Below are 57,671 nucleotides of genomic sequence, written 5' to 3' on the forward strand. Positions count from 1 at the left end.
GGGCTCAACATTTTAACAGATCCAGTATGGTCAAAGAAAATAAAGCTTGTACCGAGGCTAACGAATCCTGGCCTTACATTACAGGAATTACCTAAGATTGATATTGTCCTCATTTCACACGGTCATTATGACCATTTGGACTTTTCCACACTTCGTCAATTGAATTCAGATGTTCTATACTTAGTACCTACTGGATTAAAAAAGTTATTTACAAGAAAAAAGTTTATGCGAGTAGAAGAATATAATTGGTGGGAATTCACAAAAATTAATGATGTAGCATTTCACTTCGTACCGGCGCAGCACTGGACAAGAAGATCATTGTTTGATATGAATACTTCCCACTGGGGTGGATGGGTTATCGATAATAGTACAACAGATGAAACAATTTATTTTTGTGGTGATAGTGGCTATTTCCGAGGATTTAAAGAAATTGGCAACCGATTTTCTATTGATATCGCCTTAATGCCTATTGGTGCATATGAACCAGAATGGTTTATGAAAATATCACATGTTTCCCCCGAGGAAGCAGTGCAAGCCTTTTTAGACGTAAAAGCAACGCATTTCATTCCAATGCATTACGGTACATTTGCACTTGCTGATGAGACACCTAGAGAAGCGATTACCCGACTTCGTAACAACTGGAATTTACGTATGTTATCTTGGGAACAACTTCACGTATTATTTCTTGGTCAAACGTATTTTCCAGAAAAAATGCCCTCTGAGGAAAAAGAATCTATAAAGGAACACGCAAAATTATAAATCCCTTTCCCCTTTTATGCATATTATAAACTAAGGCTTTAATGAACTACTGATTTTCTGTTCATATAAGAACCGATAAAAGGAGAAAGGAATATTATATGAGGGAGTATTTACAACGACGCTTTATGATTTCAATAAGCGCCATTATCACGATTATCATTGTCTATTACAATCAGTTATAACATCTCAGTTAATAGAACTTCTTCCTCACTCCTAAATAGTCTCATTCATTTAAAATGTTGCTGTAGATGAAAAGATAAAAAGAGCTACCCTCAAGTAGCTCTTTTTCTATTCAGCAAAATATGAAAATCCGATTGCCCCTACACCAGTGTGTGTGCTAATTATAGGCGTTGTGTAAAAAATGTCCGTTTGTGTAAATCCACTAATTTTTTCAACTGCTTCTTTCATTTTTTGCGCTAATGGTAATGCTTTCGCATGTGGTACAGCTACCGCCTTTACTGTTTTACCAGCTATATCTTCCTCAAATATTTTTATCAATGTTTTCACAATTTGACCTTGGCTGCGTACCTTCGCGACAGGATTATATACACCGTCATCAATACTTGCAATTGGCTTAATGTTTAATAAAGATCCGATCATAGCTGTTCCTTTTCCAATCCGACCGCCTTTTACAAGGTTTTCTAACGTATCAACAACTACAAATAGACGAGTATTTTTACGAACTTCTTCAACACGCTTTAAAATATCCTCTAAAGAACGTTCTTCCTTCGCCATTTTTGCTGCTTCAATTACTTGATATGATAAAGCATGCGTAATAAACAATGAGTCTACCACTGTAACTTTCGTATCTGTCATCGTTGCTGCAGTATTAGCTGTTGCAACTGACCCACTTAAACCATGCGTTAAGTGAATGGAAAGAACTTGGCTACCGTCCTCCCCTAAACGATCATACATTTCAACAAACGATCCGACTGCTGGCTGTGATGTTTTTGGTAATTCTTCTGATTTTTGCATTTCTTCAATAAATTCATCCGGCTGTAAATCTACACGATCTAAGTATGTTTTTCCATTTACAGAAATCGACAATGGAATAACATGAATATCATATTTTTGAATCACATCTTGTGATAAATCCACCGTTGAGTCTGTAACAATTTTAATTTTTTGCATATTTTACTTCTTCCCTTTCCAATACGCTCTCCTTGTTATTATACTAGTATTCACAATGCTTTCAACAGTTTGAAGTAATTTCTGACAAATTTCTTTGATTTTTATGTCTAAAAAGAAAATGACAGAGCTTATTTGCTCTGCCTCTATTTTAGACTATGCATTTTTTTCAAGCGAGTTTGTTTGATATACATTTGAATAATCATTCCACTTTAAGCAACTTTGTAAATATTCGCGAAAAGAGTATGAGAATCTCGGTTGTTTTTGTTTTTGAATTTTAGCAATAAATAGTTGAAGACGTGACTGAATTAGAAATGCTAATGGGTGTTGTGTCTGTAGGACAGGGATTTCAAATATTTTGATACAATTCCCTGTTGAATGAGTGAAATAAAAACTTTTCATAATCACGATATCAATCCTCTTTTTTATTGGATTTATAACTTCAGTATAAACTTACAATAGTGAAAAGTTTGTCTAAATTTCGGAGATTCTATAATTTTTTTCTTCTTTATATTGTATACAGTTATAAGTATAGTATAACAAATAAATAAAAAAAGTGCCTTTATAATGAGGCACTTTTTGATTCTGTATTCATTTCTCTTTTTATTTTCCTCTTATACACAAACTTTGATGCTGTAATACTTAATTCATAAATTACAAGAAGTGGTATCGCTACTGAAAAATCAGAAATAAAGTCTGGTGGTGTAATACAAACAGCAATTACAATTAAAATAAAATACGCATATCTTCTCACCTTTTGTAGTGCTATTGGATTAAGAACACCTATGCTAGTTAAAAACATCGTAACGACAGGAAGTTCAAATATCACAGCAAATGGTACTGTCATATTCATCACAAACGAAAAGTACTTATCCGTCGTAAACATTGTCTGAAACATATCATCACCAAGACTCATTAAAAATTGCAAAATAAATGGTAAAATCAGAAAATAGCCGAAGCAAAGCCCTCCAATAAATAATAGAAATAATGCCGGTATATACAGAATTGTCATTTTACGCTCATGTTCATGTAGGGCTGGTTTTACAAATAACCAAATTTGTAAAGCTGCAACTGGTATTGTACATACAATTGAAAAGACAGCTGCAATCACAAAATAAATCCATAAAATATCACTTGGACCTAAAACAGTTAATTTCATATTTAAATCTTTTACGATAAAATTATATATTTCTTTCGTAAACGAAAAGCCAATGACAATAAAAATCAGAAACGTCAGCGCTGTTATAATGAGTCGCTTTCTTAACTCTCCAAGATGCTCTATGACACTCATCTCTTGATTGTCCACTCTTATCACCACATTCCCCACTCGCTATATAGCATAGAAACAAAATAACCTAGTGAAATTTATTTCTTTTCTTCCGTATCATCATGCAAACCCTTTGCAGACTTTTTAAACTCTTTTAATGTTTCCCCAAAAGCTCGTCCAATTTCAGGTAACTTTTTTGGACCGAAAATAATTAAAGCGAGTACTAAAATTAATATTAAACCCGGAACCCCAATATTTGGCATATGACTTCCTCCTTAATCTCACTTAATTTTATTTTGTCAAAAAAGTTTGTAAACGTCAATGCATCCATTAGCTTTTGTCAAAAAAATTTGAAAATATAATCACTTAAACAATTTTCATTTTCTATTTCTTATGTATATGATATGGTAAAGGAAATTACACCTTACTTCATCAAACATGAAAGGAATCAAATTATGACTCAAAAAATAACACGAATGACGCAATTCGTAAAAGAGGAAATTGCCAATGCGATTACCCATGGCATCGGTGCCATTTTAAGCATTCCTGCATTAATAATACTAATTATGCATGCATCAAAGCATGGTACTGTATCTGCTATTGTTGGATTTACAGTTTACGGCGTGAGCATGTTTCTACTATATTTGTTTTCTACGCTATTACATAGCATCCACCACCCGAAAGTAGAAAAATTATTTACGATTTTAGATCACTCGGCCATCTATCTCTTAATTGCCGGCACGTATACACCATTCTTACTAATTACTCTAAGAGGGCCACTCGGCTGGACATTACTTGCAATTATTTGGACGCTGGCCATCGGTGGAATTATTTTCAAAATTTTCTTTGTACGCCGTTTTATTAAAATGTCAACACTGTGCTATATCATTATGGGCTGGCTCATTATCGTCGCTATTAAACCACTTTATGAAAATTTAACCGGGCATGGATTTTCACTATTGTTAATCGGTGGGATTCTATATTCAGTAGGGGCTATATTTTTCCTTTGGGAAAAGCTGCCCTTCAACCATGCAATTTGGCACCTTTTTGTATTAGGTGGTAGTGCAATGATGTTCTTCTGCGTCTTGTTTTATGTATTGCCTGTTGCATAAAAAAAGTCTCAGCTTTTTCAAGCTGAGACTTTTTTATTACTTATGTAATTGAGCTGCAATAATATCGTTCGTATACTGTGTTAATTCTTTTATATCCATACTTGCATATTGCTCAGGTGTAATTGGTTTAGAAATGGTTACTGTTGCATGAGCAGGCTTCATGCGATTTCCATTCGCCTCAAACATCTTATATGTTCCGTCTACAGTTACTGGTAAAATAGCTACTCCGGCTTTTACAGCAAGATGAAAACTTCCTGCTTTAAACTCCCCCATTTCGCGGCCCTTACTGCGCGTTCCTTCTGGGAAAATTACGATAGAATGTCCATTCTTTAAAAGTTCAATTCCATCTTTAATAGCTTGGAGCGACTGCCGACGATTACTACGATCCATAAACACACAATTCATCAATTCCATCCAAGTTGGTACAATCGGAAATTTTTTAATTTCTGCTTTTGAAACAAATCCAATTGGTTTATTCAAGTACCCAAGTAAGACTGGAATATCCATATCACTTTGATGATTACTTACAACAAGGACCGGTTTATCTTTCGGCACATTTTCAATTCCATTTACTTGTACAGTCGACCCAGCTACACGAACCATTTTCTTACCAAACCAGTTTGTCGTTTTATACACGAGACGATCTTTTTCTTGTGGCGACATTGTCTGTGCTTTTCGTTTTATACGCCATAATCTCGGTGTAATACCAATTACAATTACAATTAAATAAAAGATTTTAAAAAACGTTTGAATCATATAGAACCCCCACTTATTCTCATTCCGTCCTTCATTATACTAGACAAACGAAGGAAAAAGAAGAAAAAATGTCCAAACGACAAGCGTTTGGACATTTTTGAGTTTTCTATATTAGAAACGTTTTGCTAATTCACGAGCATTTGCAATTGCCGCTTCTTTAATTTCTGGTGCTTTTTCAGGGTTTGCATTCATACCTTCAACCGCAAGGTAGTCTACATCAGATATACCCATAAATCCTAATACTGCATTTAAATGCTTGCGGCCAAAGTCCATTGCTGCGTATGGTCCTTCAGAGTAAACGCCACCTGTAGCTTGAATGTGAAGTACTTTTTTCCCTTCTAGTAAACCAACTGGTCCGTTTTCAGTATATTTAAAAGTTTTACCTGCGATAGATAAGTTATCTAAGTATGCTTTTACTACTGGTGGATAACTGAAGTTCCACATTGGCGTTACAAACACATAACGATCTGCATTCATAAATGTTTCTAAGTTTGTATTCATTGCTGCAATTTTTTGTTGTTGGCTCTCGCTTAACGTTTCAAAGCCTTCACCTGCTGCGAATTTACCCCAAGCTGCAAATACTTCTGCATCAATTGCTGGTACAGTTGTGTTAAATAGATCAATTGTTACCACTTCATCTTGTGGATGTTCATTTTTATATGCTTCGATGAATGATTCCCCTACTGCCATACCGAAAGATGCTTCCGCTGAATTTGGATTTGCTGTAATAAATAGTACTTTTGTCATTTTTATTCTCTCCCTTAATAATTATCTTTAATTTGAGATTTTTAATAAAAAGTAAATAACTTACCTTATGTAAGTATAATACAAAAACATTCTTTTTCTGTCAATAAAAAATAGCTACTTTTTTTTCGTAAGTAGATAATTCTCCTATCTCCATTTCATTGAATATTCACATTTTATTATTCAATCTTCACGAAAAAAGCTATCTCCTTTTTTAAGGAGATAGCTTTTTCTTAAGTATTACTTTTGAAAAACATGCTTCACTTTTTCACCAGGTACGTTACTTCCACCCCGGCCTTTTACATCTTCAATCATCATCGTAACAATCATATTCGGTGAATTTACATCAAAAGCAGCGAACCATCCAAGTTCTTTTCCCTCTGCTTCCTTCGACTCTTTTAACTCAGCTGTTCCCGTTTTTCCAGCGAGAGTCATACCGTCAACCTTAGCAATTTTCCCTGTACCATCTTCATCATTAATTACTTTTGTTAACGCATTTTTTAATATATCTTGGTTCCCTTTAGAAATTACATTTTCTTTCCAAGGTTTAACTTGTTTATCATCTTTAATAAGATGTGGAGACGGTATATTCCCTTCATTTACAATCGGTGCATACGTTAATGCCAAATGAAGAGGCGTCATTAATACTTGGCCTTGTCCATACCCTGTATCAGCCATTTGAATATCATTTTTAATACCATCTTTTGCAATTTTTGAAACCGGGAATGGATATTCGATTGGTAACTTTTCATCGAATCCAAATTTCTTTGCTTCACTCATAAATTTATCTTTCCCAATTTTTATTGCTTGTTGTGCAAAGTAAATGTTATCAGAAAACTTCATGGCTTTATCAAAATCAATTGGACTTGCATCTTTTACACGTGTTACATAATAATTCCCCCATGAAGAATCTTTTGTCCATTGTAATCCTTCAATTTTCAATTCCTCTTTTGGATCAATTGTTTTCGTTTCAAGACCAATTGCACCTGTAATTGCTTTAAATACAGAACCTGGTGCCGATGCTTGTGTAAAGCGATTTGTCATTGGCTTTTTCGGATCATTATTCCATGCTTCACGTTGTGCTTTTGATGCACCTCTTACTATTACATTCGGGTTGTACGCAGGGCTACTCACAAGTGCAATTGTTTCACCAGTCTGCGGATTTATCGCTGCACTTGAACCAGCTTCTCCCTTCATTTCGTTAAAGATTTTTTCCTGAACTGTACTATCAATTGTTAACGTAACATTTTCTCCATCTTTTGCTTCAATTTTAGCTAATTCTTTTTTCTCTTTTCCTTGTGCATCCTCCATGAAGACACGGCCACCTTTTTTACCACGTAGCTTCTCTTCAAATACTTGTTCCAAACCAGCTTTTCCAACTGGGTCATCTGCCTGATATCCTTTTTTCTGTAAATCCTTTAAATCTTCTGCATTCACTTTCCCCATATATCCTGTTAAATGAGCAGCAGCCTCTCCCAATGGATATGTACGAACATTAACTTGTCGAGTCGTTACACCGTCTAAAGAAATATAATCATTTTGCGTTGCACCTTCTTGTAAAATCCCAATTGGTACAAATGAATCCGGTTTAATCCATTTTGCCGCAAGCTTTTGATCTATCTCTTCTACAGACATATTCAGTAACTTTCCAATTGTTTCCTTTGTCTGTGGTGCAGCCTCTCCTAGTTTACCTGGAATGATGCCAATTTCATTTGCTCTTCCATTCGTTGCAAGTCCTTTTCCATTACGATCATATATCTCCCCACGCTTCGCTTGAAACGTTTGCATACGTACTTTACTGTCTTTTGTCATGCCTGGAAAAATAAAATCTGGAGTCCAGTCTATTTTCCAAGATTCTTTATCTCCATCTTTCTCTTTCACAAGCTTTGCTTCGTGCGAAAAGGAAATCTTCCCACCAACTGTATCCATACTCACATTAAAAGGAACTGGCCCTTTATCTTCTTTATCCTCTTTTACTTTTCCTGTTTCTATCTTTAGATTTTTAACTTCAATACCCGCATAAATCTTTTCGTACTTCTCTGTAAAATCTTTTTTTGAAATAGATTTTTTTGCATCTTCTGATAATTGATCATACATATCTGCAAATTTTTGCTTATTCCACGCTTTTGCATATGTATCAAATGCTTGTGCTGGCTTTTCTTCTTTACCACATCCTACTAGCATGAGTGTGAAGCAAAGAAAAAGCAATCCCCATAGTTTTTTCAACCGATTCTCCTCCTTTAGTTAAGCAAAGAAATAATAAATATAAATCTGTCTTTTATGGATTTTTCCTAAGCTACTAAAACTTACAACCTCTACCATTATATCATCAAAAAAGTTCATTCATAAAGTTTTATCTTATTATCTAAATAAAAAGATTGATGTGAACATACACATCAATCTTTTTATGATTATTTTTGTTTTTCATATATGTGATAATAATATGTGTACGGATTCTTTTCATCCGTAACACCTTTTTCCACAAAAACTTCTTTCCACTCTTTCATATTCATTTCTGGGAAGAATGTATCTCCTTCAAATGAATGGTGAATCTTTGTTATATAAAGCTTGTTCACATATGGTAAGAACAATTCGTAAATTTGCGCTCCACCAAAAATAAAAATTTCTTCTTCATTTTTACATAACTCAAATACTTCTTCTACTGACTGCGCAATTTCACAGCCTTCTACATGATAATTCATATTGCGCGTTACGATAATATTTCGTCTTCCTGGAAGTGGTCTTCCAATCGCTTCATAGTTTTTTCTCCCCATAATAAGTGGGTGACCCATTGTTGTCTTCTTAACATATTGCAATTCACTTGGTAAATGCCACGGTAATTTATTATCCTTACCGATGACTTTATTTTCATCCATTGCGACCATAAATGAAATAATCATATTTTCATCTCCTTTTGCGTTTACACTGCGACAGGCGCTTTAATTGTAGGATGTGGATCATAACCTTCTAATGTTAAATCATCCATTTCAAAATCAAAAACAGACTTTACATCTGGATTTAATTTTAGCGTTGGAAACGGGCGTGGTTCACGCGCTAACTGCTTTTCCACTTGTTCAAAATGATTTGTGTAAATATGTGCGTCTCCAATCGTATGAACGAACTCTCCTGCTTCTAAACCACATTCATGCGCAATTAAATGTGTTAACAATGAGTAGCTTGCAATATTAAATGGAATGCCAAGGAAAATATCACCGCTTCGTTGATATAACTGACACGAAAGCTTTCCGTCTGCTACGTAAAATTGAAATAGCGTATGACAAGGCGGAAGTGCCATACTTGGCACATCTTCAGGATTCCAAGCAGAAACAAGTAAGCGACGAGAATCTGGTGTTTTCTTAATCATTTCGATTACATCTTTTAACTGATCAATCGTCTCACCTGCTGTCGTTTTCCAAGCACGCCATTGTTTTCCATATACATCTCCTAAATAGCCATACTGATTTGCAAAATCATCATCTTCCAGTACATTCTTTTTAAACAAATCCATTTGCTCATCATATTGTTTCTTAAACTCTTCATCCTGCTGAGAGCGAAGTCCAAAGTCCGTCATATCTGGCCCTTCATACGCATCGCTTTCTACCCAGCTTTTAAACGCCCATTCATTCCAAATATTATTGTTATTTTGTAGTAAATAACGAATATTTGTATCGCCTTTCATGAACCAAAGAAGTTCACTAGCTACTAAGCGGAATGGCACACGCTTTGTCGTTAACAAAGGGAATCCCTTGCTAAGATCAAAACGCATTTGATATCCAAATACAGATACAGTCCCTGTTCCTGTACGATCTTCTTTTTTTGTACCATGCTCCATCACATGGCGACACAGATTTAAGTATTCATATTCAGCATGTTTCATATGTAAGAAAAACCCTCTTTCGCATCTATTTCCTATATGGAGTTTATCATACAAAAAACCTTGATGCATAACAAAATTAATAAAAGCTGTTATTAAAAAACATTTCTATATTATAAGTATTAACAGAAATCTAATACGGAGTATCAATTTTAATGAATCTTACAAAATTCTTAATTTTTCACCTTTTGAGAGGTATTTAACTTCTAATCAAAGAAAATATAGTGCGGAAGTATAAAATAATATTTGGAGGTTAGAAGCATGAGTAAAATCGAAATCCCTGTTGTTAGCACATTACAAACAACGATTGAGAAAATGATGAAAGATTTAAACGTGCCAGGGGCTGCTGTTGCAGTTATAAAAGATGGAGAAGTCATTGTTTCAGAAGGATTTGGCTATCGTGATTCAAAACAGAAAAAACCGGTTACGCCTCAAACACGCTTTGCAATTGGATCTGCGACCAAGGCATTTGGCACCCTATCTTTAAGCCTATTAGCACAACAAAAAAAGTTTGATTGGGATACTCCTGTTCAATCTTATATCCCTACCTTCGCTTTATCAGATATGCTTGCAAGCTCCCAAATTACAGCACGTGATTTAGCTTCCCACCGCTCTGGCGTTAGTCGTCATGATGCTCTTTGGTACAACTCTTCCTTAACTCGAAAAGACATCGTTGAAAAAATAAAGCATTTATCACTTGATGCACCATTTCGCACAGCTTTCTTATATAACAACTTAATGTATGCAACAATTAGCTATATTGTAGAAAACATTACAAATCAGACATGGGAGCAATACGCCAAAGAACATATTTTAGCACCACTTCAAATGGAGCAAACAAACTTCTCTGTCACAGACTCACAAAATACGAATGACTGCGCATTGCCTTACGTTGAGAAAGATGGAGAAATAAAAGAGATACCATTCCGTAATATTGATACAGTAGGAGCTGCTGGATGCATCAATTCAACAATTGCAGATATGGCAAATTGGGTGCTTTTCCATCTTAATCAAGGAAAAACAGGAGATCACGAATTACTATCTTCTGAATTATTACAACAAATGTATGCGCCGCACAATACAATTCCTGATCAGCCACTTTTATCGCCCCCTGAATCACCAGTAAATAGTTATGGTCTTGGTTGGTTTATTAGTTCTTACCGTGGCTATAAAGTAATTCATCATAGCGGAGGTATCGATGGATTTTCTGCACTTGTCTCATTTATTCCGAAAGAAAATATAGGCCTTGTCATATTAACGAACGCCGGAAGCACCTTACTTCCTAGTTATCTTGCAAATCAAATCTATGACGAACTCCTCGGATTGGAAACAATTGATTGGCATAAGCGTGCTATAGAAGACACCGCTCAATTGAAAGAAATGATGAAAGAAGTAAACCAATCACTTCCAGAACAAGTAAAAGAGACCGTACCTTCTCATGCATTAGAAGACTATATTGGAACATTCGAACACCCTGCTTACGGAACACTAGAAGTGTATAAACAAAATGAAGAGTTATATTTACAGTTCACAGAACTAAAAGTTCGGTTACATCACCATCATTATGATATGTTTTATGCAACATTAGACTTATTCCAAATAGAAATGAATGTGTTGCTTGCTTATGAGATGGATATAAAAGGGGAATTCCAAACAATCCAATTACATGTACCAGTTATGTTAAGTACACAGCCTCTTACTTTTACGAAGATTAAATAAAAATACAACAATCTAAACTTATAATAGAGGGAAGCTATACTTTCCTCTATTATTTATCCCAATAAGATCTCTCCTCACATTTCCACATTAGGCGTATAAGCCACTTCTACAACAAACCCATTCGGATCATAAAAATCCACAGTATAATATCCATCTGAGTAATGATTCATCTCAATCGGCCCACGAATAATCTCCACTTGTACATTTTGTAAGAAATTAGTGACCTCATCAACTACAGTTCTACTAACAGCCTGATAACAAATATGCCTCGGCCCTAACGTTCTTACAATCTTTTCATCTACTTCCTTGAAATATATTTCAATCTTCCCTGTACTAAATGCACTCTCATTCAACTGTTTCCAGCCAATGGTAGAGAACATATGGATTCCTCTAAATTTGCTACCCAAAATTCAATATGATGAATACCAGGTTCAAACTGCTGCATCCCCTTCTCTTCCTTTCTGTCATTTTAACAGTACTCCAACAGAAAAGGGTTAGAACAATTACTTGTGAGAACGACTGAAGACTGAAACTGTAGGGCAAGGTTGTGTCCAAACAGTATAAACGACGCCTGTGGAGAGTATGTAAGACTGCTTGAATTCTCAAGCAGCAACACTCTATGAAACAGGAAGCCCCTTCTTCAAACGACTCGTAAGAGTGTTAAGGAGGGGTCATTCACTGAACAGACTCAACTATATGTAAAATTTCATTTGGTGTATCTACCATATAATTTGGAGAATCTTCTTTGACCGTTTCCATCACATCATATCCCCATCCAACCCATATGACATTTACGCCAACTTTTTTACATGCAACAATATCTCGTTGCTCATCACCAACATACAACATATCAGCTTCTGTTAACTTTTTTTCTTTTAAAAATTTCTTGATAATTTTATCTTTCCCAAACAAATTTTTTGAACAAAAAACTTCTTGAATATTTTTTATTTGATTGTTATGTAGAAATGCTCTAATATGCTCTTCTGAATTAGAGGATATTACTGCTATTCCATAACCCTTTCTATGTAATTCATCTAGCACTTCCTTCATACCATTAAATAAGACTAGATCTTTAATAGCTGGCTGGTATAGTTTATAAAACTCTAGCGCTAATATAGGCAATTTATAAAGTGGTACATGCAGCTGTTTACACCTTTCAGGAATAGATAATTTTCTTAAAGGTTCAATTTCTTCTTCACTTACCGTTTTATACCCATGCTTCTCAGCAAGTTGATTATAAATAGGAACAAATATATCTTGTGAATCTACTAATGTACCGTCAAAATCAAATACAACATATTTCAACATAATGAATACTCCCTTAGCCTCTTTTTTGAACAAATCTAAACATATTCTATTCGCTGTTAAGATCCGTTTCACCTTTAATTTTCACATTTATAAAAAACAAAAAAGAACAAGGACATCTCCTCGTTCTTTTTATCACGACAGCCATTTCGGCGGCATATTCGTATTCCAATAAATATCTCCTAACTCATGATGCGCTGTATATCCATCATCAAAGCGATGGTAGTGGAAATTAAAATAATATCCATCTTGTGGCGGATGATCCCGCCTTACATGGAAACGTAGTAAATCATTTCCTGTTTTCGTGTCATATACATGAAAAATCTTTTCGTTATTGCCGCCTGCTGGTTTCTGTGAAATTGCTAATGATTGTAAAGACTCTTCCGGTACATCTGTTGTAAGCTCTGCAATTGCTTCTTCTATTTTAGGTAAAATAATATCTTTAAATTCATCTTCAATGACAGGTCCAATTTTAGAACCAAACTTTTGCATAGATTGTTTCTCAGCCTCTTGCATTGCATAGGTCACAAAGGTCTCTGCGGTTAACCTCTCTCGATTTTCTTCATATGTATAGGACGTCTGCTCCAAATTTTGTTGCCTTGTTGTAGGCTTGTCCGCTTTTGCATTATCAAGCAAAATAGAAGGAGGCGTCACTAAACCAAATGTAAATACAGTAATTAATGCGACTAACGTCTTTCTAAACCAATTTGGCATTTTTTATTCCCTCCCCTTTCACTACTTATATTTGTATAACGGTTGTTTCTTCCATTATACAAAATGATGCTAATTTTTGCACTTTACAAATTTATTAACTTTCATATTTTTTTCATTTGAATATGTAATAGTCAGATTTCATATAATATAAGTACAACAATAGTGAGGAGGATTTTTAATGACTCTAGATGTCATGTACTCCGTCGTGAGCATTTTTGTTCTCTTATATTTTATTTACCAGTCAATTACAGACTAAAAAAGAGCCATTTGGCTCTTTTTTCTATGGTATGAATACAATCCAGCCTATTAATATTAATAGTAGGATTCCTACGATAATAGCTGGTAATAAATAAAACTGGCCAAGTATAACTATGCCGTAAATCAAAACAGCCGGAACAAACAAGCACATTCCCGCTCTTCCTTTTAACAATAATAACTTCCCCTGATCACAATATAATTGGAGAAACATTTTTTTAACAAATTCATTCCATTGATCCCCTGAATAACGTGCAATTGCAACACAGGCAAATACAATAATAATAAGCGCAATCCACCATGGTGTTACTTTTATCGATGCTGCACTCATAAAGATAATTTTAATATAAAAACTTAAAGAAGCACCTGATCGAAAATACTCCTTAAAAAATGATTCAATAATACGCGAATCAGATTTTTTCCCTAGTATATGCTTCGAACGTGGAAACAACCATGGTCTCGAGTTATTACTTGGCTTCGTTATTTGACCACTAAAGTGCATGATTTCCCTTGTCCAGCGCATACCCTCTTCCTTTTCTTTTTCAACTTCCTTAAAAAAGAAACGTTGATAGTTCATTTTTTGTTTTATCAATATCAAACTAATTCCAATCAATACAATGATAAATAGCATTGCATATACTGGATGTTTAAAACCTAAAAACATACCACTTCCCAAACAAATAAAACTCATAAAAAATACGATAATCTTTACAATCCATAATACCCAGCGCTTCCCTCCACGCACATCTATATATCTTACCAATAGTGATAACATACACCGAAAAACGGTAAAGGACAGCCAAAATAATACGACTTGTAAAAGAGAAGCTCCCATACTCTTAACCAATATAGGTAACATAATGAGCGTTACAATGATATTTGTTATACTTATTCGAATACATGTGTATACCATGCCATATTTCATTAATTTTCTTATGTGAACTGGATGCTGAATTAAAAACAGGCTATCTGCTTGCTCAAAAAACGAACGCATTCCTCTTGAATATGTAACAAAGAAAAATACAAACAAGCTCAATAAAAAATAAGCCGGTTCTTCTGCAGATAATTCTCTTGTCCATAACGAACGATAATAAATCCCGCTAAATACAAGTACTGGAACGATAAAATATAATGCGACTGTCCAATCAGTTACAGACCGAATGGATTTCCATTTTCTTTTCAGTTCATGACGCAACCTTTTATAAAATTGTTGTTTCATCATGTTGTTCCCGCCTTACGATTGCATCAAAACAATCTAATAATGGACTCTCTGGCATTTCTGCTAGGGATTGAATTGTTTGTAGATTACCGTTTGCTAATAACGTTCCTTGTGAAATAAGTAAAAATCGTTCACAGATTCTTTCCGCTGTATCTAGCACATGAGTACACAGTAAAATCCCTACTCCCCGCTCTTTTTCTTTATATAAGAAATTTAAAAATTCTCGTGTTGCTACTGGATCTAATCCAATAAACGGTTCATCAATAATATAAAAGTCTGGTTCCGTTAAAAAAGCCAAAATCAACATTGATTTTTGTTTCATACCTTTTGAAAACTTTGATAAGTATTCATGCTTATGCTTTTCCATTCGAAATGTATGTAATAACTCCTGTGCACGTTCCTCCCAGCTCCCTATTTCACACCCACGTGCAGCCATTAACAATTCAATGTGCTCCCATAATGTTAAATAATCATAATACGTTGGGTGTTCTGGCACATATGCATACGGATTCTCTTTTTCACCAAACGAAATTTCACCCTCCATATTTGCAAGTAAGCCAAGCATTGATTTAATTGTCGTACTTTTCCCAGCTCCATTTGCACCAATAAGAGCAACTAGTTCACCTTTTTCAATTGAAAATGCTATATCATGGATTGTTTTTTCTCCTGCTTCATAACCCGCTGATCGAATATTGACCTGTAACAAATTACTTCCCCTCTTCCCACTTACAATAAACCCCAGGAAAATCATAACATATTTCTTCTTAAAATATCATTCTATATATCTAATATATTAAATATTCGTATTACTAGCAGGAAAAAACACTTTTTAACAGAATCTTTAACATTTGGAGTTATTAATTTATATTTACAGATGGAGTTGAGAGTATGAAATCTCACATTCGAAAAGCAACTGTGAACGATATAGAAGCACTTTGTTCACTAACAAAAGAATTAAAAGGTTCTGATATTTCTTATGTAGACATGCAAAACCGCTTACAATTTGTTGAAATGAGCCCATTTGACTCCTTATATGTTTACGAAGAAGATGATCATATATTTGGATTCCTTGGATTTCGTATACGTGAGAACTTAGAAGATGTGACACGATACGGGGAAATATCCATTATTAGTGTTGACTCCACAGCACGAAGAAAAGGAATTGGACAAATTTTAATGGAGTATGCTGAACAGTTAGCTAGAGAGCATAACTGTATTGGAACATGGCTTGTAAGTGGTACGCAAAGAAAAGATGCTCATCCATTCTATAAAAAATTAGGATACGAAATAAACGGATATCGATTTGTAAAATACTTTTAATTTACTAGTTGAAGGGAACTACTATTATGACAAACATTCAAGCAATATTTATCGATCGTGATGGAACCATCGGAGGAGATACTATCGTACATTATCCTGGTGAATTTACCTTATTTCCATTTACACAAGACGCCTTACGTGCATTAAAAGAACAAAATATAAAATTATTTTCCTTTACAAACCAGCCTGGCATTGCTGATGGAAAAGCAACCGTGAAAGATTTTACCCAAGAACTAGAAGCCTTTGGTTTTGATGACGTCTATCTTTGTCCTCACAGACATGGAGATGGATGCGAATGTCGAAAGCCAAGTACAGGTATGCTTCTACAAGCAGCAAAGAAACATGAACTGGATTTAACAAAATGTATCGTCATTGGTGATCGCTGGACTGATATCGTTGCAGGTGCAAATGTTCATGCAACAACGATATTAGTTCAAACGGGTGCCGGGCATGACGCATTACATACATATCGCGATAACTGGGCTCATATTGAACCGAGTTATATTGCAGAAAACTTTCAAGATGCTGTCATTTGGATTCTGAAACGAATTACAACACAAATTTAAGAAGCACCTTATTAAAAAACCCTAACATATTAATCAAAAGTAATATGTTAGGGTTCTTATTTTTCATATACAAATCTACAAGCAATCGCAAATAATATTGTACGTTGTATTCACAGGTACTGGCACAATAGTAATATACGTTGAATGATAGAGTTCGGTTTGTATTTTCGCCTGTATTAATATTGAATTTAGAAAGTTAATTCATAATGGAAATAACGATTATCTCTCAAATATCCATTCTCGGCATATAATCGCTGTGCTGATATGTTATCTATTTCTGTTTGCAATTTTAATCCTTTTGCACCGTTCTCTAGTGCGAAAATTCTAGCCGCTTCTAATAATTTTTTTCCAATACCTGCGCCGCGTTTACCTTCTTGTACAAATAGGTCATTTAAAATCCATAGTTCTTTCATCGAAACTGATGAAAAAGAAGGATATAATTGTGTGAATCCAAGGTACTCCCCATCTTCAACAGCTACAAAAATTACAGATTCTTTTCGCTCTATGCGATTACGCAAAAATACTCTTGCTTCTTCCACATTCGACTCTTGTTTATAAAAGGTACGATAATTATTAAATACTGATGCTACTCCATCTAAATCTTCAATTGTCGCTTCATATATTTTCACTTTACTTCGCTTCCTTTCCAATACTCCTTCATAAGGTCCGTTACCCATTCAGGTTGTAAAATATCTTCATTCGGTAAAAATTCTCTCATAACAGGCTTTATATCCAATATAGGTGTACCGTCAATTGCATCTAATCCTTCAACTACAATTGATTTTCCTTCTCGCCTTACAACTTTTGCAATTGTCGCCCCCAATCGATTTGGACGATTTTTTCCCCGCTGTGCAAAAATACCTATTTTCGGATATTCCTTATTATTTCGTGGATGTCTAGCCGAAGATTGAATCTGTTCATCTTTCACTTTATGAAAATAAAAGATTACTTCAATATGTGAAAAATCTTCAATTCCTTGTATACTCTCTTCTGCATATGAATCCGTTAATGTAATAAGAGATTGTACATCTCCCCATTCATCATCCATTATCATTTTTCTTTCATTATGTACAAAAGCAATTGGCCTAAGTGAAAGCATCCATACTCCCCCTTTTTTGTAACCACTTACATTATAAAGTATTTTCTGAATGTTTTCCATCTATAATACCGAATATTTGTTTACATAATAAAATTATAATCACCATTAATCTAAAGCTGTATTTACAGCTGCAACCGCATGTATGATAGCCGTATCGAATACTGGAACTTGAGAATCTTCTTGTTTTATTAATAGCCCTATTTCCGTACACCCTAATATAATTCCTTCTGCCCCATTTTGTACGAAACGATTTATTATTTCTTTATAGACATCTCTTGATGTTTGATTAACCTTTCCCAAACATAACTCGTTATATATGATTCTATTTACTATTTCCCTATCAGTTTCATTTGGAACAATTACTTTTATTCCATTCTCCTCTATACGTGATTTGTAAAAATCTTGTTCCATGGTATATGTTGTTCCAAGCAAACCAATTGTTTGAATCTCTTGTTTTTTTATTTCCATAGCTGTTGCATCCGCAATATGTAAAATAGGGATACTCACCTTATCTTGAATATTACTAATCACTTTATGCATTGTATTCGTACAAATAACAATGAAGTCTGCGCCAGCTTTCTCAAGAGAATATGCAGCTTCTCCTAATACGCTTCCCGCTTTTTCCCAATTACCTTCAGATTGGCATTGTTCAATCTCTTCAAAGTCAACACTATACAAAAGACATTTCGCTGAATGTAATCCTCCTAATCTCTTTTTTACTTCTTCATTAATAATGCGATAATATTCAGAAGAAGACTCCCAGCTCATTCCACCAATAAGACCAATCATTTTCATAATTTCCATCCTCCTTGTTTAGAATAACAGATTATCTTTCTGTTATTATTATACATTTTTCACATAATAAAACACGACTTTTACTTAAATGTTAAAGTCGTGTTTTACCAATTATCACAAATATATTATACAATTCCCGTTAAGCTATAAACACCAATCACCACAAAAACAGCCAATGTTTTAATAATCGTAAGTGCAAAAATATCGCGATATGATTGTTTATGCGTTAATCCAGTTACTGCCAATAATGTGATAACGGCACCATTATGTGGTAATGTGTCCATTCCTCCTGATGCCATTGAAATAACTCTATGCATAACCTCAAATGGGATATTATATTGCTCTGCTGCTGCAATATATTTCTCCGACATCGCACTTAAAGCAATACCCATGCCTCCTGATGCTGATCCAGTAATTCCCGCAAGGACGTTTGTAGTAACTGCACCATTAACAAGCGGATTGGTAAACGTTGTAGAAATGCTATCTCGAATGACACCAAAACCAGGCAATGCCGCTATAACCCCTCCAAAACCATATTCTGCTCCCGTATTCATAGCAGCAAGCAATGCACCACCAATACTTGCATTTAAGCCGGCTTGAAATCCTGTGACTAAGCGTTTCCAATTTAAAATTATCGTTGTAATAATTCCGATTAATAGTGCTAGTTCAACAGACCATACACCTAGCACACCGGAAAGTTCTACTTTACCAAACGCCTTTAATCCAATCGATGAAAAATCAAAACCCTTTGGATACCATGTTGGAATCAATACTGTAAACACTTTATTCATTACCCCTACTAAAATAAGTGGTACAAAAGCAAGTACTTGACGAAGCGGTGTAATTTCAGAAGCATGAATAGCTGGCTTTATATTTTGTTCTGTTTCTGTTGTTGCGGCCATTTCAGGATTTTCTTTTTCAAACCCATAATACCCTTCACCACTTTCTTCGGCTTTTTTTCGTCTTCTTTCTAAATACAACATACCAACAAGAAATACAAAGATTGCCCCAATAATTCCAAGAAATGGAGCTGCATAAATGTCTGTTTTAAAAAACGTGGTTGGAATAACATTTTGAATTTGCGGTGTCCCCGGAAGCGCATCCATTGTAAACGTAATCGCTCCAAGAGCAATTGTTCCTGGTATTAATCGTTTTGGAATATTAGCCTCTCGAAATAAATTAGCTGCAAATGGATATACCGCAAAAGCAACTACAAACAAACTAACGCCACTATAAGTTAATATAGCCCCCATTAGAACTATTGCTAGTATGGAACGTTTGACACCAACTAGCTGAATAATAGTTTTTGCAATAGACTCCGCAATCCCTGACATTTCTACTACCTTACCGAAAATTGCTCCGAGTAAGAATACTGGAAAATATAATTTAATAAACCCGACCATTTTTTCCATAAAAATATTAGAGAAAAAAGGTAATACGTGACTTGGTTCTGTTAATAAAACCGCAAATAGCGCGCAAATTGGGGCAAATAATATAACCGAAAAACCACGATAGGCAACAAACATCAGCATGCAAAGAGCCAATAAAATAATTACTAATTCCATCTCCTGCACCCCTTTTCATTTCCGCGGAAATATTTTAATAATATTCAGAATTCTATTGAGGTACTTATAGAATTTTCATATTGATAGTCAAAACATATACGATACAATTTTTTCACCTCATGATAAGAAGGGATGCGTGGGTTATTACTCGGACTCCCACTGGCCAATGCATCTTTCGCCATTTTTAAAAGAGCATTTTCAAATTCAACCTGATCAATTCCGTACTCCCTAAGATTAGGAATACGTAGATCCAAACAGAGTTTCTTTATTTCAAAAATAGCATGGTTAGCAAGCTCTTCATCAGATAATGAATGTAATTCCGGATTTATAATCCGCCCAACATCTGCAAGGCGTTTGACTGAGCAAATTTTTGTAAAATCTAAAACTGCTGGTAGTAACATCGCATTTGATATACCATGGGGTACATGAAATAGCGCTCCAATTGGACGTGACATTCCATGAACTAAAGTGACCGATGCATTTGAAAAAGCAATGCCAGCTTGTAAGGAAGCAATCATCATTGCTTCTCGTGCTTCTATATTTGTCCCATTTCCATAGGCAATCCGCAAGTGTTTCATAATCGCTCCAATTGCCGCAAGTGCTAGTACATCTGTAAGCGGTTGCGAAAATCTAGAAAGATATGCTTCAATTGCATGACATAGTGCGTCAATACCTGTTGCTGCAGTAATATTCGGTGGAACAGAACGTGTCAATAAGGGATCGATAATCGCGATTTGTGGCGTGAAATTTGGGTGCTTAATCATCATTTTGACATCTGTTTTTGTATTTGTAATAACAGCAACACTGGTCACTTCCGATCCAGTACCAGATGTTGTCGGAATTGCAATAAGTGGTAATGGTTGCTTTTCTATTTCCACATGATTTTGAGCATACTCTTCAATCTCTCCACCATTTGTAGAAAGCACTGCTACAGCTTTTGCCGCATCAATACAACTTCCTCCACCAAGCCCAATGATAAAATCACATTTCGACTCTGCACAAATCGTTAACGCTTCCAAAATATGAATGTTTGTTGGTTCCGCATTTACATTTTCATAAGTAATAACATCTATTTTTTTCGCTTTTAGTAGTTTCACGCACGCATCGATATAGCCAAGCTTTTTCATAATAGAATCACTGATAATAAAAGCTTTTTTTCCTAATTTAATTGCTTGTTCCCCTAATTTATCAAGTGAATTTCTCCCATACAAAACGTTCTTTGGCATACGAAATTCAGCGATTTCTTGCAAATACTCCACCCCTTCTTTCCCTACTAAATATTTTATAATGTGAAATTTCCATTGTATAAATTATCAAATGTAATATTCCACTTCGATTAATTATTTCCTTCCCCAGACTAATAAATTTATTAGTAGATTCCTGTAAATGTATAAAAGGCAATTACTAAAAATACAGCGACCGTTTTCAATATTGTCACAGCAAATATATCACGATACGATTGTTTATGCGTTAACCCTGTAACAGTAAGGATTGTAATAATTGCTCCGTTATGTGGCAGTGTATCCATTCCCCCCGATGCCATTGAGACAATACGGTGCATAACTTCAAGCGGAATATGATATTGTTCTGCCGCTGCAATAAATTTATCACCCATAGCGCTTAAAACAATTCCCATTCCACCTGAAGCCGAACCTGTAATACCAGCAAGAATATTCGTTGTCACAGCTCCATTTACGAGTGGATTGGTAAATGTTGCAGAAATGCTATCTCGCATAATCGCAAACCCTGGAAGTGCTGCAATTACGCCACCAAAACCGAATTCTGCTCCTGTATTCATTGTTGCAAGCAATGCTCCTCCAATACTTGTATTCAATCCTGCTTGAAATCCTGTTACAACACGCTTCCAATATAATAAAAGCGTTGTTATAATCCCAATGATGAGTGCTAATTCTACCGACCAAATACCAAGTACTGCGCTTAACTCTACCTTACCAAACGATTTCATTCCAATTGAGGAAAAATCAAAACCATTTGGATACCATTTTGGTATTGTTATTGTAAAAAACTTATTCATAACTCCTACTAAAATAAGTGGTACAAAAGCAACGACTTGCTGTACTCTTGAAATCTCAATACTTTGAAGAGAAGTATGATTCTTTTGCTCTAACTCCAGTGATGCTGCCATTTCAGAATTCCCATCTTCAAAACCAAAATATCCTTCTCCAGCTGCTTTCGCCTTCTTACGTCGACTCTCTAAATAGATCAATCCTAACGTTAAGACAAAAATAGCACCAATAATACCAAGTATAGGTGCTGCATAAATATCTGTTTTAAAAAATGTTGTCGGGATTACATTTTGAATTTGCGGTGATCCTGGGAGTGCATCCATCGTAAACGTGACAGCTCCAAGAACGATTGTTCCAGGTATTAAGCGCTTCGGAATATTCGCTTGACGAAACAACTTTGCAGCAAATGGATATACTGCAAACACAACAACATAAACACTGACACCGCTATAAGTTAAAACAGCACCCATTAAAACGATAGCCAAAATGGTCCGTTTTTCACCTACTATTTCAATAATTGTCTTAGCAATGGAATCTGCAATTCCAGACATTTCTACTACTTTACCGAAAATAGCACCTAGTAAGAAAACTGGAAAATACAACTTAATAAAGCCTACCATTTTCTCCATAAAAATATTCGAAAAGAAAGGCAGTACAAAACTAGGTTCTGTTAAAAATACTGCAAATAGAGCAAAAATCGGTGCAAATAAAATAACAGAAAATCCTCTATAGGCAACAAACATAAGTAAACTAAGTGCTAATAAAATAATAACTAGCTCCAATTCTCTCACCTCCATTTGATTGAAAATTCAATCTTTTTAATCCGGATTTTTTCTATGTATCCCTACAAAATATCGCTTTTATAACGATTCAAATACTGACATTCCTCCTCCTTTTCTAACAAAATTTTTATAATTAAAACAGCATATTTATTACTATTCTATTACATATGAAAAATCCCTTTAAACGAAAACATTTAACTATTACTCGTTATAAAGGGATTTGCTTTTTTGTTTTATATTTTAAAACTTCTGTCTTTTGCACAAAAGCTTCGCAACTCTTCGACATGTTTCACAATATGTGTCGCTCCTGCTTCTTTTAATTCTTCTTCACTCCCATATCCATACAATACACCGATAGAGTCAATCCCATTACAATTAGCTCCTATCATGTCATGCTTTCTATCCCCAATCATCACTACCTCTTCTCTTTGCAACTCTGGATTTGTATGCAAAATACATTCAATAATTTCATCTTTCTTTATTCGGGTTCCATCTAAATTACTACCAACAATTTCTTCAAAAAAATGAATCAAGTTAAAGTGTTCTAAAACTTGTTTTGCAAATACAGTGGGTTTTGAAGTTGCAACAAATAATCGTTTCTCTTCATCTTTTAACTCTTGTAAAATATAGGGAATCATCTCATATGCACTATTCTCAAGTAGGCCGCTTCGCTTTAGATATTCACGAAAATATGTAACAGCTTGCTCTACTTGTTTTTCGTCCATTCCGTATCTATCTACAAACGAATGCTGAATTGGTGGACCAATAAAAGAATCTAGCTCTTTCTGATTCGGTTCATCTATTCCCATTTTTCGCAATGCATATAAAACCGAATTTACAATTCCTTCTTTCGGATCTGTTAATGTTCCATCTAAATCAAATAAAAATGTTGTATACATCCATTCTCCCCCATTTACTTTACTGTGTATGTAATCCACCAAAAACATTCACCCATATGAACTTCTAAATCTATTGCAAAAAGTTCAAAGGTAGCTATCAGTTCTTCTTTCGTATAATAGTTCTTTATAATTTCATAATGTTCTCCACTAGCAAGTGAACGAACTTTATACGTATTTTCATCTCCATCTTTATATAAAAGCTGTCCACCAATTCCTTCATTATACATATTATCTGCGAAGCAAATCATTGCTCCTTTTTCTAACACTTTATGAAATTGTTCTAGAAAATTAGTGACTTCTTCTTTTGCAATGTGCGAGAACCAAAAGTTTGCATATGCTCCTTGAAATGTTTTCTGGAATCTTCCCAACTCAAATGCGTCTCCTTTATGAAAAGAAACTCTTTCTTTTGGAAGTTCCTTTGCTTTTTCTACATCTAGTACTTCTTCAGAGTAATCTATTGCTGTAATATACGCAGCGACTTCCACTACATATTGCGTCCAATATCCTGTACCACAAGCGACTTCTAGAATTTCCTTCTCACGAAATAACTCTTTCAGTTTTTGTTGTAATATGAATTGTTCCGCTTGTCTCACTGCATCGTCTCTATCATATACCGTTTCATACTCTTTGGCACGATTACTATAATATGTATACATAACACATCACCCCTAATTGACAAATCTCCACCCTTTCTATCATTATCAAAATATTCGTTCGCTTTGGAATTTTATCGTTTTTCTGCACACATCATTTGTTTCTCTTCAAATCGATCCAAAAATAGATATAATCCAATTGTATGATAAATATAATTTCATAGAAAAATGGTGATCAAAAATGACGATAACATTAATTTTCATAATGGCTTTTACAATTATCATCCATGCAGTCGAAACGAGTTCTTATAGTATTCGACTTGCAGGCGTTCGTTTAAAGAAAATTGCCGTTGCATTATCCGTTGTTGGGATGGTATTACTCATTTCGCGAACATCCAACTTACTACAAGCTTTTTTACTTGGTGGGATTATTGATCGGGCGAAGAGTGGTGCTTCTGTTAATTTAGAAAGTACGATGCGTCTTGTTTTATTATCCGCTTCTATCGGCACACTTCTCGCAATTATTTTATATCCGACTTTAACGAAGCTATTTGGATATGTCATTCAAAACTTTGAGATAGATGGTTCATTCATTCGAATGATGAAAACAAACAATGTGCAAAAATTGAAGTATACAAAAAAATATGTTCGTTTTCCAAAATTCGAAATGATCCACCGTATGCGAATTGGCGGTATTCCAAAACGAATTATGCTCATTAATATGTTTGCAACCGCAATTTATACCGCAGGGGTCCTTTCCGCCTTATATGCTTCTTATTTGAGCCCGAAATTTGCAACGAAAGCAATCACGGCTTCTGGCCTTATTAATGGATTTGCTACAATCTTATTGACTGTACTGTTAGATCCGCGTATTGCCCTTTTAACAGAGCGTGCGCTTCAATCAGAAAACGGCGCTGATACAATGGGGAAAATGTTCGGTTGGCTTATGATTTCAAGGTTTCTCGGTACATTATTAGCTCAGCTCATATTTGTACCTGGCGCATATTGGATTTTATGGATTATTAAACTCATGCATTAAATGACCACTACATCATCCTTGATGGTGGGGATCAGTGAATGATACTCATTATGACAGCTCGATTAACAGAAGCAATACTTGATGAAGAGAAAGATATACTATATTCAAAAATTCTTAAATTACTTAAATGAAAAGTTACATTTAATAAGGAGGGAAATGTATGTATATTAAAACAGAACAAGATATTATTAAACTCATACAAAACGATACTTGAATGATGGAAATATTACAGACAGCAAAATCCCTACAACTACCTGATTGGTGGATTTGTGCTGGATTTGTTCGTTCTAAGATTTGGGATGTTCTTCATGGATACGAAGTAAGAACTCTAACGCCAGATATAGATATCATCTATTTTGACCCATTACATATAAGTGTATCCACCGAAGAAAAATTAGAAAATAAGCTTAAAAGTATAGATTCTACTATTCCATGGTCAGTGAAAAATCAGGCTCGCATGCATGTAGTCAATAACATGCCACCTTATTCATCTTCAGTCGATGCAATTTCTAAATTCCCAGAAACAGCGACTGCTCTTGGAGTTACATTAGATAAACAAGATAATGTTGTATTAACCGCCCCTCACGGAATAGAAGATGTTCTCACGTTACAAGTGAAACCAACACCTCATTTCCTCGAAATGAAAGAGCGCACTAATATGTATAAAAAAAGATTACAAAAAAAGAACTGGCAAAGTAAATGGCCTAACATTACAATCTTCCATCCTGAAATTTAAACATGAAGAAAAAAGGCGCTTCTCATTTTTATGAAGCACCTTTTCTTAATTTACTTCAAAAAATCAATTACCGTTTCTGCAAATTGATTCGCTGCTTCATAATGCGGTGTATGACCACTCTCTTCAAAGACAATAATTTTACCATTTTGAACATCTCTTTTAAATGTTTCGATTTGTTTTTTACAGGTTACCACATCGTGTTTTCCCATAATGAGCAACATCGGATTCTCCACATCTTTTAATTTTGATAATAATGATTGATGAATTTTCCCTTCCTCTTTCAGTCTTGTAAAATGAATATCGGAACGATCATAAAACTTTCCCCATTCTTCCTCACTATACAAACTATAATCTGTTTCATCCTCAACGTTATTATAGATTTCTATTCTGTGTTCTTCTAATTCATCACTCAATCTTAAATATGCTTCTAGTAATTCCTCTGAACTAGCATTACTCTCTGAAATAGCTATACAATTTTTCCCCTGCTGTTCTTTTCCATACTTCTTTAACAGGGCTCCTGTCTTTTTTAATAAAGCTCTACTTGTTAAGGAAAAATCAAAAGTGGGTCCTTCAAAAATGATTTTTCGAATAGATTGTGGATACATTACTGCATATAACAATGCTAAAAATCCTCCAAAAGAATGCCCAATAACAGACCATTTCTCAGTGTTTAACATCTTCCTTAACTCTTCGCAGTCTTCAATAAGATCTCGTAGTCCAAACCGCTCTTGCTGTCCAATTTCCTCTGAACGCCCTACCCCGCGTTGATCCATGGCAATGAGACAAAAAAAATCTTGTAATCTATGTGCTTGATGATAGGAAAAATCAAAACACATCTCACCAGGACCTCCATGAAGATACAATACAGGATGATTCTCTAGTGATCCATGCATCTCCACATACAGCTTTTTCCCGCGCACTTCCACCATTTTACCTTGTAATGGTACTTCTTTTTCTTGTTTCATCTCTTTCTCCTCCTATTTTTATATTTCGACACCATATACAAATAGGAGGACCACGAATCCGTACATGTTATGTATCTGTAATACAACAATACATCTTTCTATCCTCCGTTTGAAAATACTACATTCAATTTTAATTTTACGTTTTTATAAAAAAGCTTCATCCAATGCTTTTTTTACAGCTTCTCCCCTTCCTGATACTTGAAGCTTCATATAAATAGAAGAAGCGTAATTTCTTACAGTTCCTTCCGATAAGAATAGCTTTGCTGCAATTTCTTTATAGCGAAGCCCTTCTTTGAGACAACCTAATACATCCATTTCACGGGGAGTCAATTCATAAGGAAGCTTTTTCGGTATTGGACTATATTCTTTAAATAAACGATTCGCTATGTCATGGGACAACATCGTCCCTCCTGAGTTCACTAACTGAATAGCAGCTACTAACTCTTTTGGTTGAACGGATTTAAGAACATACCCCTCAACTCCCGCTTCAATTGCTTCAGAGGCACTAGAAGTTTCTTCAAAAGTTGTCACCATGATTACTTTGGTACCTGGCCATCTATGTTTGATTTCCTTCGTTGTTGTAATCCCATTCATCTCAGGCATTTGTATATCCATAAGAACAACATGTGGTTGCTTTTCTTCACATTGTTTTAAAGCCTGTACTCCACTATTCGCAACAGATACGCGAAAACCGTATTCCCTCAATAAAAGCTCTAAGCTATCCGAAATGATAGGTTGATCATCTACTATTAATATGCGAATCTCATCTTGCACAAATGATTCCTCTTTATGTAAACCAGGAATGATACAGGTTATAATTGTTCCTGCATTCTTAGTAGAATCAATACTCAAGCTCCCTTGATATTCACTTAGCCGTTCTCTCATTCCCGATAGACCAAATCCCTCTTGTATGACTTCCATTCCGATACCATCGTCTTGTATTTGAAGCATTACATGATTTTTATGATATTGTAAAAGTACTTGTATCGTTTCTGCTCCCCCATGTCTTGTTGCGTTTGTCATTGCCTCTTGTAAACAACGACAGAAAATCCTCTTCAACTTTTTAGCAATTGGATAATATCCTCCAACTGTACGAAATACTACCTGAACATTTGTAGTACTTTTAAACTCTTCTATTAAGTTCAATAAAGACACATCTAGATTTGATTCTTCTTGAGGATCCATTTCATGAACCTGTCTTCGAATATTATCTAATGCAGATCGTGATATATCTAATATTTCTTGTAACTTTTCTTTTCCCTCTTGCGTTGTTAGATGTGGTCGTAATGTTTCCATACTCAATATAACCGAAGTAAATTTATAACCTATCGTGTCATGTAATTCTCTTGCCATCCTATCTCTTTCTTCAAGCAAAGTTATTCTTTCTACTTGGGACGAGTATTGTTCTAAAATCGCATTCTTATCTTTAATCAAATTCAATTTTTGCTTAATAGCATCCATAGAATAAACAGCTCTTTGTAGTAAATGCCCTACACCATATATAAAAAGAACATCAAATATACTTAGAAGCAGCTTATTGCGATTAAACCCAAAATTAAAGAAAACTCCCAATACATAGATAATTATCATTGCAGGTAATGCATAGAAGTTTACTTTTCCACGGCAAAAAAATGCAAGCGTTAAAATTGCAGGAGATAAAAATTGAGCCAAATGATACGTATATGCAAAATAAAGTGAAAGTCCCCCCACTAAAATAATTTCTGTTACTACATATAACTCACTTTGTAATTTATATAATATGACAGGTATGACATAAGACAAAAATGTACTTATAAAAACAATCTCAAGTGGAAAGTTTGGATTATCTTGATATGTCAAAGTAACAATTGCAACAATCCAAGTAATCCGAATGAGTATTATTCCCCATTCCTGCCAAAGTAACTTATTTTTTATGTCGTTCAACTTTCATATGCCCCCCTATCCAAATGAACATTATATATATATTCCCTGTTTTTCCTATATTTTCATTTTCATCATAGCAAGGTTATGACACTTTGTCACTGCCTTATATTACATTCTTTTTGCTATGTTAGTAGCCGAAAGGTATCACTAATATTAAGGGAGTGAACAAAATATGTGTATTTTAAAAGTACAGAACTTAACTAAGAAAATTGGAAAGTGCACACTTGTTAATCGAATATCATTTGATGCTCAAAAAGGAGAAATTCTTGGTCTTCTAGGCCCAAATGGCGCTGGAAAAACAACTACAATTAAAATGATTGTTGGCTTGATCTCTAAAACCAGTGGAACAGTCACAATTAACAAAAAAGACACAAGCAAAGACTTTAAAGAAGCTATGAAACATGTTGGAGTGATTGTTGAGAATCCTGATTTATACAACTTTTTATCTGGCTATGATAACCTCCTTCACTTCTCTAGAATGACACCGAATGTTCCTAAAGAACGTTTAGATGTAGTTATTTCTTTAGTTGGGTTAGAAAAAAGTATTCATAATAAAGTTTCCACTTTTTCTCTCGGGATGAAACAACGGCTTGCTCTTGCAATCGCTTTAGTTCACAAACCTTCCCTTCTCATTTTAGATGAACCTACTAATGGGCTGGACCCTCAAGGCATTCGTGATTTAAGACTTCATTTAAAGCAACTAGCCGCAGACGAAAATGTAGCAATTGTTGTTTCAAGCCATCTAATGGCCGAAATGGAAATGATGTGTGATCGCATCGCTATTTTAGACAAAGGAAATCTAATTGGTATACATGATATAAAGGATATTACAAAAGAACAGATACAATCTGTACAATTTGAAGTAGATCGGACAGACTTAGCAATCCCACTCTTACAAAAATTAGTAATAGGTGAAGAAATCATAACAAATCAAAATGTCATTACGATCAAAATAAGTAAAGAACATATACCTGCAATTTGCGATACATTAGCCAAAAATGGAGTGAATGTTTATGGTGTTCAAACCATTAAAACAACTTTAGAAGACAAATTTATTGAAATGACTGGAGATGGAGTGCACAATGATTAATCTAATAAAAAATGAAAATATGAAAATTTTCAAACGAAAAAGAACTTGGATTATGGTAGGTGTTATGGTTGTATTTATTTTCATTCAATTCCTAAACGTAAAGCTTTCCAGCCAAGTTAATTATGGGGATGACTGGAAGATATCTCTTATTGAAGAAAATGCATTACTTCAAGTTGAAAAAGAATCTCTAAAATTACCTATTGAAAAAATAGAAAATGAAAAAAAACTTTTACTAAATAATTATTACATTGACAGTAATATAAAGCCAACAAACAATGCATGGTTCTTTACGATTGGACAAAGTACAAATTTTTTAATAGCTCTCTCCATTCTTACACTCATAATAGCTGGTGAAATTGTTGCAAGTGAATTTCAATCCGGTACAATTAAATTTTTATTAACACGAACCGCTACTCGCACACAAATATACTTTTCTAAATATATTTCTACTTTATTATTTGGATTTTTCTTAATCGTAATAACGTTCCTTCTTTCCATTCTATTTAGTGGCATTCTTTTAGGCTTTGATGGAATAAATGGTGAATACTTATTTGTCAAAGATCATGCCGTTCAAAAAACAAGCGTCCTTCAGGCACTAATTGGTAGCTTATTATTTAAGATGCCTTACTTAATTATTGTTGCAACTTTAGCATTTATGATTTCAGCGACGTTTAAAAGCACTACATTCTCTATCGTATTTTCTCTTTTAGTAGCAATTGCGGGTTTTGTCATGAGTATCTCATTAAAAGGTTTCAGCTGGACAAAATATTTCATCTTCTCTCATACGGATTTATCAAGTTTCGTATATGAGAATCCCCCTGTAGAAGGCATGACTTTCAGTTTTTCTATACTATTTATCTTAATTCATATATTCATCATGCATGGAATTGCATACCCCATATTCGTAAAAAAAGATGTCGCTTAAATTTTTTATTAAAGACTGGAGGAAAATACATTGAAAAAAAGATGGATTAAATTCTGTATATTAATAACTCTTATACTTACTGGTTGTTCAAATTCCGAAGGTGAAACAATGGAACAACAACTAGAGCTACCCACTACTGATGTTAAAACTTTAAAACTAGATAACCGTAACGGTAATATCCATATTTCAACAAACCTTAAATCAGATAAAATAGAAGCTTCTATTACTGCAAAGGCTAAAGGTATCAGCATGGATAAATTAAAACTAGATCTTTCAGCCAAAAATGGAATTGCAACTTTAAACACTTCTTTTGATGGACAATTTTTTAGCAATAGCGAAACTTGGGTTGATGTCAAACTATCATTACCTAAAAACATAAAAGTTGAATTTAAAAAAACTCATAGAGACGGCGATATCAGAGTCTCTAACCTCGATTCAGATATAAATATACTTAATGTCAACGGTAATATTGACATTTCCAACGTTAATGGAACTGTCAGTGTAACAAATAGAGATGGAAATGTAGATATTGTGCATACAAAGTCTGACATTAATCTTGATAATAACAACGGCAAAGTCGCTATTAAAGATATAAAAGGATCTATAAGAGCCAAAATTGGTGATGGTTCAGCCGATATCAATAATATCGAAAAGAATGTTACCATCTTAGGTGCAAAAAGCGATAAAATAAAAGTACATAATGTTACAGGGAAAATAACTTTTAATAAATAAAATTGATTTACTTATACAGGATAAAAACCAACCGCATTTTTTAATAATTCGGTTGGTTTTTTCTTAAATACGTTAGATAATTTCTAAATATTCAATCATCTATATTTAAATAATCCCAATCACATTCAAAAAGACAATGACAATTGCGATCGGCGCAACATATCGAAGCAAGAATGCCCAGCAAGTGAATAATGCTTTCCCGTAATTACCGCCAACAAAAAATTCTGCTTCTAATACCTTTTTCTCCATTTTAAATGAGACGAAAATACTAATAAACAAAGCTCCAAGTGGCATTAAAATATTACTAGATAAAAAGTCTACCGCATCAAAAATATTTTTACCGAAGATTGTAATATCATTCCATACACCAAATGAAAGTGCAGATGGGATACCAACTAAGAAAATTAAAAATCCAATGATCCATGACAATTTCTTTCTTCTTTCTTGCTGTCCATTCGCTAGTGCTGAAACAACCGTTTCAAGTAGTGAAAACGCAGATGTTAATGTTGCAAATGTGAATAGTGCAAGAAATACTGTTAAGAAAAAGCTACCAAATGGAATTTGACTAAAAACTGAAGGTAACACAATAAATAGTAACCCTGGTCCTTCTGTCGGTTTCATTCCTAGTGAAAATACTGCTGGGAAAATAGCTAGACCAGCGAATAAAGAAACAAATAAGTTTAGTCCAACAATTGTTACCGCTGAACGTGGCAAACTTTCTTTTTTATTTAAATAAGAACTATACGTGACCATGATGGATATCCCAATGCTAATAGCAAAGAATGATTGCCCCATTGCAAACAAAATACTTTCTGATGTGATTTTTGAGAAATCCGGCTGTAAGAAGAATTTGACTCCTTTCATCGCATCATCAAGTGTTAAAGAGCGTACAATAAGAGCAACAAATAAAATGAACAATGCTGGTAACATATATTTACTCGCTTTTTCGATTCCGTTTTGTACCCCTTTTGATACAACCCAAATCGTAATAAACATAAAAGCAAAATGGCCAACAATTGCCCAAACTGGATCCCCAATTGTTTCTGTAAATAGTGAACTATAATTTTGCTGCGGTATAATCAGTTGCCCAGTTATCCCTCTGAATAAATAGATTAATACCCAACCACCAACAACACTATAAAATGATAACAAAATAAAACAGGTTCCAACGCCAAGACGTCCAATCCAATGCCAGCCTGTATTTGGTGCGATACTTTTAAATGCTCCAATTGCTTGCTTTTGTGTACTGCGCCCTATCATAAATTCAGCTATCAATAACGGAAGACCTATTAATACCGTAAACAATATAAAGATTAAAAAGAATGCTCCTCCCCCGCTCTTTCCAGCAATATAAGGAAACTTCCATATTGCCCCAAGTCCAATTGCCGATCCTGCTGCAGCCATTATAAAACCTAATTTCGAAGTCCACTGCTCCGTCTGTTTCATCCTATTTTCCTCCTAATTACATCTTTTTATATTAATAAATAAATATTATTGACCAATCCAAATAAAACCTCCATTTCTTCCTATATATAATAAAAAATGGCCCAGCATCTCTTTATATAAAGAGACGCTAAGCCATTTACTTAACGCGGTACCACCCTTATTGATTCCATTATGAATCCACCTTAGCAGTAATCGTTTGATTACAAACCTGTTATCGAAGGTTAACCGTTAAGATTTACTAAGAATTAGACTTCTGTTCCACCTTACTGCTCCTAGGCGAGTTCAGGATGTCATTTGACTATGTCACACCAACCCATAGCTCTCTTTACAAACACATGACCTTACTACTCCTATTCAACGCACTCTAATATTCTGAATATAATTTCTTTTGAAATTACTACGAATTATATCGGTTATATTTATGACTGTCAAGTAAGTTATTTATTTTTTTGTCGAAAAAGAGGTTTTTTAAAAAAATATGTTTCTTTATCATTCGATCTATTTTCATTATCATTGGCATTATTTCTATTTGTGGCTTACCAAAATTATTTTTAGGAGTATCTCAAAAACCATTAACTATACAAGGAATGGAGCCCCCGCCATTATTACAATTTAATATGAGTCAATACGTAGACTCAATACTAAACGTCATCTCTTCTTTATTTAATCCCACTAAAATAACTTACAAAGTTAGTTCTAACTTTCAATCACCTGACCTTGACTTATTTCCATATTTACTTGATTCTTATCTACATACATTACCAATTATGATCGGCGCTTTCCTAGTCGCCTCTATCACTAAAAAAGAATCTTCGCAACAAGCGCGAAGATTCTTTTCACTTTATGGTATGAGACGCGTACAATCTCTTGGAAATGCACCTGCTTCCCGAACATTCGATAATTCTAGAAACTTATATACAAGTCTTTCAAGTCCAATTCCAAATCCCCCATGCGGCGGACAACCATACCGGAATGTATCGATATATGACTGGAATTTTTCATAATGTAATCTTTTTTCTTTAAAAGAAGTAAGTAACATATCGTACTCATGAATTCGCTGCGCACCTGATGTAATCTCTAATCCTTTATACAATAAGTCAAAAGAGTCCGTAACAGCTTGATTTTCTTTATTCGGCATCGTATACATCGGCCTTGCTTCTTTCGGATAATGTGTGATAAAGACAAAATCACTACCGTATGTTTCCTTCACATATTTTCCAAGTAACTTTTCACCTTCTGTATCTAAATCCCCTACCGGTGATCCTTTTCGATACTTTGTTTTCAAAATACGCTGCGCCTCTGCCAGTGTAACCTTTGGAATTTCCGTAATGATAGGAACCGTAACTTGCAATAGCTGTAATTCTTTTTCACACTTTTGTTCTACCTTTTCAAACATATAATGTAGAACATCCTTTTCTAATTCCATCACTTCATAAAAATCTTCAATAAAACCGATTTCTACATCGAGTGATATATATTCATTCAAATGACGGGAAGAGTTATGATGTTCAGCACGATAAACAGGGGCAATTTCAAAAACACGTTCCAATCCACCTGCGACCATCATTTGTTTATAAAACTGTGGAGATTGAGCTAAATACGCTTCTTTTTGGAAATATGGAAGCTTAAAAACATTTGCTCCCCCTTCTGCTCCTTGCGAAACAATTTCCGGTGTAAATACACGTGTGAAATCGTTCTCTATTAAAAAATCACTAAATGCCTGTACGAGCGTAGATTGAATCGTAAAAATGGCTTGTATCCGTTCATGCCGAAGCGATATGACGCGCTCATTTAACATTTGATCTAAACCAACTTGTAACTTTCTTTTATTCACTTCAAAAGGAAGTGGCTCAGAAGTATTTAACACTTTTACTTCTTCTACAAGCAGTTCCACACCTAATTCTGTTTTTGTGGTTTCCACAATTTCACCAATAATTTGAACAACACTTTCTACGTCTACTTTATATCCCGCTAATTCTTTTTCTAACACGCATTGAATAACACCTGTTCGGTCACGTAATAATAAAAAACTGATATTCCCCAAATGACGAATTTTTTTCACCCAACCTTGTAGTAAGACCACCTTTTTACTAGCTGTTTTACATTCACAAACGAGTGACCGCTTCATTGTTTGGTCCATTATTTTTCCCTCCCATGTTCTCATATTTATTTGCATGATTGTTGTCATCATCATCATCCACGGCCACTCACCTCCTTTCAAAGAATACAAAAATCCGCCCCTATAAATAGGGACGGATTTTTCCGCGGTACCACCCAAATTGTCATACTGACCATCTTAAACCTGATAACGGTAGGTACCGTTTGCTTTTACTAATCTTCACGTTCAAAGCAACGCTCACAGGTGTCTTTCCATCATGCGGTATCGCAATCTTTTCAGCAGTCGATTGCTCTCTGTAGACCCTAACATGATGTACTTTTCCTATTCATCACTTTTTATATTTACAGAGTATTCTATTCCTTTAAGAGAGAAAATGCAAGATGTTTTTTCTTTATTTTCTGATTTCAATCTCAAGTCCATTCTGAAACAATTTCTTCTAATGTCATTCCTCGCGAACCTTTCACTAAAACAACATCAGTTTAGTTTGCCAATTCTTCAAGTTCTTTTGCATCATGACTTCCCCTCCCACTCAGAAAGAAACTATTTCATTACATAGCAATTTGTTTTCCTAGGCATATTATTAGTAAATTTCTTCTGGAGGTCTATACATGAGAAAAATTATAAGTTTCTTACTCTTACTATTATGCACGATAATGACAAATCAAGCATACGCTTATTCCCCACAATCATTACCCATCTCACAGAATTCAAAACAATGGAAAGTCAATATTGACGAAGTAAAGAAAACAGACAAAAACATGTTACCACCTAAAAAAGGTGTTTTTCACACGTATCACTTCTCAGTACAAAATATCGGAAAAGATGAAGTATATAACGTCCAAGTAGAAGTATTCCGAAATGAATCAAACACGGAAACAAAATATGAACTATTTTCTTTAAAAGAAGCTCGATTAGCAAGTGGGAAAACAGGGTTTGAACATGCGAATTTTCCTGTTTCCGTAAAAACAAGTGAAGTAGATGTCATGATTACATGGCAAGAACATCCTTTCCGTGCAATGCGAAATGGTCAAAAAGTTGAGGGAAGAAAGTTTAAAGAACATTTTGTTTTTAAGGGATCTCAAAAATAAAATTCTTCTACTAGATTAGAAAAGATTCCTTGCAATAATCATATCTGTATCTTCAAACTCATAAAACAAATATATTAAATGTAAAATTGCGTTGTTCTTTCTAAAAAATATTAGGAAAGAATGACGCTTTTTTGTATCATTCTTTTTTCCTTTAAAACTCTAACTACCTTTCAACTTCTCAGCATGGCTCCATCAAATGACCTTAATGCATAGTATTCGATTTAGCATGCAGGAAAAATCAAAGTCAATCACTAATAACCAGTATGTAATGAAAAAATACTGATTAAAATTCATCTTATAAGTGGAGGTTTACGATTATGACTCATACCAATTATGCACTAACAACAGGAAAAACAGAGCTAGTGGTTATCATTGGGGGCGGTATTGGAGGATTACTAACTGCAAGAGTACTTTCTACCTACTATAAAGAAGTGCTTATAGTCGATAAAGATGCTTTTCCAGAAAGACCTAACAATCGCTCTGGCACTCCACAAGCCTTCCATCCACATCGTTTTACCCAGCGTGGTAAGTTAATTACAGAACGACTCTTTCCAGGCTATGAAAATGATTTAGTAGCACAAGGTGCACCCTCAGTACTAAACAAAACCATCCATAACATGAATCAATACGGTACGATAGAAATGCAATATCCACGGAATGATGTCAAATTCAGTAGAGCTTTGCTTGAATGGACACTTCGTAAACAAGTACAAAAAATTTCTAATATTAGTTTTCTCACAAATCATAACGTAATTGGTTTATTAATGACGATTGATCAAACAACTGTTACAGGCGTCCAAGTCTCAGAACGCGGAAAATCTGAACAAGTACGAACACTAAATGCTGATTTGATAGTTGATGTTAGTGGTCGTTCCTCTAAACTCGTAAATTGGCTTCAAGATCAGGGTTATGATGTGCCAGATTCAGATCGCTTGAAAGTCTCCCTTGGATATAGTACTCGCCGCTATAAGGTTCCCTCCCACCTACTACATCTCACAGAAAAATGGGACACAATCAATATTGCAGGGCAGCCCACTAACGGAACTTTTACAGGCGTCTTTTCCTTTATTGAAAATAATATTGCCGAGGTATTACTCTATAGTCCAGGTGGACATTATCCTCCTACAAATTCTGAAGAGTTTGAACAGGCTATTTCCCAGCTCCCAAGTCCGATAATTGGCGAAATTTTGCACGAATTTGAACCGATATCCTCTCCCCGGAGTTATCGTGTCCCAGAACTGTTTCGTCATCACTTTGAACAAATGAATCGATGGCCCTCGGGATTGTTAGTTTTGGGAGACGCATTCTGTATTTACGATCCAATTTTCGGTCAAGGAATGACCGTTGCTGCAATTGAAGTAGAAGTACTCGAGTCCTGCTTGCAAGAACAACAAAATAATCCTACTCCTTTTTTTGAACAAAGAGTTCTCAAAAAAATGCAGGATGTAATCGAACCAGCTTGGTGGCTCAATTGCGCTACCGATTTGCAGTGGAAAGGTATAGAATATGTGAGTTCACAACAATTAAAAGGGATTTCTTTTGGCCAAAAATATATGGATTTATTTCTTAAATATGCCACAACCGAACGTGATTTCAAATTATACGGAATGTATTGGGCAGTAAACTCATTAGCAATCTCACCACATACTATATTTGATCCACAACTAGTAAAGACCATTCTCACTTCATCTAATGAAGGGCAGCACTTCCTCGATGAACTTTTACTAACCTATAATCAATCATTAGAAGAAGTATTAAATCAAATTGTACCTAATTTCTCTCAAACAGCCTTTGCGTCAGTAAATCAATAAACCTGTAAAGCTCCTAAATTAATAGAAAGTTAAATTTACATTTTTGATAGTAGGTACAAATAAAAAATGAAAACCCGACATATCATCAATTATGTCGGGTTTTCATTCTTATTCATATTCTTAATTTGTACTGATTCCTCTTGCCGCCCAAATCCGATCAATTTCCGCTGCATGTTGCCCACCATATAGAAGAGCATCTGCTTGTTTAATCGCTTTTGCCCCATCACGGAATTTAGCATTTGGCGTTAATGACCAGTGCGATTGTAAAATGATTTTTGTGGCTACATCACGGCCAAAGGATTGTGCCATTTCATACTCTCCTTGGGACCAAATTTCTCCGTCTGCATGTACTTCATTTTGCACATCTCTTGGGTACACCTTATTATTATCTAATCGACGCAAACATGTTGGGTTTGAACTTGAATAAGAAGTCGCATCCCATTCTCCTACACATGCTTTTCCATATCCTGTAGTTGATGTAGCATCTTCATAAGTTGCACCTAAGAAATCTCCAAATCCTTCTCCCATCGCCCCACCTTCTGGAGAACTACCAAAACCCGGAACTTGATTATCTTGAATCGAATGCCCATATTCATGTGCGATGATTCCCGCATCCTCAGCATCATCTACTCCACCAGTTCCGAATGTTAAATCTTTCGTTGACGGAGAGTAGAAAGAATTATCATCTCTCGTTCCGTTCACATTTACTTTAATAGAACGATTGTTAATGTTCTTAAATCCTATTTGTTGAATGTAACGTTGTAAAGTATCAATATGATAATATGCCATTACATCTTCAAAACTATCATTTGAACGTGTGTAATTAAATTGAAGAGTTGAAGATTTTGTTTTTGCCTTTGAAGAAATTGTGACATAATCTCCAACTAAAAAGCCCGTTCCATTTAAACCTTTTAAAGTAACTGTTTTTAATTGATTATTTAATGCCGCTGAATCTGCATCATTATTATCCTTTAACCCTGTTACACTGCCGCTTGTTACGACAGGATTAGGCAAGAATACTTTGCCTGTTCCCTCCGCTTTACGGTTTATATCTACCTTTTTTAGTAGCTTTCCATTTTCAGCGTCAATGAATGTTTCCCATGCACCAAATGGTTGATTAGAGTGAACTACAACTCGGTATACAGGAATGGCAACTCCCTCTTCAATCATATAGCCAAATTCTTTCATCGTTGGAGCCCATAAATTTTGTTCACTTTCTCCACCAACATATGCCTTTGATTTTTGCTCTGCATCTTTTTCACTAATTTTTTGCTTTATTTCTTTCACATTTTGAACAGGTTGATAATCAGAAACGGCAAGCATTCCTTGTCCAGTTCCATTTAGTGTAACGGTTACCTGTCTTGAAAATACGGGGGAACCATTTACTACTTGTTGAAATCTAACATATGATGCTACCTGTGTATCAGTAGTTGAAATATACTGTAGGTCTGATAGATCTGGCTTTAATGAATATTGCGCGGCATTCGCTTTTAAATATTCGACTGCTTTTCCTTGAGGAGAATACCGGTCTATCTTTACTTGTTTCTCTTCTACCGCTGAAGCAGTAGTAGATATTGTGCCTAACACTAATGGTATTGCTGTAGCGATTGCCACTACTCTTTTTTTGAACATTAGAACCACTCTCCACTCTCTTAATAAATTTTGAATGTACGAGTAATTCTATAAGGCTTATTATATTACCTTTCTCTTTTTTAAATTAATAGATAACGTAATATTTTCTCAATATTTGTGTATCAAAATGATAAATACTTTCGAAAGATATAACTCACTATTAGTAGAAGGTTATAATATTTAATTATTAATCATACGTAATCCAACGGTCTTTTACGGGTAGTTGATCCCACGCCTAACTTCTTTGCTTTTGCTGAATTTTGAGGTGAGGATCTTACTGCTCGTTAAGCGGGATTAAAAAACGGGCTATTTTTTACCTAACGATAGGTTGAAAAACATTTTAATGAATGCTATTCTGAATATAATCTTACATGTTAGGAGGCTCAATTATGAGTAAAAGTGAGGAAACCCTTTCTGCAATAATCGAGGCAAGTTATCGTTTATTTGCGGAGTATGGAATCGCTAAGACCACATACACAATGATTGCCGAGGAAGTCGGAATCGCAAAACCATCTATTTATTATTACTTTAAATCTAAAGATGCATTAATTGAAGGTTTATTTGATGAACTATGTCAAGCAGTTCCATTTTCAACCTTCTTTAAGACTGATGAATTTACAAAGAGCAATTTCATTGAAAAATGTATTGAAATTGGTGTAAACATAATCGATGAACAAGATAAAGATCCTTATTTTAACCGTGTCCTACAAGAATACTTGTTACTTGCATCTAGAAATAACAATTACAATGAACGGCTCCTTTCCATACAAAGAGAATATTTAAAGGGATTTGAAGCACTTCTTACTAAAGCAAATTCATTGCAGCTTATTGAGGATGATAATCTGACAGCCAAAGCTCATATGCTTGCATTGGTACTTGATAATATAGGGAATTTCATGATGTTTGATACGAATATGGACTATAAACAAATATGGGTTGAAGCTGTGCACAGCATATTTAAAGGACGTGTTTCCCATGGTTCTCGTTCTTCTTAGTTGGTATGTTGATTGGACGAATGGATCTTCATGATCATAAAATTAGAAAAAAACTATTAATATTCAGTCTAACCATTACATTAACTGCTGAATTCTTATCAAAAGCATTGACTTACTTTTTTATCCCCCATATCGGAAAAGAAGCTTCTACCTTTTTATTTAATACAGGACCTATTTTACCAAACATTTTATACATCTTATCTGCCACCGGATCTTCTTTAATAATCTTGATCCTTTGCTTATTTATTATTGAAAGGCATGAAACAAATTGGTTTATTGGGACCATCGTTAAAACCGGACAATTAACTTTAACTCATTATGTAAGTCACGTCATTTTAGGCATCGGAACATTGATCCTTTTAAACAGACTTGAAAATCAATCTTTATCTTTCGTATTAATATTCGCTATCTGTTTCTTCATTTTTAGTATATTATTTAGTGGTTTATGGAGAAATAAATTTTCTAGAGGACCTATAGAGTGGGTTATGAGAAAGATCACTGGATAAGTTATTAATTTATCACCCTTTTTCCACATATAAGGAAATGACGAATAACATTATGTAATAAATTACTGATAACACGTACTATTTTTCACATGGCATAATCCAAAGTTGAGGTAATGTATCGGAGACTTGCACTTTTAATTCGATACGTTTGTTCGCTAATAAGACCGAATGAGCTTCTAATACCTCTTAACAGAAATCTGTCCACATGTGTTAAACTTGGATGAAAATCTCCTTGTCCACTTTCTAACTTTGAATGATCAAATAAATCGTTATATTTCTTTTAAATAATAATAGTTAATTCATGCTTGATTTGAATAAGCATCTCAATAGTAATGAGATGCTTTTTTTTGTCTGAGGAAATCATCAGTTTCTTTATTCATAACATTCCTAAAATCGTTTCTGTATGATTGACTGACAGATGTTCCATGATGTTAAGTCACGATATTAATTAATATTGTTTAACGTCATTTGCTCGATTACAATGCATCTTTTTCTTCTCAGCTTCTTCTATATTCCATTCATCTCCCCAAAAAAGTGTAACTGTATCTTCAGCTTGCAAATTTTGATAAGCGTCTACTCTCTCTGTAACCCCATTATCAATTATATTTAACTCATCATTTAAGTTAATTATTGAAGGTTCAAATTCCTTTTCTGAATCATTTCGCTTATTAGTAGTCATACAACATCTCTCCTGTATAATGAAATGCTTACCATACACAACGATAGTATTTCTATTTTATGTAAGCTTATACCTTTACGAACACTTGATTACGTATCTGTATGAATTATTTAAGGGCTTCTATAATTCCTCCATATACTTTTGTTTCGGTGAACATCATTCTATACTCCATATCTATTCTCCCTTTCTACTCAAATGAAGTTTTGATTTAGTATGTTTCATTTATACCCCTCGGTTCTGATTAAAATAGCCTTTTTGTTTAAATTTATACACAGTTTATATACAATTCAGACACATTTAACATGATGAGTTTCTGAAAATTGGTGGTAATATTAACTTGTTGAAAACGACATGTTTCGACAAATACAAATAGCCCTCTTTACCCCTGAATCCCTGCTCGACATTCCGCAGGGATTCTTGTAGTTTTTTACGATCCATTCTCAAGTTACTTTTGTAAAAAATCCGAACTTTCCATCTATATCCTATTTTTTATTTAGCTAGCTGGACTCAGTTTAATACGAACCTTTTTCTCACCTAACGAAATTTCATCATCTTCTTGTGACAATGCTTTAAACGTAAATTGTTTTACTAATAAATTTTCTTCTAATAAATCTTTATGCTTTGTTAGAGTGTTTTGTAATTCATCCTCTGTATCCAAAATAACATCTACTCGTAAATTAACTGGTAAATTCAATTGTTTTCGATACTCTTGAACAGCTCGAATAAATTCTCGCGCCACTCCTTCTTGTAATAGTTCATCTGTCACATTCGTATCTAACATTACCGTATATTGTCCATTTGTAGTATTAGAAAACCCTACTTTGGGTACTTGTTCTACTAATACATCTTCAAGCGTTACAACAACTTCTTCCCCAGATACAAGCTTACACAATGCTTTTTCAGTCGAAACAAAGTTTTGTACTTCTTCTTGCGATAATTGTTTTAGCCATTGATTTACAGCGTTAACGTTCTTCCCGAACTTCGGTCCTGCAGTCTTAAAATCGAGCTTTAATTGGTACGATGTATACTGTGTTTCATCTAATTCTACATGAAATGCTTTTACATTCAGTTCATCCATAACAATATCACGATAGGATTCCCAGTCCACTTTCTGCTCATGGTGCTCAAGTAATACAAGCTCTGCTAATGGTTGCTTCACTTTTAATCCATGCTGATTTCGGTTGCTACGTCCCAGCTCAACAACTTGTAAAACGGCATTCATTTCTTGCTCTAACTTGGTTTGAATAAGCTTTTCATCCGCTGTTGGATAATCTGTTAAATGAACACTATTTCCTTCTAAGTTAAGATGAATATCTTCCGCGACAAATGGAGTAAACGGAGCAAGTAATTTACTAAGCGTAACAAGCACTTCATGAAGCGTTTCATATGCAGCTGCCTTTTCAGGATTCATGCCAGACTCCCAAAAACGATTGCGCGAACGTCTTACATACCAGTTACTAACCTCATCTACAAGAACCGCAATTTCACGCGCTGCATTTGTAAATTGATACTCGTCTAATGCATTTCTTACTTGTTTCACTGTACTATGAAGACGTGATAATACCCACTCATCTAATTTCGTCCGCTTGACCTCATACTTTTCTTTTGGGTTGTATTTATCTAAGTTTGTATATAAAACATAGAAGCTATATACATTCACAAGTGTATCTACAAGTTTTGACTTCGCCTCTTGCACAGTTCTTTCAGAAAAACGCTTTGCATTCCAAGGTGCACTATCAACAAGAAGTGCCCATCTTAATGCATCTGCACCAAATTTCTCGACTAATTCTACTGGATCTAATGCATTCCCTTTACTTTTAGACATTTTCTGTCCTTGTTCATCTAACACATGCCCAAGAGATAATACACGTTTGTATGGTACTTTTCCGGTATATAAAGCCGCTACTGCTAATAAACTATAAAACCAACCACGCGTTTGATCGACACCTTCAGCGATTACATCAGCTGGAAATTGTTCCTCAAAAAGCTCTTTATTTTCAAACGGATAATGATACTGTGCAAATGGCATCGAACCGCTATCAAACCAAACATCGATTACTTCTGGCGTACGAGTCATCGAACTACCGCATTTTTCACAGCATACCTTCACTTCATCTACATACGGTTTATGCAGTTCCAAATTTTCTGCTGTATGCCCTACGCTATGTTTTCTCAATTCATCGATGCTCTTCGGTGCAAATTGATGATCACAGTTTTTGCATTCCCATACGTTTAACGGTGTTCCCCAGTATCGTTTTCGGCTAATATTCCAGTCCACCATATTCTCTAAAAACTTTCCAAATCGCCCATGTTTCATATGATCTGGATACCATGTGACTGTATTATTATTCTTTAAGAAAGTCTCTTTGATCTCAGTTGTCCGAATGAGCCAGCTTTCTCCAGCATAATACAAGAGTGGTGAATCACAGCGCCAGCAATGCGGATAACTATGTTCATATTTTTCTTTAGAGTATAGCAAGCCTTCCTGCGCTAAATAACGAACAATATCAACATCACATTCTTTCACAAACTTCCCTTGTAAAAATGGAACAGCTTCCGTATACTTACCTTGTTCATCCACAACATGAAGGAATGATAATCCTTGATTCTGTACAACTTTATAATCATCTTCTCCATACGCTGGCGCGATATGAACAAGCCCCGTACCACTATCTCCCGTAACAAAGTCTGCCGAAATAACACGATAGCCATTCGTAACTTCATTCATAGGAAATGGTGCTGCATATGAAGTACCTACTAATTCTTCTCCTTTATGGATAGACAATACTTGATAATCTTCTTTTAATACATTGCTTGCTCGCTCTTTTGCAACAACATAAACGGCCCCGTCTTTCTCTGCTTTCACATATTCCATATTCGGATGTACAGCAAGTGCTACATTGGCTGGAAGAGTCCATGGCGTTGTTGTCCATCCAAGAAAGTATTCATTTTGACTATTCAATACTTTAAACTTTACCGTTGCACTTAAATCTTTTACTGTTTTATATCCTTGCGCTACTTCATGTGAACTAAGTGATGTTTGACAACTTGGACAGTATAGTGAAACTCGGTGTCCTTTATATAGCAGCCCTTTTTCATGAATCGTTCCAAGAATATGCCATACACTTTCGATATAAGGATTCTCCAACGTTACGTACGGGTCATCCATATCGACCCAATATCCGATGCTCTCAGTAAATTCACGCCACTGCTTCTCATACGTAAATACACTTTCCTTACATTTTTGAATAAATGGTTCAATTCCGTATTCTTCAATCTCATGTTTACCAGAGATACCAAGCTGTTTTTCAACTCCTAATTCTACGGGTAATCCGTGTGTATCCCAGCCAGCTTTTCGAAGTACTTTATATCCAGTCATTGTTTTATATCTCGCTACTAAATCTTTAATCGTCCGTCCGAGCGCATGCCCCACGTGCGGCAGTCCATTTGCAGTTGGTGGCCCCTCATAAAAAACGAAAGATTGTGCGCCTTCACGATTTCGAATGGATTGTTCAAAGATATTCTGCTTATTCCACTGCTTGCGAATTCGTGTTTCTCTCCCTACAGCTGATTCTTTTACATTTACCTTCTCCATTTACAATCACTCCTTTGAAAATTTGTAAAAGCACACAAAAAACCCGTCCCTATAAATAGGGACGGGTTTACCCGCGTTACCACCCTAATTCTATTAGCATCTTAACTAATAGCACTTAGCAACGTACTAACATACGCGTTCTTTGTAACGGTAGACATCCGTCCGAGCTTACTTTATTCAGCCACGGCTCCTCGGAGATGATTTTCAAATAAAGTCTGTACACCGGCTTTCAGCATGGCACCGGCTCTCTGGGGAACAGTACAATATTTTACTCTTTCTCGTCTTCAGATTTGTATACTTTTATTAACAGTTATTTTATTCCATGAAACAGATAATTGTCAAACAATTAGAAAATATATTTTTATTTTCGGCCCGTTTTTCGAATTTTATACATCGCAAAAGTTTGCTATTGCTTTATTGCTTGATTGCTTGATCGTATTGTCCAAGAGATTCATATAAAATACCAGCATAACAGCCATACTCGGTAATATCCGCTCTTTCTTTTTCTAGTTTTCTTAAAAATGCTATCCCGCGTTGTATAAATAGTGTTCCTTCAATTCTATTTACATACTCTTCTAAAATATTTGCTATATTATTTTTCAAGCAGCGAATACCATCTTCCAACTTCGACAACGCTATCTTTAATTGTTCTTCATTAGCCCCTAATTCAATTTCAGCATCCCATAATACCATCCCTGCATTCATTAGAAACTCATCATTTTGTTCAAATTTCTTTTCCATACTGAAAATATAATGCTTTGCATCATTATACTGTCCTTTTGCCATATAAATTTGAACTAAACCAAAATGAGAATAAACGTCCCTATTATTCTCTTCTAAAGCACGTTTATATATTTTTTCAGCTTCTTCAAATTCATCATGTTGAAAATGCAAATCCCCTAATCGAGTATATAATGATGATGATTCTTCACAATTTTCGATGCCCTGCGATAAAATTTCTTCTGCACTCTTCTTATCTTCTAGATCTGATTCATATATTTCCGAGAGTTTCACATATGAATATGGTACCGTTTTGTCTAATTGAATTGCGATGCGAAGTCCTTTGATTGCTAAATGCAATTTCTCCATTTGATGCGCACATTTGGCTCTTTCATACCATATATGTGCTTCATACTTATATTCTTTCAATAAATCATTAAACACCTCATACGCTTCCTCATAACGCCCTAAATCCATTAAAATCAAACCATGATTTACAAGAACAAACCTGTCAGGATGACGTTGCAATGCAATTTTTGACATTTTTAATCCCTGTTCAGACTGATCTATATACATATATGATAATGCTAGAAAACTCCATGCGATTGGCTGATCGGCATCTAATTGTAGCGATGAATGGAAACTAGAAATTGCTTCTTTATACTCTTCTTCCTCTAAACAATAACGCCCATGTATAAAATGATACAATGATTGATGATTCTTTTTCTTGACACTTCGCAAGATATCACTAGCCCGCTCCATATCTTGAATACGGATAAAGCATTGTGCACTATGCAACTTAACAAAGTCTGAACCTGGATATCTTTCTATTAACCTTTCCGCACAAAAAAGAATAAATTCCTGATTTACTTCAACATCCATATGTTTGATTGTGTATAACCACGTGTAAGGATTTTCACTTGTCTCTTGCAAAAATGATACGAGTTTTTCAATCCCTTTTTTATCCTGTTCTTCTAAATGATCTGTCAGAGAGAATAGCTTTCGGAAGTATACATCTTCCTCTTCTACTAAAAATGACAATTGTTCCTTTTTCTCCTTAGGAACAAATACGATAGATAAACCATCGGTGTAGCGATATCTTTCCTGTAACTTCTCATATTCAACAAAAAGCGGTTCCAAGAAATTAGGATCTTGAACAAAAAAAGATTGTAACTGATCATCATATCCAGAAAGAACTTGAACATGGGATGCATGTTCAAGTTCTATACTTAATAAAACCGGAATATTTTGATCGAGTAATGATTTATAGTTCTTTTCGTTCCCCTTGAAATAACGACAAACATAGCCCAATTCTTCTAAATAAGTAACCGTATCTGAAAATTTCGATCCTGTTACATCAAATATATGATTTGCGACTTCATCTTGTGTACGACTTTCTCCCCATAAGCGAAGCATCATTTCCAAGCTCGCTGGAACACAATAATTATCTTTTTGTACGATTGGTACTAATGGTAATCTTACTTTTTTCCCATTCGGGTATTTTTCTATATTATGATATAGTGACTCCTTTAAACATACTTCCGTTTTTAATAGAGCAAGTAACTCCTCGTTCTTATTCATTTTATACAATGCTTCTGCACGTAAATATGTAAAATAGGCTTTATACGAATGGTACGGTAATATCTGATCGATTTTATCTATTACAGTTAACATTTCCTCATAACACTGTAAATCTAGTAAATGTTTCACCTTTTCGAAATAAAAATACGGTACTTGCGGAAACTGATCTATCGCATCATTAATCAATTGCAATGCTCGTTTCTGTTCACCTTTATATGCATATAGCTGTGATAATAAATAAACCGCTAGTTCTTCATTTTCCTTATGTTCCATCCCAGCTAAAAGTGAGTGCTCCGCTTCCTTCCATTCTCCTATTTGTATATAAAAATAGCCCCATTTACCAAAGACTGGACGTGTACTATAACTCTCAGCTTTTTTCATATATTGGAATGCTTCTTCATTTCGTTTCATTTCTAAAAGGCATCTTACTAATGTAAAGTAGGCTTTTGATAAAATATCAGAATCTATTTGTTCTGCCTTTATATCGTCCAAAGCATCTTTTAATAACTTTTCAGCATCAAGTACTTTTCGGTCATCAATTAGCTCATCACAATATAAAGAGAGCGTTCTCATATTTGGAAATTTTTTATATGAATAGCGAATTAGGAAGGCACTATATTGATGCATAAGCCCTTCATCTGTAAGACGGATTAGCGTATCAAATTCTTCATGCCCTGAAATCGAAGAAAGCCACGCCTTCACATAGGAGAACGTATTGGTTTCTTTTATATGTGCAATTTCGTTATTTACATCCTGTAATCCATCTACAAATCGTTTCTCCTTCAAACACATCTCTAATCGCCTAAATTCTAACATGTATTCACCTCAAGTAATTATTTTTAATTCTATCGGTAAGTAGTATTCTTATCTACTTGCTTAGATTCTACACAGCTTATATCATGTATTCAATAAAAATCTTATATAAATCTTGAAAATAGGCAATATTATTTAAATTATTGTTTAAAAATAAGAAAAGCGACTCTATTATTCGGACTTGCAAATAGTTTCTGGTTGCTCGTACTCGCAAGAATGCTACAAGGTATATCTGCAGCGGCAACATGGACAGCTGGATTAGCACTTCTAGCAGATGTGTTCCCTCTGCAAGAACGCGGAAAGGCCATGGGTCTCGCTTTATCGGGACAAGCAGCTGGGATGCTCCTTGGTCCAACAATCGGCGGGGCACTTTATCAATGGGGAGGGTATCATCTTCCCTTTATTATAGCTGCCAGTATTGCACTCATTGATGGTATATTACGAATAACATTACTTCATAATGAACCAACATCCAGCTCAAACCAACGAATTAGCTATCGATCTATCTTGAATATGCGTTCCCTATTTATTATGATCGGTATTATTATTCTAGGATCGGCCTTACCTAGCGCTTTAGAGCCAACTCTTCCTCTCTACTTACAAGACACCTTACACCTTAGCCCTGGGACAATCGGACTCCTATTTGCCGTTCCAACTCTCGCATATGGATTTACCGCACCAATCATTGGCACACTTTCAACTAAAATTGGCAGAAAACAAACGATGGCAGTAGGCATAGCTTTGGCTGCTTTATGTTTCCCATTTACAGTGATTGTTTCTCATACCGCCCTTGAAATATTTGTACTTGCTATCCTTGGAATTAGTTTTAGCCTTTTACTCGCACCTGCTTTACCAGAACTTACATATCTCGCAGACAAAAATGGAGTTCATGCATATGGAATACTTTTTACAATCTATAATACAGCCTACTCAATTGGTATGTTTTTCGGACCGATGCTTAGCGGAAGTTTATCCGATTTATTTGGATTAACAAATACTTTCTACATATTCAGTGTTCTTCTTTTATGTTATCTGTGCTTGTTTTTGTGGAAAATGAAAAAACAAAATTAGGTTATAGCCATGAAAAGATACAACACTTTAATAAACAAGTAAAGAAACAAAGCCCAGAAACAAAAATTCCTGGGCTTTTTAACATGCTTTCTATTAAAATCTTTCTATACAGTATCCATTAACAAAAAAATTGATAGTTTCAATTTCTTCAGCATTTAATTTTCTTTGCAGCCCCTTTGCAAGCTCTTTAATAATGGCTTTTTCATTCCCCTTATATTTTCCCGTCAGAAATGCTGTATCTTTTAAAAAATTAATTTTCAATTGGAATTCCTCTTTATAAACGGGCTTATCGTGATGAGATAAGAAAAAAATGTCTGCGTCATATTTTTCAAGCTGCTTAACTAGCTGCAAGGTATTTTTAATGGTATAACTCCATTTTTTTGAGTAGAGATTTGCGTACATGCAATCCCCTAGAAAAAGAACTTTTTCTTCAGGAATATAAATAACAGTACAATCATCAGCGTGATCGCCACCCACATGTTCAATTACAACAGTTACTTCTCCTAAATTAATAGACATTTGTTTATCAAATGTAATATCAGGTATTGGAAGAAACACCTCTCTCTGATGACCCAACTCTTTCTTTATTGCTTCCGCACAAAATGGAATTTCTATTCCTTCTTTAACGCGCTGATCCAAGTATTTATCTTCCCATGATAAATTCTGAAGCCTTTTAATTTTTTCGTGAGTTTTATAATGAGCAATCATTGGTATATCTATTGCGCTCATCCCGAATACATGATCCCAATCTGAGTGAGTGAGAACAAGAAAGTCGCCTTTAATATGTACTTCTTCTAATTGTTTAAGAAATAAATTAGCATGTTTAGGTGAGTTTCCAGCATCAATTAATAATGTCTTTTTTGCTCCTGTAACTGCTGCTAAAATTGGTCGATCCGTTTCTTGATACGGTGGTAAGTATAAAATCCGATTTGATATTCTTTCGATTTTTTGCAAGTTCCTATTCTCCTTTATATGGTGACATATGTTGCTCTAATTCTTTAGAAAATAATTGTAGCTTATCAGAATTTAATAGATTTATAAAAACACCATCTTTTCTGTATACTTCTATAAAAAGAATAGCGTGTTTTTCGTTATATGAATACAAATTCATCCTATACTTATTACTAAAACATTTCATCTCTTATTCTCTGAATTATTTCCATTTACATAAAACTAAAAACGAAAGCATCAAAAAAACCGTGAATTATTCACGGTTTTTTCCTTTCGAAAAGCTAATCGCAATTGTTCCAGCACCTGCATGAACAGCAAAAGATATAGGAAGTGGGTAAATTAAAAACTTCATTTCAGGAAATACTGCTCTGAAATCAGCAATCCATTCTTCTGCCCCTTCTTCATCATTCGCATGGAAAACATGGACTACTTTCGGTATTTCTTTTTCAAGTTCGCTTCGCATATATTCTTTACATTTTTGTATTTTACGAACTTTCTTCTCCAACACAAGTTCGCCATGTTTTACTTCTAGAATTAGGTTTACACTTAGTAGACTGCCTAGTATAAATTGTACACCTTTCACACGTCCACTTGCATATAGACCTTTCAAATCCTTTGGAAATACATAATAAGGACTACGTTCCACATGTTGTATTGTCTTTTGTATATCTTGTAAAGTCATACCCTTACGGTATAACGTTTGCGCTTTTGTTAAAATTTCATCCATTGGATAACTCGTTGTTTCACTATCTATTACAACTAGAGGAAATCCTGCCATTTCTGCTGCAAGTATCATATTTTGATAAGTGCCACTTACTTTTCCACTAATTGTGATTGCAAATCCCTCTTCATATTCTTCTTTACATTTAGAGAAGAGTGCAACCATATCTCCAAAATTAGGTTGTGACGTAGTTACAGTTATACCCTGTTTTAATGCATCGTAGACACGTTCACGAACACCTTCTTCACAGTCTTTGTAAGCCGTTCCATTAATAACAATTTCAATCGGTATAACAAAATTATCTGTACTTGTTGTAAAGTTTGCAGTTGTACTATCAGTAAACCAAGCAACACGCTTCATGTTGTTCCTCCCTTGTGCGTGTCCTTTTCTCTAACTTTTCCCACAATTCTATCTATTCGAGTTATAAAAAAGGACTATGCTTGTTATCATAACAAGACTATCTCTGTTTTTCCATAGGAGATGGGTGATTTAAGCAAGGTTTTCAAAATTAATTTCGAATCTATTTTCATTCGTACACGATTTTGACATATTTTCTTTTAGAAAATACTATCAAACTAAAAAAATAAGACTTCTAACATGTATACAGCGTTAGAAGTCCTAACTCATTTCTTTATTTACATTACTTGCTTTTCACTATGCCAAAAGTAATTTTCATACTTGGAGCATATACTAAAGAAGAATCTATAGTGAATTCTTTAGAGAGTTGTAATTCTGCTTCGTATTGCGCCATCGCTTCATTATATGCCAATCCTCGGTTTACTAAACGTTCAATGAATTCTTCTTTTTCAGCAGGAGTATTACCGATTCCCTCTTCCTTGAGTGATTGATACAATTGCTGTTTATCTCTTTGATCCTCATTAACATTAAGAAAATTAATCTTATCACTAACTCTACACTCAATATTTTCTACCCCTAGCTCACTTAGATATGTTGGTAATTTAATACCGATGTTTCCATCTTTACCATTTCGCTTTGCATCTTTTTCAAATAATTTTTGAAGAACACCAATCTGAACAATTTCTGATTGCTCTAGATTGTTAAGACTATACGAAGACATATTCGAAATCCAATGTGGTTCAAAGCATATGATATTACCTTCATCAACGACCGAGTCTATCATTTTTTGTAACATTGTCTTTGGATCGTTCATATGTATTAAAAAAGCATGACATACTGCTATATCATACTTACTTTCTAATTCAATTTCAGTAACATCTGCCTCAAGAAAGTCTGCTTCATATGGAAGAATTCGGAATAACTCTCTTGCTTTATTAATTAGTTTCTTCCCCTTATCAATTCCTGTATATCTAGACCCTATTGGTAACAGAGGTAATAGTTTCAGACCTAAATAACCATATCCACAACCATAGTCAACAATATGAACTGGTTTAGAGATTTTCCAAACTGAATTCACCAAAAAACTTAGATAATCATCGTTATAATATAGATCCCTTGTATTTCTCAAATACTCCAACTTATTATCCCAATCATACTCTTTCAATTGAGCTACCTCCTTCTGTTTATATTGAAAGTGCTGATTTCGTTCCCTTCTTTGAGCAAATGATAAAAATATTTTCTAGATATAAAAACATTTTTTCATGTCCATAAGTTCTTAATGTATCTAGAAATTTGTTCAGCTTATTTAGACAAAATGTATTTGATAAATTGAAACCAAATTAGATTTTTATAACATTTCCAATCAATTTAATATCTTCTCCATCAATAACTATCCCATCACCATCTTTACAAGCATAAATTGTCCTATTTTCCAGCTTAGAATAATCCTTTAATAATCCTAAATATTTTTCACTTTGCTCCTCACTCCAATGAGGCATAAAATCAAAATCTACAAAACCTAAAGAGCTTCTATCCTCTAGTCCTATACTATCCTGGTCTACAAATTGAGCTGTATCAATACTTTTAGTAGATATTATACTACCTGCACTAACACCAATTAAAACCCCACCATTTTCCACATAAGATTTTAATGAATGCAATAAATTTCTTTTTCTTAGGGAATTTAAAAAGCGAAATGTATTTCCACCTGAAAGATGTATTGCATCATAATTAAATATGTTATTAACCTTTCTTTCATCGTATTCTTTATCTAAATCAAAATATTCTACTTTACTAATTCCTAAATCTCTATAATATTTAACTACATTATTAAAATACTTTCCTGTTTCATCTGAAGATGATCGAAGATATGCTATTGAAGGATTTTCTTTATTTAATAACCTTAAAAGCTCATAATCCAATTTTCTATCTTCTTGTACTTGATCGCTATATAATATCATTTTTCTCATTAAAGTCCCCCTATTTTCCAGTTTGTAATTTCTTAATTTTCAGTTTCCTAAGCTTCTTTTTGACCTTTTTCACTTGTAAAGCTTAATACTAATTTTACAATATATCTCTATCTTTTTTAGATATATTGTAAATAATATAAAGTGAAGGTTAATAATCAGTGAAGGTTTCCTTCATTCCCTCCGATTATTAGCCTTCATCAATTTGGCTTTTACGGGTAGTTTATCTCCCACCTCTTATTTCTTCGGAGTTTTACTGTCCACAAATAGCACGATAAAATTGTACTCATTTACATCTCTTTCGGAGCACCCATTCCAAGTAAACGCAATCCTTCTTTTAACACAATCGTTACTGCATAAACAAGTGCAAGTCTACTTTCCTTTTCTTTATCCTCTTCTAAAATACGAACATTTCCATAATATTTATTAAATGCTTGTGCTACATCTAACAAATACTTCGCAATATGTGACGGTTCATTTTTAAAGAAGGCTGTTTCAACGACTTGTGGAAATCTATTTAATAATTTTATCGTACTCCAACTATGATCATCGTTTAATTGAAACGCTTCTGTTTCAAATTCAGCATTTTCTTTTCGTAAGATGGAGCAAGCGCGTGCATGTGTATATTGAACATATGGTCCTGTTTCCCCTTCGAACTTCAGCATTTTTTCTAAAGAGAATTCAATATTATGCATACGTTCATTTTTCAAATCATGGAAAATGACTGCCCCGACACCAACTTGCTTAGCAACTTCCTCTTTTTGCTTTAAGTCCGGATTTTTCTCTTCAATATTTTGCTCTGCAAGCGTAATCGCTTCTTCTAATACTTCCTCAAGTAATACTACTTCCCCCTTACGTGTGGACATTTTTTTACCATCTTTTAAAATGAGTCCAAATGGTACATGAGCCATACCATCTACCCAGTTATAACCAAGTTTCTTTAATACAGTGAAAAATTGTGTGAAGTGTAAGCTTTGTTCTGCTCCCACTACATACAGCGCTTTATCAAATTCATATGTGTTTTGACGATATAGTGCCGCTGTTAAATCGCGCGTTGCATAAAGTGTAGCTCCATCTGATTTTTTAATTAAACATGGCGGCATATCTTCTTTTTCTAAATTAACAACTTGCGCTCCATCCGATTCTTCTAATAACCCTTTTCCTTCTAAAATTTCAACAAAACCGTCCATTTTATCATTATAGAAAGCCTCTCCTTGGAAGTTTGTAAATTCAACACCAAGAAGTTCATAAATACGAGAGAATTCTTTTAAAGATTCATGACGGAACCAATTCCATAAAAAAACTGCTTCTTCATCACCGTCTTCTAATTTCTTAAACCATGCACGACCTTCTTCTTCTAGCTCTAGATGCTCTTTCACTTCTTCGTGGAAATGAACATATAATTTGAATAGTTCGCGAATCGGATCTTCTTTTACAAGCTCTTCATTTCCCCATTTTTTATATGCAGTAATTAATTTCCCAAACTGCGTTCCCCAATCACCAATATAATTGATTCCTACAACCTCATATCCACACTTTTCAGCAATATGTTTTAAAGAATTCCCAATCATCGTTGAACGTAAATGCCCCATGGAGAACGGTTTCGCGATATTTGGTGAAGAGTAATCGATTACCACTGTTTTTTCTCGCCCAAAATGCCCCTGTCCATATTCTTCTTTTTCAGCTAAAATCGTTTTTAATACTTCATCGCTTACTATGTCACGGTTGAAAAATACATTCACATACGGTCCAACTGCCTTCACTTTCGTAAAGAATGGATTATCTAATTTCTCCGTGATTTCCTTTGCGATAACTGCTGGTGCTTTTTTATATTGCTTTGCAAGCATAAAGCATGGAAAAGCTGCATCTCCAAATTCATCTTGCTTCGGAGTTTCAATTAAACCTGTAATTTGTTCCAATGATAATTCTGATTTTAATATTTCAAATAAACTTTTTGCTAATTGAATTTTATATTCCATGTTACTCCCTCCTTATTTTTTTAAACACAAAAAACCCGTCTCTAAAAAAGAGACGAGTTATCACCCGTGGTACCACCCTTGTTGTTCCGAAGAACCACTTTCCCGTTTATAACGAGGACAGGGGGCCCCAGCTTACTCTACTATTCATTTCAAGCAGCGTCTCCGAAGTGCGCTTCATCCTCTTCTCCGTACTAGGCTCTCACCATCCCTAGCTCGCTTTCCTTCTGAAGAAGGACTACTCTCTTCATCTACGACATCATATATAATTGATTATTGCTTATTATACATCTTTTCAAATAATTAGCAAGGTTCAATTACACCAAAATGGAATTTCGCACTTTTTCGCTTATATACTAAGAAGTTATGTCGCTCAAATCGTGTACTACGGAAATGATCTTTTAAGACAACACGTTTTCTAGCAACACGCTTTGCTTCTGCAATTGTTTCATCTGTGACATCATTATATAAAGCAAAGTGTTTTAAGCCACGAATCCCATCTGATTCAATTACCGTTTCTTCAAACATTGGATCCAGATAAACAACGTCATAACTGTTGTCTTCGCAGCGCTTTAAGAAATCAAAATGCTCGGTTTTCTTCACTCTAATTCTACGCATCGCTTCATCGATTTCTGAAATACCCGCACACCACTGCTTTAAACCTTTATTCATTATATAAACCATGTAACAATTTCCCTCAAGCCCCGTTATAGCTCCTTCTTCTCCAACAACATAGCTTGCAACAACACTATCTGATGCCATACCAAGCGTACAATCTAACACCGTCATTCCTTTTTCTAATTTTGCAGCTTGTACAAATGGATCATGTTCTCCCCGCATTAATCTTTTCACACGAAACATTGCAGAATTAGGATGAAAAAAGAACGATTCTTCTGTACCTTTTGGATAAATTGCTAATCGATTCTTTCCTACAACGAGTACATCTTGTTCAAACCGCTCATGTAGCTTGTATACCGATATATCATTCCGTACTACAAAAGAGCATTGTAATTCTTCCGCTACCTCTTTTGCATATGTTGTCATTTCCTTATTCGTTCGTCCTGCTGTTGTCACAATCATCTTTTCACCTCAATATATAAAGAAAAAAGGGAGAATCACTCCCCCTTTTTAGCAATGCTTTTCAAAAGCTTGTTCTAAGTTATTAATAATCTCTTCCATTGTTGCTCCTTCAATTTCATGACGATGAATGAAGTGAACAACTTCGTTTCCTTTTAGTAACGCCATAGATGGTGAAGATGGAGGAATATCTCCGAAGTACTCACGCATTGTAGCTGTTGCGTCTTTATCTTGTCCTGCAAATACAGTTACAAGATGGTCTGGTTGTTTTTCGGAACGTACAACCGCTTGACCAGCTGATGGACGCGCTAAACCAGCTGCACATCCGCAAACAGAGTTTACGACAACTAATGTTGTACCTTTCGCATTTTCCATATATTCTTTTACAGTTTCTTCTGTAGTTAATTCTTCAAATCCAGCACGCACTAACTCTTGACGCATTGGAATTACCATTTGACGCATATATTCTTCGTATGCATTTGACATCTTGTAATCTCTCCTTCAACTTTCATTCCAAATTCATCATATCACGCTCTTATAATAGGTGCAAAAGAAAGATAGCGTTACCATCATTTTTTTGATGGAATTTCACAAATCCCCCCGCGACAGTGACCAACTGGTACAAGTTTTCTTCTATTTGCAATATAATCATACACTT

Annotated in this window: 50 protein-coding genes, 4 pseudogenes and 4 other annotated features (2 of these 58 cut by a window edge); of the genes and pseudogenes, 15 read left to right on the forward strand and 39 right to left on the reverse strand. The window is 34.7% G+C overall.

Features of this window, described 5'->3' with window-relative positions:
- Positions 1-759, forward strand: the 3' portion of a protein-coding gene (locus ACM6HU_RS18685; RefSeq protein ID WP_016131391.1) for an MBL fold metallo-hydrolase. Its footprint begins 213 nt before the window's first position; only the last 759 of its 972 coding nucleotides appear in the window; its start codon lies beyond the left edge, outside the window; the stop codon is at positions 757-759.
- A gap of 288 nt (positions 760-1,047) precedes the next feature.
- Here the strand turns inward: ACM6HU_RS18685 and ACM6HU_RS18690 are convergent, their stop codons facing one another.
- From ACM6HU_RS18690 to tatA, 4 genes are all read right to left on the reverse strand, one after another.
- Positions 1,048-1,890: a DegV family protein gene (locus ACM6HU_RS18690; protein WP_016131390.1), complete on the reverse strand. Its 843-nt coding sequence runs from the start codon at positions 1,888-1,890 to the stop codon at positions 1,048-1,050.
- A gap of 153 nt (positions 1,891-2,043) precedes the next feature.
- Positions 2,044-2,295 carry a DUF2535 family protein gene (locus ACM6HU_RS18695; RefSeq protein WP_016131389.1) on the reverse strand — a complete coding sequence of 84 codons (252 nt, stop codon included), beginning with the start codon at positions 2,293-2,295 and terminating at the stop codon, positions 2,044-2,046.
- Between the two features lie 154 nt (positions 2,296-2,449).
- Positions 2,450-3,178, reverse strand: a complete 729-nt coding sequence (gene tatC, locus ACM6HU_RS18700) for a twin-arginine translocase subunit TatC (protein WP_016114704.1) — start codon at positions 3,176-3,178, stop codon at positions 2,450-2,452.
- A 74-nt stretch (positions 3,179-3,252) separates the two neighbouring features.
- Entirely contained in the window at positions 3,253-3,417 is a 165-nt protein-coding gene (gene tatA, locus ACM6HU_RS18705) for a twin-arginine translocase TatA/TatE family subunit (protein ID WP_001132888.1), read from the reverse strand.
- Between the two features lie 192 nt (positions 3,418-3,609).
- Here tatA and trhA point away from each other — a divergent pair, with 192 nt between their 5' ends.
- Positions 3,610-4,266: a PAQR family membrane homeostasis protein TrhA gene (gene trhA, locus ACM6HU_RS18710; protein ID WP_016114703.1), complete on the forward strand. Its 657-nt coding sequence runs from the start codon at positions 3,610-3,612 to the stop codon at positions 4,264-4,266.
- Between the two features lie 36 nt (positions 4,267-4,302).
- On the opposite strand, the gene ACM6HU_RS18715 is transcribed toward trhA, so the two are convergent.
- From ACM6HU_RS18715 to ACM6HU_RS18735, 5 genes are all read right to left on the reverse strand, one after another.
- Positions 4,303-5,022: a lysophospholipid acyltransferase family protein gene (locus ACM6HU_RS18715; RefSeq protein ID WP_016131388.1), complete on the reverse strand. Its 720-nt coding sequence runs from the start codon at positions 5,020-5,022 to the stop codon at positions 4,303-4,305.
- Between the two features lie 111 nt (positions 5,023-5,133).
- Positions 5,134-5,769, reverse strand: coding sequence for an FMN-dependent NADH-azoreductase (locus ACM6HU_RS18720; RefSeq protein WP_016131387.1), 636 nt, complete (start codon positions 5,767-5,769; stop codon positions 5,134-5,136).
- A 237-nt stretch (positions 5,770-6,006) separates the two neighbouring features.
- Positions 6,007-7,992, reverse strand: a complete 1,986-nt coding sequence (locus tag ACM6HU_RS18725; protein WP_016114700.1) for a penicillin-binding transpeptidase domain-containing protein — start codon at positions 7,990-7,992, stop codon at positions 6,007-6,009.
- A 185-nt stretch (positions 7,993-8,177) separates the two neighbouring features.
- Entirely contained in the window at positions 8,178-8,666 is a 489-nt protein-coding gene (locus ACM6HU_RS18730; protein ID WP_003197378.1) for a dihydrofolate reductase, read from the reverse strand.
- Between the two features lie 20 nt (positions 8,667-8,686).
- Positions 8,687-9,643, reverse strand: coding sequence for a thymidylate synthase (locus ACM6HU_RS18735; RefSeq protein WP_016131386.1), 957 nt, complete (start codon positions 9,641-9,643; stop codon positions 8,687-8,689).
- A gap of 258 nt (positions 9,644-9,901) precedes the next feature.
- Here ACM6HU_RS18735 and ACM6HU_RS18740 point away from each other — a divergent pair, with 258 nt between their 5' ends.
- Positions 9,902-11,359 (forward strand): serine hydrolase, encoded by a 1,458-nt coding sequence (locus ACM6HU_RS18740; RefSeq protein ID WP_016131385.1) that lies wholly within the window; start codon positions 9,902-9,904, stop codon positions 11,357-11,359.
- Between the two features lie 74 nt (positions 11,360-11,433).
- Here ACM6HU_RS18740 and ACM6HU_RS18745 read toward each other — a convergent pair.
- The 5 genes and pseudogenes from ACM6HU_RS18745 to ACM6HU_RS18765 all read right to left on the reverse strand — a co-directional run bounded on the left by ACM6HU_RS18745 (position 11,434) and on the right by ACM6HU_RS18765 (position 15,558).
- A pseudogene (locus tag ACM6HU_RS18745) lies at positions 11,434-11,804 on the reverse strand (VOC family protein).
- A gap of 230 nt (positions 11,805-12,034) precedes the next feature.
- The gene (locus ACM6HU_RS18750) at positions 12,035-12,667 is read right to left on the reverse strand and encodes an HAD family hydrolase (protein WP_016131382.1); all 633 of its coding nucleotides are present in this window, start codon (positions 12,665-12,667) and stop codon (positions 12,035-12,037) included.
- Positions 12,668-12,799: 132 nt separating this feature from the next.
- Complete coding sequence (locus ACM6HU_RS18755) at positions 12,800-13,378, reverse strand: YpjP family protein (RefSeq protein ID WP_003207109.1); 579 nt, start codon at positions 13,376-13,378, stop codon at positions 12,800-12,802.
- Between the two features lie 280 nt (positions 13,379-13,658).
- Positions 13,659-14,855 (reverse strand): ABC transporter permease, encoded by a 1,197-nt coding sequence (locus tag ACM6HU_RS18760; protein WP_044880807.1) that lies wholly within the window; start codon positions 14,853-14,855, stop codon positions 13,659-13,661.
- Positions 14,833-15,558 carry an ABC transporter ATP-binding protein gene (locus ACM6HU_RS18765; protein WP_016114694.1) on the reverse strand — a complete coding sequence of 242 codons (726 nt, stop codon included), beginning with the start codon at positions 15,556-15,558 and terminating at the stop codon, positions 14,833-14,835. The genes ACM6HU_RS18760 and ACM6HU_RS18765 overlap by 23 nt, the downstream gene beginning before the upstream one ends.
- Before the next feature lie 182 nt (positions 15,559-15,740).
- Here ACM6HU_RS18765 and ACM6HU_RS18770 point away from each other — a divergent pair, with 182 nt between their 5' ends.
- Positions 15,741-16,172, forward strand: a complete 432-nt coding sequence (locus tag ACM6HU_RS18770) for a GNAT family N-acetyltransferase (RefSeq protein ID WP_016131380.1) — start codon at positions 15,741-15,743, stop codon at positions 16,170-16,172.
- A 26-nt stretch (positions 16,173-16,198) separates the two neighbouring features.
- Positions 16,199-16,738: an HAD-IIIA family hydrolase gene (locus ACM6HU_RS18775; RefSeq protein ID WP_016131379.1), complete on the forward strand. Its 540-nt coding sequence runs from the start codon at positions 16,199-16,201 to the stop codon at positions 16,736-16,738.
- A gap of 188 nt (positions 16,739-16,926) precedes the next feature.
- Here the strand turns inward: ACM6HU_RS18775 and ACM6HU_RS18780 are convergent, their stop codons facing one another.
- The 8 genes from ACM6HU_RS18780 to ACM6HU_RS18815 all read right to left on the reverse strand — a co-directional run bounded on the left by ACM6HU_RS18780 (position 16,927) and on the right by ACM6HU_RS18815 (position 24,561).
- Entirely contained in the window at positions 16,927-17,367 is a 441-nt protein-coding gene (locus tag ACM6HU_RS18780; RefSeq protein WP_016114691.1) for a GNAT family N-acetyltransferase, read from the reverse strand.
- Positions 17,364-17,837 carry an SAM-dependent methyltransferase gene (locus tag ACM6HU_RS18785; RefSeq protein ID WP_016131378.1) on the reverse strand — a complete coding sequence of 158 codons (474 nt, stop codon included), beginning with the start codon at positions 17,835-17,837 and terminating at the stop codon, positions 17,364-17,366. The genes ACM6HU_RS18780 and ACM6HU_RS18785 overlap by 4 nt, the downstream gene beginning before the upstream one ends.
- A 105-nt stretch (positions 17,838-17,942) precedes the next feature.
- Complete coding sequence (locus ACM6HU_RS18790) at positions 17,943-18,632, reverse strand: aspartate/glutamate racemase family protein (protein ID WP_016114689.1); 690 nt, start codon at positions 18,630-18,632, stop codon at positions 17,943-17,945.
- 125 nt (positions 18,633-18,757) lie between these two features.
- Complete coding sequence (locus ACM6HU_RS18795; protein WP_016131377.1) at positions 18,758-20,197, reverse strand: GntP family permease; 1,440 nt, start codon at positions 20,195-20,197, stop codon at positions 18,758-18,760.
- Positions 20,198-20,241: 44 nt separating this feature from the next.
- Complete coding sequence (locus ACM6HU_RS18800; RefSeq protein WP_016131376.1) at positions 20,242-21,456, reverse strand: iron-containing alcohol dehydrogenase; 1,215 nt, start codon at positions 21,454-21,456, stop codon at positions 20,242-20,244.
- A 110-nt stretch (positions 21,457-21,566) separates the two neighbouring features.
- Positions 21,567-23,006 carry a GntP family permease gene (locus ACM6HU_RS18805; RefSeq protein WP_016131375.1) on the reverse strand — a complete coding sequence of 480 codons (1,440 nt, stop codon included), beginning with the start codon at positions 23,004-23,006 and terminating at the stop codon, positions 21,567-21,569.
- Positions 23,007-23,239: 233 nt separating this feature from the next.
- The gene (locus tag ACM6HU_RS18810) at positions 23,240-23,905 is read right to left on the reverse strand and encodes an HAD family hydrolase (protein WP_016131374.1); all 666 of its coding nucleotides are present in this window, start codon (positions 23,903-23,905) and stop codon (positions 23,240-23,242) included.
- Between the two features lie 14 nt (positions 23,906-23,919).
- Positions 23,920-24,561, reverse strand: coding sequence for a class I SAM-dependent methyltransferase (locus ACM6HU_RS18815; protein ID WP_016131373.1), 642 nt, complete (start codon positions 24,559-24,561; stop codon positions 23,920-23,922).
- A 178-nt stretch (positions 24,562-24,739) separates the two neighbouring features.
- Between ACM6HU_RS18815 and ACM6HU_RS18820 the strand changes: the two genes are divergently transcribed.
- Together ACM6HU_RS18820 and ACM6HU_RS18825 are read left to right on the forward strand one after the other, a co-directional pair.
- Positions 24,740-25,537, forward strand: coding sequence for a lipid II flippase Amj family protein (locus tag ACM6HU_RS18820; RefSeq protein WP_016131372.1), 798 nt, complete (start codon positions 24,740-24,742; stop codon positions 25,535-25,537).
- 214 nt (positions 25,538-25,751) lie between these two features.
- Positions 25,752-26,273, forward strand: a complete 522-nt coding sequence (locus ACM6HU_RS18825; protein ID WP_229161609.1) for a nucleotidyltransferase family protein — start codon at positions 25,752-25,754, stop codon at positions 26,271-26,273.
- Between the two features lie 50 nt (positions 26,274-26,323).
- Here the strand turns inward: ACM6HU_RS18825 and ACM6HU_RS18830 are convergent, their stop codons facing one another.
- The gene (locus ACM6HU_RS18830; RefSeq protein WP_414848393.1) at positions 26,324-27,238 is read right to left on the reverse strand and encodes an alpha/beta fold hydrolase; all 915 of its coding nucleotides are present in this window, start codon (positions 27,236-27,238) and stop codon (positions 26,324-26,326) included.
- A gap of 144 nt (positions 27,239-27,382) precedes the next feature.
- Complete coding sequence (locus ACM6HU_RS18835) at positions 27,383-29,161, reverse strand: hybrid sensor histidine kinase/response regulator transcription factor (RefSeq protein WP_016131368.1); 1,779 nt, start codon at positions 29,159-29,161, stop codon at positions 27,383-27,385.
- Between the two features lie 172 nt (positions 29,162-29,333).
- On the opposite strand from ACM6HU_RS18835, the gene ACM6HU_RS18840 reads away from it, so the two are divergent.
- From ACM6HU_RS18840 to ACM6HU_RS18850, 3 genes are read left to right on the forward strand one after another with little or no spacing between them, the layout of a single operon-like run.
- On the forward strand, positions 29,334-30,251 hold the full coding sequence (locus ACM6HU_RS18840; protein ID WP_016131367.1) for an ABC transporter ATP-binding protein: 918 nt from the start codon (positions 29,334-29,336) through the stop codon (positions 30,249-30,251).
- Positions 30,244-31,176: an ABC transporter permease gene (locus tag ACM6HU_RS18845; protein ID WP_016131366.1), complete on the forward strand. Its 933-nt coding sequence runs from the start codon at positions 30,244-30,246 to the stop codon at positions 31,174-31,176. The genes ACM6HU_RS18840 and ACM6HU_RS18845 overlap by 8 nt, the downstream gene beginning before the upstream one ends.
- A gap of 30 nt (positions 31,177-31,206) precedes the next feature.
- A complete protein-coding gene (locus tag ACM6HU_RS18850) occupies positions 31,207-31,908 on the forward strand; it encodes a DUF4097 family beta strand repeat-containing protein (RefSeq protein WP_016131365.1) in 702 nt (233 codons plus the stop codon).
- 105 nt (positions 31,909-32,013) lie between these two features.
- Here the strand turns inward: ACM6HU_RS18850 and ACM6HU_RS18855 are convergent, their stop codons facing one another.
- Both ACM6HU_RS18855 and aspS read right to left on the reverse strand, forming a co-directional pair.
- On the reverse strand, positions 32,014-33,354 hold the full coding sequence (locus ACM6HU_RS18855) for a sodium-dependent transporter (protein ID WP_016131364.1): 1,341 nt from the start codon (positions 33,352-33,354) through the stop codon (positions 32,014-32,016).
- A gap of 117 nt (positions 33,355-33,471) precedes the next feature.
- Positions 33,472-33,721 (reverse strand) — a binding site (T-box leader).
- A 474-nt stretch (positions 33,722-34,195) separates the two neighbouring features.
- Positions 34,196-35,494: an aspartate--tRNA(Asn) ligase gene (gene aspS, locus ACM6HU_RS18860; RefSeq protein ID WP_016131363.1), complete on the reverse strand. Its 1,299-nt coding sequence runs from the start codon at positions 35,492-35,494 to the stop codon at positions 34,196-34,198.
- A gap of 105 nt (positions 35,495-35,599) precedes the next feature.
- Positions 35,600-35,811, reverse strand: a binding site (T-box leader).
- Positions 35,812-36,081: 270 nt separating this feature from the next.
- On the opposite strand from aspS, the gene ACM6HU_RS18865 reads away from it, so the two are divergent.
- Complete coding sequence (locus tag ACM6HU_RS18865) at positions 36,082-36,561, forward strand: hypothetical protein (protein WP_016114678.1); 480 nt, start codon at positions 36,082-36,084, stop codon at positions 36,559-36,561.
- A 317-nt stretch (positions 36,562-36,878) separates the two neighbouring features.
- Positions 36,879-38,372 carry an NAD(P)/FAD-dependent oxidoreductase gene (locus ACM6HU_RS18870; protein ID WP_016114677.1) on the forward strand — a complete coding sequence of 498 codons (1,494 nt, stop codon included), beginning with the start codon at positions 36,879-36,881 and terminating at the stop codon, positions 38,370-38,372.
- A 120-nt stretch (positions 38,373-38,492) separates the two neighbouring features.
- Here the strand turns inward: ACM6HU_RS18870 and ACM6HU_RS18875 are convergent, their stop codons facing one another.
- Positions 38,493-40,004 carry a M36 family metallopeptidase gene (locus ACM6HU_RS18875; protein WP_016114676.1) on the reverse strand — a complete coding sequence of 504 codons (1,512 nt, stop codon included), beginning with the start codon at positions 40,002-40,004 and terminating at the stop codon, positions 38,493-38,495.
- Between the two features lie 389 nt (positions 40,005-40,393).
- Between ACM6HU_RS18875 and ACM6HU_RS18880 the strand changes: the two genes are divergently transcribed.
- Together ACM6HU_RS18880 and ACM6HU_RS18885 are read left to right on the forward strand one after the other, a co-directional pair.
- Positions 40,394-40,999 (forward strand): TetR/AcrR family transcriptional regulator, encoded by a 606-nt coding sequence (locus ACM6HU_RS18880; protein ID WP_016114675.1) that lies wholly within the window; start codon positions 40,394-40,396, stop codon positions 40,997-40,999.
- A pseudogene (locus ACM6HU_RS18885) lies at positions 40,975-41,505 on the forward strand (DUF418 domain-containing protein); the annotation flags it as partial. The gene ACM6HU_RS18880 and the pseudogene ACM6HU_RS18885, both read left to right, overlap by 25 nt.
- 22 nt (positions 41,506-41,527) lie before the next feature.
- On the opposite strand, the pseudogene ACM6HU_RS18890 reads toward ACM6HU_RS18885, so the two are convergent.
- The 4 genes and pseudogenes from ACM6HU_RS18890 to ACM6HU_RS18905 form a co-directional block, all read right to left on the reverse strand.
- Positions 41,528-41,776 (reverse strand): annotated as a pseudogene (locus ACM6HU_RS18890) (sensor histidine kinase); the annotation flags it as partial.
- Positions 41,777-41,953: 177 nt separating this feature from the next.
- Positions 41,954-42,184: a hypothetical protein gene (locus ACM6HU_RS18895; protein WP_016114674.1), complete on the reverse strand. Its 231-nt coding sequence runs from the start codon at positions 42,182-42,184 to the stop codon at positions 41,954-41,956.
- Positions 42,185-42,677: 493 nt separating this feature from the next.
- Complete coding sequence (gene ileS / locus ACM6HU_RS18900) at positions 42,678-45,779, reverse strand: isoleucine--tRNA ligase (RefSeq protein WP_414848394.1); 3,102 nt, start codon at positions 45,777-45,779, stop codon at positions 42,678-42,680.
- Between the two features lie 54 nt (positions 45,780-45,833).
- Positions 45,834-46,073 (reverse strand) — a binding site (T-box leader).
- 123 nt (positions 46,074-46,196) lie between these two features.
- A pseudogene (locus ACM6HU_RS18905) lies at positions 46,197-48,896 on the reverse strand (tetratricopeptide repeat protein); the annotation flags it as partial.
- A 150-nt stretch (positions 48,897-49,046) separates the two neighbouring features.
- On the opposite strand from ACM6HU_RS18905, the gene ACM6HU_RS18910 reads away from it, so the two are divergent.
- Positions 49,047-49,964, forward strand: coding sequence for an MFS transporter (locus tag ACM6HU_RS18910; RefSeq protein ID WP_255255001.1), 918 nt, complete (start codon positions 49,047-49,049; stop codon positions 49,962-49,964).
- Positions 49,965-50,057: 93 nt separating this feature from the next.
- Here the strand turns inward: ACM6HU_RS18910 and ACM6HU_RS18915 are convergent, their stop codons facing one another.
- The 8 genes from ACM6HU_RS18915 to ACM6HU_RS18950 form a co-directional block, all read right to left on the reverse strand.
- Complete coding sequence (locus ACM6HU_RS18915) at positions 50,058-50,918, reverse strand: MBL fold metallo-hydrolase (protein WP_088093893.1); 861 nt, start codon at positions 50,916-50,918, stop codon at positions 50,058-50,060.
- 250 nt (positions 50,919-51,168) lie between these two features.
- Complete coding sequence (locus ACM6HU_RS18920; protein ID WP_016114668.1) at positions 51,169-51,996, reverse strand: DegV family protein; 828 nt, start codon at positions 51,994-51,996, stop codon at positions 51,169-51,171.
- 280 nt (positions 51,997-52,276) lie between these two features.
- On the reverse strand, positions 52,277-53,158 hold the full coding sequence (locus ACM6HU_RS18925) for a methyltransferase domain-containing protein (RefSeq protein ID WP_016114667.1): 882 nt from the start codon (positions 53,156-53,158) through the stop codon (positions 52,277-52,279).
- Positions 53,159-53,333: 175 nt separating this feature from the next.
- On the reverse strand, positions 53,334-53,963 hold the full coding sequence (locus ACM6HU_RS18930) for a Type 1 glutamine amidotransferase-like domain-containing protein (protein ID WP_016114666.1): 630 nt from the start codon (positions 53,961-53,963) through the stop codon (positions 53,334-53,336).
- Positions 53,964-54,250: 287 nt separating this feature from the next.
- Positions 54,251-55,939 carry an arginine--tRNA ligase gene (argS, locus tag ACM6HU_RS18935; RefSeq protein ID WP_016114665.1) on the reverse strand — a complete coding sequence of 563 codons (1,689 nt, stop codon included), beginning with the start codon at positions 55,937-55,939 and terminating at the stop codon, positions 54,251-54,253.
- Between the two features lie 45 nt (positions 55,940-55,984).
- Positions 55,985-56,199, reverse strand: a binding site (T-box leader).
- 40 nt (positions 56,200-56,239) lie between these two features.
- Positions 56,240-57,016, reverse strand: coding sequence for a class I SAM-dependent methyltransferase (locus tag ACM6HU_RS18940; RefSeq protein WP_016114664.1), 777 nt, complete (start codon positions 57,014-57,016; stop codon positions 56,240-56,242).
- Positions 57,017-57,064: 48 nt separating this feature from the next.
- Positions 57,065-57,499 carry a BrxA/BrxB family bacilliredoxin gene (locus tag ACM6HU_RS18945; protein WP_016114663.1) on the reverse strand — a complete coding sequence of 145 codons (435 nt, stop codon included), beginning with the start codon at positions 57,497-57,499 and terminating at the stop codon, positions 57,065-57,067.
- 83 nt (positions 57,500-57,582) lie between these two features.
- On the reverse strand, positions 57,583-57,671 hold the 3' end of the coding sequence (locus tag ACM6HU_RS18950; RefSeq protein WP_016114662.1) for a thiol-disulfide oxidoreductase DCC family protein. The gene runs 295 nt beyond the window's last position; only the last 89 of its 384 coding nucleotides appear in the window; its start codon lies off the right edge, out of view; it ends in the stop codon at positions 57,583-57,585.

This window comes from Bacillus sp. IT-79MI2 (assembly GCF_949768135.1).
GTDB lineage: Bacteria > Bacillota > Bacilli > Bacillales > Bacillaceae_G > Bacillus_A > Bacillus_A pseudomycoides.

Excerpts from the sequence above, each read along its gene's own strand:
- trhA (WP_016114703.1), top strand. The coding sequence starts at position 3,610 with ATGACTCAAAAAATAACACGAATGACGCAATTCGTAAAAGAGGAAATT.
- ACM6HU_RS18820 (WP_016131372.1), top strand. The coding sequence starts at position 24,740 with ATGACGATAACATTAATTTTCATAATGGCTTTTACAATTATCATCCAT.
- ACM6HU_RS18845 (WP_016131366.1), top strand. The coding sequence starts at position 30,244 with ATGATTAATCTAATAAAAAATGAAAATATGAAAATTTTCAAACGAAAA.
- ACM6HU_RS18870 (WP_016114677.1), top strand. The coding sequence starts at position 36,879 with ATGACTCATACCAATTATGCACTAACAACAGGAAAAACAGAGCTAGTG.
- ACM6HU_RS18690 (WP_016131390.1), bottom strand. The coding sequence starts at position 1,890 with ATGCAAAAAATTAAAATTGTTACAGACTCAACGGTGGATTTATCACAA.
- ACM6HU_RS18735 (WP_016131386.1), bottom strand. The coding sequence starts at position 9,643 with ATGAAACATGCTGAATATGAATACTTAAATCTGTGTCGCCATGTGATG.
- ACM6HU_RS18760 (WP_044880807.1), bottom strand. The coding sequence starts at position 14,855 with ATGATGAAACAACAATTTTATAAAAGGTTGCGTCATGAACTGAAAAGA.
- ACM6HU_RS18880 (WP_016114675.1), top strand. The coding sequence starts at position 40,394 with ATGAGTAAAAGTGAGGAAACCCTTTCTGCAATAATCGAGGCAAGTTAT.
- ACM6HU_RS18895 (WP_016114674.1), bottom strand. The coding sequence starts at position 42,184 with ATGACTACTAATAAGCGAAATGATTCAGAAAAGGAATTTGAACCTTCA.
- ACM6HU_RS18930 (WP_016114666.1), bottom strand. The coding sequence starts at position 53,963 with ATGAGAAAAATGATATTATATAGCGATCAAGTACAAGAAGATAGAAAA.
- ACM6HU_RS18825 (WP_229161609.1), top strand. The coding sequence starts at position 25,752 with ATGATGGAAATATTACAGACAGCAAAATCCCTACAACTACCTGATTGG.
- ACM6HU_RS18830 (WP_414848393.1), bottom strand. The coding sequence starts at position 27,238 with ATGAAACAAGAAAAAGAAGTACCATTACAAGGTAAAATGGTGGAAGTG.
- ACM6HU_RS18785 (WP_016131378.1), bottom strand. The coding sequence starts at position 17,837 with ATGCTTTCACTTAGGCCAATTGCTTTTGTACATAATGAAAGAAAAATG.
- ACM6HU_RS18720 (WP_016131387.1), bottom strand. The coding sequence starts at position 5,769 with ATGACAAAAGTACTATTTATTACAGCAAATCCAAATTCAGCGGAAGCA.
- ACM6HU_RS18865 (WP_016114678.1), top strand. The coding sequence starts at position 36,082 with ATGAGAAAAATTATAAGTTTCTTACTCTTACTATTATGCACGATAATG.
- ACM6HU_RS18810 (WP_016131374.1), bottom strand. The coding sequence starts at position 23,905 with ATGTATACAACATTTTTATTTGATTTAGATGGAACATTAACAGATCCG.
- ACM6HU_RS18855 (WP_016131364.1), bottom strand. The coding sequence starts at position 33,354 with ATGAAACAGACGGAGCAGTGGACTTCGAAATTAGGTTTTATAATGGCT.
- ACM6HU_RS18740 (WP_016131385.1), top strand. The coding sequence starts at position 9,902 with ATGAGTAAAATCGAAATCCCTGTTGTTAGCACATTACAAACAACGATT.
- argS (WP_016114665.1), bottom strand. The coding sequence starts at position 55,939 with ATGGAATATAAAATTCAATTAGCAAAAAGTTTATTTGAAATATTAAAA.
- ACM6HU_RS18755 (WP_003207109.1), bottom strand. The coding sequence starts at position 13,378 with ATGCCAAATTGGTTTAGAAAGACGTTAGTCGCATTAATTACTGTATTT.
- ACM6HU_RS18775 (WP_016131379.1), top strand. The coding sequence starts at position 16,199 with ATGACAAACATTCAAGCAATATTTATCGATCGTGATGGAACCATCGGA.
- ACM6HU_RS18940 (WP_016114664.1), bottom strand. The coding sequence starts at position 57,016 with ATGATTGTGACAACAGCAGGACGAACGAATAAGGAAATGACAACATAT.
- tatA (WP_001132888.1), bottom strand. The coding sequence starts at position 3,417 with ATGCCAAATATTGGGGTTCCGGGTTTAATATTAATTTTAGTACTCGCT.
- ileS (WP_414848394.1), bottom strand. The coding sequence starts at position 45,779 with ATGGAGAAGGTAAATGTAAAAGAATCAGCTGTAGGGAGAGAAACACGA.
- ACM6HU_RS18715 (WP_016131388.1), bottom strand. The coding sequence starts at position 5,022 with ATGATTCAAACGTTTTTTAAAATCTTTTATTTAATTGTAATTGTAATT.
- ACM6HU_RS18815 (WP_016131373.1), bottom strand. The coding sequence starts at position 24,561 with ATGTATACATATTATAGTAATCGTGCCAAAGAGTATGAAACGGTATAT.
- ACM6HU_RS18875 (WP_016114676.1), bottom strand. The coding sequence starts at position 40,004 with ATGTTCAAAAAAAGAGTAGTGGCAATCGCTACAGCAATACCATTAGTG.
- ACM6HU_RS18795 (WP_016131377.1), bottom strand. The coding sequence starts at position 20,197 with ATGGAATTAGTAATTATTTTATTGGCTCTTTGCATGCTGATGTTTGTT.
- ACM6HU_RS18945 (WP_016114663.1), bottom strand. The coding sequence starts at position 57,499 with ATGTCAAATGCATACGAAGAATATATGCGTCAAATGGTAATTCCAATG.
- ACM6HU_RS18920 (WP_016114668.1), bottom strand. The coding sequence starts at position 51,996 with ATGAAGCGTGTTGCTTGGTTTACTGATAGTACAACTGCAAACTTTACA.
- aspS (WP_016131363.1), bottom strand. The coding sequence starts at position 35,494 with ATGGACCAAACAATGAAGCGGTCACTCGTTTGTGAATGTAAAACAGCT.
- ACM6HU_RS18730 (WP_003197378.1), bottom strand. The coding sequence starts at position 8,666 with ATGATTATTTCATTTATGGTCGCAATGGATGAAAATAAAGTCATCGGT.
- ACM6HU_RS18750 (WP_016131382.1), bottom strand. The coding sequence starts at position 12,667 with ATGTTGAAATATGTTGTATTTGATTTTGACGGTACATTAGTAGATTCA.
- ACM6HU_RS18770 (WP_016131380.1), top strand. The coding sequence starts at position 15,741 with ATGAAATCTCACATTCGAAAAGCAACTGTGAACGATATAGAAGCACTT.
- tatC (WP_016114704.1), bottom strand. The coding sequence starts at position 3,178 with ATGAGTGTCATAGAGCATCTTGGAGAGTTAAGAAAGCGACTCATTATA.
- ACM6HU_RS18840 (WP_016131367.1), top strand. The coding sequence starts at position 29,334 with ATGTGTATTTTAAAAGTACAGAACTTAACTAAGAAAATTGGAAAGTGC.
- ACM6HU_RS18790 (WP_016114689.1), bottom strand. The coding sequence starts at position 18,632 with ATGAAAATGATTGGTCTTATTGGTGGAATGAGCTGGGAGTCTTCTTCT.